At 38.4% G+C, this 57,671-nt stretch carries 48 protein-coding genes, 1 tRNA gene and 1 pseudogene (2 of these 50 running past the window's edge); 22 read left to right on the top strand and 28 right to left on the bottom strand.

Annotated features, from left to right (window positions below; translation table 11 throughout):
* The 5 genes from GRFL_RS01955 to GRFL_RS01935 all read right to left on the bottom strand — a co-directional run.
* Window positions 1-309, bottom strand: partial view of an exonuclease domain-containing protein gene (locus GRFL_RS01955; RefSeq protein WP_083642989.1) — the beginning only. It extends 1,065 nt beyond the left edge of the window; only the first 309 of its 1,374 coding nucleotides appear in the window; it begins with the start codon at window positions 307-309; the stop codon falls past the left edge of the window.
* 10 nt (window positions 310-319) lie between these two features.
* Entirely contained in the window at window positions 320-979 is a 660-nt protein-coding gene (locus GRFL_RS01950) for a YggS family pyridoxal phosphate-dependent enzyme (protein WP_083642987.1), read from the bottom strand.
* 64 nt (window positions 980-1,043) lie between these two features.
* Window positions 1,044-2,279: a DUF1015 domain-containing protein gene (locus GRFL_RS01945; protein ID WP_083642985.1), complete on the bottom strand. Its 1,236-nt coding sequence runs from the start codon at window positions 2,277-2,279 to the stop codon at window positions 1,044-1,046.
* A gap of 102 nt (window positions 2,280-2,381) precedes the next feature.
* Window positions 2,382-3,272, bottom strand: a complete 891-nt coding sequence (locus tag GRFL_RS01940; RefSeq protein ID WP_083642983.1) for a 3-hydroxyacyl-CoA dehydrogenase family protein — start codon at window positions 3,270-3,272, stop codon at window positions 2,382-2,384.
* A gap of 39 nt (window positions 3,273-3,311) precedes the next feature.
* On the bottom strand, window positions 3,312-4,277 hold the full coding sequence (locus tag GRFL_RS01935) for a Gfo/Idh/MocA family protein (protein WP_083642981.1): 966 nt from the start codon (window positions 4,275-4,277) through the stop codon (window positions 3,312-3,314).
* A gap of 132 nt (window positions 4,278-4,409) precedes the next feature.
* Here GRFL_RS01935 and GRFL_RS01930 point away from each other — a divergent pair, with 132 nt between their 5' ends.
* Window positions 4,410-5,051 carry a protein-L-isoaspartate(D-aspartate) O-methyltransferase gene (locus tag GRFL_RS01930; protein ID WP_083642979.1) on the top strand — a complete coding sequence of 214 codons (642 nt, stop codon included), beginning with the start codon at window positions 4,410-4,412 and terminating at the stop codon, window positions 5,049-5,051.
* Window positions 5,051-5,557 carry a GNAT family N-acetyltransferase gene (locus tag GRFL_RS01925; RefSeq protein ID WP_083642977.1) on the top strand — a complete coding sequence of 169 codons (507 nt, stop codon included), beginning with the start codon at window positions 5,051-5,053 and terminating at the stop codon, window positions 5,555-5,557. Before GRFL_RS01930 ends, GRFL_RS01925 begins: the two co-directional genes overlap by 1 nt.
* Before the next feature lie 44 nt (window positions 5,558-5,601).
* On the opposite strand, the gene GRFL_RS01920 is transcribed toward GRFL_RS01925, so the two are convergent.
* Window positions 5,602-6,627 carry a M28 family metallopeptidase gene (locus GRFL_RS01920; protein WP_083642975.1) on the bottom strand — a complete coding sequence of 342 codons (1,026 nt, stop codon included), beginning with the start codon at window positions 6,625-6,627 and terminating at the stop codon, window positions 5,602-5,604.
* 65 nt (window positions 6,628-6,692) lie between these two features.
* Window positions 6,693-7,394, bottom strand: a complete 702-nt coding sequence (locus GRFL_RS01915; RefSeq protein ID WP_083642973.1) for an SGNH/GDSL hydrolase family protein — start codon at window positions 7,392-7,394, stop codon at window positions 6,693-6,695.
* Window positions 7,395-7,525: 131 nt separating this feature from the next.
* Between GRFL_RS01915 and GRFL_RS01910 the strand changes: the two genes are divergently transcribed.
* Window positions 7,526-7,610 (top strand) — tRNA-Ser (locus tag GRFL_RS01910).
* 238 nt (window positions 7,611-7,848) lie between these two features.
* Window positions 7,849-9,126 (top strand): site-specific integrase, encoded by a 1,278-nt coding sequence (locus tag GRFL_RS01905; RefSeq protein WP_083642972.1) that lies wholly within the window; start codon window positions 7,849-7,851, stop codon window positions 9,124-9,126.
* Window positions 9,127-9,950: 824 nt separating this feature from the next.
* On the opposite strand, the gene GRFL_RS01895 is transcribed toward GRFL_RS01905, so the two are convergent.
* The 6 genes from GRFL_RS01895 to GRFL_RS01870 form a co-directional block, all read right to left on the bottom strand.
* On the bottom strand, window positions 9,951-10,148 hold the full coding sequence (locus GRFL_RS01895; protein WP_083642968.1) for a DUF5712 family protein: 198 nt from the start codon (window positions 10,146-10,148) through the stop codon (window positions 9,951-9,953).
* Window positions 10,132-10,665 (bottom strand): BfmA/BtgA family mobilization protein, encoded by a 534-nt coding sequence (locus tag GRFL_RS01890; protein WP_083642967.1) that lies wholly within the window; start codon window positions 10,663-10,665, stop codon window positions 10,132-10,134. Before GRFL_RS01890 ends, GRFL_RS01895 begins: the two co-directional genes overlap by 17 nt.
* A gap of 357 nt (window positions 10,666-11,022) precedes the next feature.
* Window positions 11,023-11,472: a JAB domain-containing protein gene (locus GRFL_RS01885; RefSeq protein WP_083642965.1), complete on the bottom strand. Its 450-nt coding sequence runs from the start codon at window positions 11,470-11,472 to the stop codon at window positions 11,023-11,025.
* Window positions 11,473-11,540: 68 nt separating this feature from the next.
* Window positions 11,541-11,888 (bottom strand): single-stranded DNA-binding protein, encoded by a 348-nt coding sequence (locus tag GRFL_RS01880; protein ID WP_083642963.1) that lies wholly within the window; start codon window positions 11,886-11,888, stop codon window positions 11,541-11,543.
* A gap of 476 nt (window positions 11,889-12,364) precedes the next feature.
* A complete protein-coding gene (locus GRFL_RS01875; RefSeq protein ID WP_083642961.1) occupies window positions 12,365-13,300 on the bottom strand; it encodes a ketopantoate reductase family protein in 936 nt (311 codons plus the stop codon).
* Window positions 13,301-13,350: 50 nt separating this feature from the next.
* A complete protein-coding gene (locus tag GRFL_RS01870; protein ID WP_083642959.1) occupies window positions 13,351-13,710 on the bottom strand; it encodes a DUF488 domain-containing protein in 360 nt (119 codons plus the stop codon).
* Between the two features lie 195 nt (window positions 13,711-13,905).
* On the opposite strand from GRFL_RS01870, the gene GRFL_RS01865 reads away from it, so the two are divergent.
* The 9 genes and pseudogenes from GRFL_RS01865 (at window position 13,906) to GRFL_RS01825 (ending at window position 20,399) form a co-directional block, all read left to right on the top strand.
* Window positions 13,906-15,177 carry a chloride channel protein gene (locus GRFL_RS01865; RefSeq protein WP_083642957.1) on the top strand — a complete coding sequence of 424 codons (1,272 nt, stop codon included), beginning with the start codon at window positions 13,906-13,908 and terminating at the stop codon, window positions 15,175-15,177.
* A gap of 118 nt (window positions 15,178-15,295) precedes the next feature.
* On the top strand, window positions 15,296-15,865 hold the full coding sequence (locus tag GRFL_RS01860) for a Crp/Fnr family transcriptional regulator (protein ID WP_083642955.1): 570 nt from the start codon (window positions 15,296-15,298) through the stop codon (window positions 15,863-15,865).
* A 153-nt stretch (window positions 15,866-16,018) separates the two neighbouring features.
* Window positions 16,019-16,546, top strand: coding sequence for a YceI family protein (locus tag GRFL_RS01855; protein WP_083642953.1), 528 nt, complete (start codon window positions 16,019-16,021; stop codon window positions 16,544-16,546).
* Window positions 16,547-16,612: 66 nt separating this feature from the next.
* Window positions 16,613-17,089, top strand: a complete 477-nt coding sequence (locus tag GRFL_RS01850) for a hypothetical protein (protein ID WP_083642951.1) — start codon at window positions 16,613-16,615, stop codon at window positions 17,087-17,089.
* 6 nt (window positions 17,090-17,095) lie between these two features.
* The gene (locus GRFL_RS01845; protein WP_083642949.1) at window positions 17,096-17,788 is read left to right on the top strand and encodes a DsbA family oxidoreductase; all 693 of its coding nucleotides are present in this window, start codon (window positions 17,096-17,098) and stop codon (window positions 17,786-17,788) included.
* A gap of 12 nt (window positions 17,789-17,800) precedes the next feature.
* Window positions 17,801-18,454 carry an NAD(P)-dependent oxidoreductase gene (locus tag GRFL_RS01840; RefSeq protein ID WP_083642947.1) on the top strand — a complete coding sequence of 218 codons (654 nt, stop codon included), beginning with the start codon at window positions 17,801-17,803 and terminating at the stop codon, window positions 18,452-18,454.
* Between the two features lie 115 nt (window positions 18,455-18,569).
* Window positions 18,570-19,058: pseudogene (locus GRFL_RS01835) on the top strand (YceI family protein); the annotation flags it as partial.
* Window positions 19,059-19,142: 84 nt separating this feature from the next.
* Window positions 19,143-19,973 (top strand): 4,5-DOPA-extradiol-dioxygenase, encoded by an 831-nt coding sequence (ygiD, locus tag GRFL_RS01830; protein ID WP_206601063.1) that lies wholly within the window; start codon window positions 19,143-19,145, stop codon window positions 19,971-19,973.
* Window positions 19,974-19,985: 12 nt separating this feature from the next.
* Window positions 19,986-20,399 (top strand): DoxX family protein, encoded by a 414-nt coding sequence (locus GRFL_RS01825; RefSeq protein WP_083642944.1) that lies wholly within the window; start codon window positions 19,986-19,988, stop codon window positions 20,397-20,399.
* Between the two features lie 328 nt (window positions 20,400-20,727).
* On the opposite strand, the gene GRFL_RS01820 is transcribed toward GRFL_RS01825, so the two are convergent.
* The 4 genes from GRFL_RS01820 to GRFL_RS01805 all read right to left on the bottom strand — a co-directional run bounded on the left by GRFL_RS01820 (window position 20,728) and on the right by GRFL_RS01805 (window position 25,218).
* A complete protein-coding gene (locus GRFL_RS01820) occupies window positions 20,728-22,968 on the bottom strand; it encodes a nitric-oxide reductase large subunit (RefSeq protein WP_083642943.1) in 2,241 nt (746 codons plus the stop codon).
* A gap of 410 nt (window positions 22,969-23,378) precedes the next feature.
* Window positions 23,379-24,104, bottom strand: a complete 726-nt coding sequence (ric, locus tag GRFL_RS01815) for an iron-sulfur cluster repair di-iron protein (protein WP_083642941.1) — start codon at window positions 24,102-24,104, stop codon at window positions 23,379-23,381.
* Window positions 24,105-24,116: 12 nt separating this feature from the next.
* Window positions 24,117-24,350 (bottom strand): hypothetical protein, encoded by a 234-nt coding sequence (locus GRFL_RS01810; protein ID WP_227009059.1) that lies wholly within the window; start codon window positions 24,348-24,350, stop codon window positions 24,117-24,119.
* 271 nt (window positions 24,351-24,621) lie between these two features.
* Window positions 24,622-25,218: a Crp/Fnr family transcriptional regulator gene (locus GRFL_RS01805; protein WP_083642939.1), complete on the bottom strand. Its 597-nt coding sequence runs from the start codon at window positions 25,216-25,218 to the stop codon at window positions 24,622-24,624.
* 314 nt (window positions 25,219-25,532) lie between these two features.
* Between GRFL_RS01805 and GRFL_RS01800 the strand changes: the two genes are divergently transcribed.
* The 6 genes from GRFL_RS01800 (at window position 25,533) to GRFL_RS01785 (ending at window position 30,963) form a co-directional block, all read left to right on the top strand.
* A complete protein-coding gene (locus GRFL_RS01800) occupies window positions 25,533-25,829 on the top strand; it encodes a hypothetical protein (protein WP_083642937.1) in 297 nt (98 codons plus the stop codon).
* A 44-nt stretch (window positions 25,830-25,873) separates the two neighbouring features.
* Window positions 25,874-27,478: an FTR1 family protein gene (locus tag GRFL_RS01795; RefSeq protein ID WP_139839243.1), complete on the top strand. Its 1,605-nt coding sequence runs from the start codon at window positions 25,874-25,876 to the stop codon at window positions 27,476-27,478.
* 27 nt (window positions 27,479-27,505) lie between these two features.
* On the top strand, window positions 27,506-27,751 hold the full coding sequence (locus GRFL_RS17970; RefSeq protein ID WP_086047713.1) for a cupin domain-containing protein: 246 nt from the start codon (window positions 27,506-27,508) through the stop codon (window positions 27,749-27,751).
* 604 nt (window positions 27,752-28,355) lie between these two features.
* Window positions 28,356-28,502 carry a hypothetical protein gene (locus GRFL_RS17965; RefSeq protein ID WP_157492988.1) on the top strand — a complete coding sequence of 49 codons (147 nt, stop codon included), beginning with the start codon at window positions 28,356-28,358 and terminating at the stop codon, window positions 28,500-28,502.
* A 197-nt stretch (window positions 28,503-28,699) separates the two neighbouring features.
* Window positions 28,700-29,920, top strand: coding sequence for a site-specific integrase (locus GRFL_RS01790; RefSeq protein WP_083642936.1), 1,221 nt, complete (start codon window positions 28,700-28,702; stop codon window positions 29,918-29,920).
* A gap of 41 nt (window positions 29,921-29,961) precedes the next feature.
* On the top strand, window positions 29,962-30,963 hold the full coding sequence (locus tag GRFL_RS01785) for a hypothetical protein (RefSeq protein WP_083642934.1): 1,002 nt from the start codon (window positions 29,962-29,964) through the stop codon (window positions 30,961-30,963).
* A 155-nt stretch (window positions 30,964-31,118) separates the two neighbouring features.
* Here the strand turns inward: GRFL_RS01785 and GRFL_RS01780 are convergent, their stop codons facing one another.
* The 8 genes from GRFL_RS01780 to GRFL_RS01745 form a co-directional block, all read right to left on the bottom strand.
* On the bottom strand, window positions 31,119-35,735 hold the full coding sequence (locus tag GRFL_RS01780) for a protein NO VEIN domain-containing protein (protein WP_083642933.1): 4,617 nt from the start codon (window positions 35,733-35,735) through the stop codon (window positions 31,119-31,121).
* Between the two features lie 170 nt (window positions 35,736-35,905).
* Window positions 35,906-37,414 carry a hypothetical protein gene (locus GRFL_RS01775; RefSeq protein WP_083642931.1) on the bottom strand — a complete coding sequence of 503 codons (1,509 nt, stop codon included), beginning with the start codon at window positions 37,412-37,414 and terminating at the stop codon, window positions 35,906-35,908.
* A 64-nt stretch (window positions 37,415-37,478) separates the two neighbouring features.
* Window positions 37,479-40,118: a DEAD/DEAH box helicase gene (locus tag GRFL_RS01770; RefSeq protein ID WP_083642930.1), complete on the bottom strand. Its 2,640-nt coding sequence runs from the start codon at window positions 40,116-40,118 to the stop codon at window positions 37,479-37,481.
* Between the two features lie 2 nt (window positions 40,119-40,120).
* Window positions 40,121-41,794, bottom strand: a complete 1,674-nt coding sequence (locus GRFL_RS01765; protein ID WP_083642928.1) for a site-specific DNA-methyltransferase — start codon at window positions 41,792-41,794, stop codon at window positions 40,121-40,123.
* A 30-nt stretch (window positions 41,795-41,824) separates the two neighbouring features.
* On the bottom strand, window positions 41,825-42,757 hold the full coding sequence (locus GRFL_RS01760; protein ID WP_083642927.1) for a restriction endonuclease: 933 nt from the start codon (window positions 42,755-42,757) through the stop codon (window positions 41,825-41,827).
* Window positions 42,758-42,982: 225 nt separating this feature from the next.
* Window positions 42,983-43,447, bottom strand: coding sequence for a hypothetical protein (locus tag GRFL_RS01755; RefSeq protein WP_083642925.1), 465 nt, complete (start codon window positions 43,445-43,447; stop codon window positions 42,983-42,985).
* 572 nt (window positions 43,448-44,019) lie between these two features.
* Window positions 44,020-44,343: a hypothetical protein gene (locus GRFL_RS01750; RefSeq protein WP_083642924.1), complete on the bottom strand. Its 324-nt coding sequence runs from the start codon at window positions 44,341-44,343 to the stop codon at window positions 44,020-44,022.
* A gap of 55 nt (window positions 44,344-44,398) precedes the next feature.
* Window positions 44,399-45,559: a hypothetical protein gene (locus GRFL_RS01745; protein WP_139839244.1), complete on the bottom strand. Its 1,161-nt coding sequence runs from the start codon at window positions 45,557-45,559 to the stop codon at window positions 44,399-44,401.
* A gap of 544 nt (window positions 45,560-46,103) precedes the next feature.
* On the opposite strand from GRFL_RS01745, the gene GRFL_RS01735 reads away from it, so the two are divergent.
* The 3 genes from GRFL_RS01735 (at window position 46,104) to GRFL_RS01725 (ending at window position 47,950) form a co-directional block, all read left to right on the top strand.
* The gene (locus tag GRFL_RS01735) at window positions 46,104-46,637 is read left to right on the top strand and encodes a tyrosine-type recombinase/integrase (protein WP_083642919.1); all 534 of its coding nucleotides are present in this window, start codon (window positions 46,104-46,106) and stop codon (window positions 46,635-46,637) included.
* Window positions 46,638-46,842: 205 nt separating this feature from the next.
* Window positions 46,843-47,418: a hypothetical protein gene (locus GRFL_RS01730; protein WP_083642917.1), complete on the top strand. Its 576-nt coding sequence runs from the start codon at window positions 46,843-46,845 to the stop codon at window positions 47,416-47,418.
* A 13-nt stretch (window positions 47,419-47,431) separates the two neighbouring features.
* Complete coding sequence (locus GRFL_RS01725) at window positions 47,432-47,950, top strand: hypothetical protein (RefSeq protein WP_083642916.1); 519 nt, start codon at window positions 47,432-47,434, stop codon at window positions 47,948-47,950.
* Between the two features lie 240 nt (window positions 47,951-48,190).
* Here the strand turns inward: GRFL_RS01725 and GRFL_RS01720 are convergent, their stop codons facing one another.
* The 3 genes in view from GRFL_RS01720 to GRFL_RS01710 are tightly spaced (at most 43 nt apart) and all read right to left on the bottom strand, a layout consistent with a single transcriptional unit that may run on beyond the window.
* Complete coding sequence (locus GRFL_RS01720) at window positions 48,191-49,474, bottom strand: TolB-like translocation protein (RefSeq protein WP_158091640.1); 1,284 nt, start codon at window positions 49,472-49,474, stop codon at window positions 48,191-48,193.
* Window positions 49,475-49,484: 10 nt separating this feature from the next.
* The gene (locus GRFL_RS01715) at window positions 49,485-50,399 is read right to left on the bottom strand and encodes a PorP/SprF family type IX secretion system membrane protein (protein WP_083642912.1); all 915 of its coding nucleotides are present in this window, start codon (window positions 50,397-50,399) and stop codon (window positions 49,485-49,487) included.
* Window positions 50,400-50,442: 43 nt separating this feature from the next.
* Window positions 50,443-57,671: the 3' portion of a T9SS type B sorting domain-containing protein gene (locus tag GRFL_RS01710; RefSeq protein ID WP_083642910.1), read on the bottom strand. It continues 5,647 nt past the right edge of the window; 7,229 of the gene's 12,876 nt are visible here — the last part of the coding sequence; the start codon falls outside the window, past its right edge; the stop codon is at window positions 50,443-50,445.

Raw genomic sequence — 57,671 nt, 5'->3', positions numbered from 1 at the left:
ACCGAGTCGTCTAAATTCTGTGCGCAAAATTCGGTAATCAAATTTGGCATTATGAGCCACCAGGACACAGTCTGTGGTGATCTCTACGATCCTTTTTGCCACCTCATAAAATTTGGGAGCATTGCGGAGCATCTCATTATTGATGCCGGTAAGATTCACCACGAACGGCTGAATGGGCTGTTCGGGATTCACCAGGCTGATGAACTGGTCAACAACCTTTTCCCCGTCAAACTTATAGATGGCGATCTCGGTGATCCCCTCTTCATTATACTTTCCGCCGGTAGTTTCTATGTCTAATATTGCGTACAACTATTCCTCCTTAATTATAATTTCGTTCCCCGAAAATGCTGCTTCCAATTCGTACCATTGTCGTGCCACATTCGAGCGCGATATGGTAATCGCCACTCATGCCCATGGAAACCTCTGTAAGTTCCGGGAAATCTTTCTGAAAATCCGCAGCAATGTGCTGTAAACGTTCAAATTCCTGCCTGACCTGCGCCTCATCATCTGTAAAAGTGGCCATTCCCATCAGTCCAACGATTTGTGCATGTTTCATTTTCTGATAGGCTTCAGATTCCAGGATCTCTCGGGCTTCGTCCCGGGATATACCAAATTTGGAATCTTCTTCAGCGATCTTGATCTGCAACAGGCAATGAATCGTTCTTTCGTTCTGCTTTGCTCTTTTATTGATCTCTTTCAGTAATTTCAGGCTGTCTACGGCGTGGATCAGGCTCACATAAGGCGCCATGTATTTCACCTTGTTCCGCTGAACATGCCCTACCATGTGCCATTCGATATCCTTCGGAAGCTGCTCCCATTTATCGGTCATTTCCTGGATCTTGTTTTCTCCAAAAATACGCTGACCGGCCTCGTAGGCCTCCATCAGGTCTTCGTTGGGTTTTGTCTTTGAAATGGCCACGAGTTTTACACCTTCCGGAAGCTCGCTTCGGTATTTTTTGATATTCTCTGAAATCGTCATTCTAAAATTAACTTTTCCGCTCAGGTTCACCCACCTGAAGTAGGGATTGGTGGCTGGTTAGTCTTCAGAACTCGTAGATAGTGAGACCACTACGTAATTTGGGCTCAATATAAGTACTTTTTGGCGGCATCGTCAAATTTTCATCGGCAATTTGTTTAATTTCTTCGATGTTCGCCGGTAGCATGCCAAAACCCACCTGAAATTCCCCGCTGTCTATTCTTGTTTTTAATTCGATTAAATCATTACGACCGTGGACATACGTGATCCTTTTGTCGTGCCTTAGGTCCTCGATTCCCAAAATTGGCTTGAGAATTTTTTCGTACAGGATAAATGAATCAAGCCTGCTTAGAGAATCTGAAAATTCATAATTCGTATGTCGCAGGTACAACGAGTAAAATTCCCCGTCCAGATACATGTTAAAATGGTGCTTTTTGGAGGGTTTGTAGATCTCAAAACCGCGGTTCTCGATCCGGAACCATTCATCCAGCCTGATGAGAAATTCTTCTTTGGAAAAACCATTAAGATCGGTCACCAGCCTGCTGTATTCATAAATACGCAAATTGCTCTCAGCGATGAGGTAGCTCATAAAATAGTTGTAGGGTTCCTCTCCGGTGTGATCTGGATTCGCATCTTTACTTTCCTGGGCCAGTAAATACGAGGAAGCACTGCGGTGATGCCCGTCTGCAATATAGATCTTGGACATGGCACCGAATTCTTTCCTGATCTTGTTCACATTTTCGTCGTCGCAAATCTTCCAGAGCGTATGTAGTTCCCTGTTGGCCGTCGCAAATTCGTATTCCGGTCGTTGTTTCATGGTTTCAGCAAGCACGGAGTTGATCAACTCACTGTCTGGGTACGTGAGGAGCACCGGTTCGGTGTTGAAACCAACAACTTTCAGGTATTCTTTAAAAATCTGTTCCCGAGGGGCAATGGTGTCTTCGTGTTTTTTGATCACGTTGCGTTCGTAATCCTCTGCGCTGGCAGCTGCAATGATTCCGCAGCAACTGTTCCCACGACTTTTGATCTTATAAACGTAAAAACAAGGCTTGGGATCCTGTATGAAAGTTCCTTCCTCGCGAAATTCGAGGTATCGGTTTCGAACCATCTCGAAGCGTCGTGCACCGCCAATGTCATGCTGGAATTTATATCCCGGGTTTACGATATGCAGGAAGGAATACGGGTTGTATTCCAGTTGTGAGCGCAATTCGGTCTCACTGTAATCTTCATAAGGCCGGGAAGCGACCAGGCCGGCGTATGGTCTGGCCGGTCTCACCGCCTTAAATGGAAGTATCTTCGTCAAATTCTATAACAAATTAGTGAAACTTGTTCCCTGTTTCCTCCTGGTATTTTTCTGAAAAACTTCGGAAGGAGTTACGGGCTCAGGATAACAAGTGAAACTTTTTTAGCTGCTGAATTGGGCTGAAACTTTTTCAGCTTTTCGGTTTTCAGAATAATCATAGAAACCTTCACCAGATTTCACCCCGATCTTTCCGGCACGAACCATATTGGTCAATAGCGGGCATGGCGCATATTTTGGGTTTTTGAAACCTTCGTACATCACCTCAAGTATGGAGTGGCAAACGTCCAGACCAATAAAATCGGCCAGTTGCAGAGGGCCCATTGGGTGCGCCATTCCCAGTTTCATGACCGTGTCGATCTCGTAAACACCGGCCACGCCATTGTAAAGCGTTTCGATAGCTTCGTTGATCATTGGCATGAGAATCCGGTTGGCGACGAATCCCGGGTAATCGTTCACTTCTACCGGCACTTTATTCAGTTTTTTGGAAAGATCCATCACGGTTTCCGTAATTTCATCACTGGTGTTGTATCCACGAATGATCTCCACCAGTTTCATCACTGGCACCGGGTTCATAAAATGCATCCCGATCACTCTTTCCGGGTGAGAAACCACCGAGGCGATCTGTGTTATGGAAATGGAAGAAGTGTTGGACGCCAAAATCGTATCTTCCGAAGTTGCTTCGTCGAGCTCGCGGAAAATCTTCAGTTTTAATTCGGTATTTTCGGTCGCGGCTTCCACCACCACGCTGGCATATTCCACGCCTTCGGCAATGCTGGTATAGGTCGTGATATTGTCAAGTGTCGCCTGTTTATCTTCTTCCGTGATCTTTTCTTTAGCGACCATCCTGTCTAAATTTTTGGAAATGGTTTCCATGCCCTTTTTCAGGCTTTTTTCACTGATGTCGATTAACTGAACCTTGTATCCGTACTGGGCAAAAGTATGGGCAATTCCATTCCCCATCGTTCCTGCTCCAATGACTGCTATATTTTTCATTTGTTCTATGTTTTGTTTTTTGGAGTAATTCGCTCCTTTTTATTTACTGAAACTGGCTATGATCTGGTTGGCTATTTGCAAGGCTTTGGCGCCTTGTGAAAGGGTCACGACCGGTTCCTGGTCTTCCACGATTGCATCGGCAAAAGTTTCCAGCTCATCCAGGATGGCATTGTTGGGAGAAACCGAAGGATTGTCGAAATAGATCTGTTTTTTCACGCCTTCCGCATTCTGAAGGATCATCGCGAAATCATCAGGGTCTTCCGGTGCATCTTTCATTTTGACCACTTCACAGACTTTTTCCAGGAAATCTACTGAAATGTAGGCGTCTCGCTGAAAAAAACGGGATTTTCTCATATTCTTCATCGAAATCCTGCTCGCTGTGAGGTTTGCCACACAGCCATTTTCGAATTCGATCCTTGCGTTGGCAATATCTGGGGTATCACTGATTACCGAAACACCGCTGGCATTCATATTCTTTACTTCTGATTGGACCACGCTTAGGATCACGTCGATATCGTGGATCATCAAATCCAGCACCACCGGAACATCAGTTCCTCTGGGATTGAATTCAGCTAAGCGATGAGCCTCAATAAACATGGGGTTTTCAATACGATTGGCTACCGACTGGAAGGCCGGGTTGAAGCGCTCCACATGACCAACCTGCCCTTTTACGCCATGTTTTTCAGCCAGAGCGATCAGTTCTTCAGCTTCTTCAAAAGTATTGGTAATGGGCTTTTCAATAAAAAGATGTTTCCCTGCGGAAATGACCTTTTTGGCCACTTCAAAATGGGAGAGGGTAGGAGTAACCACATCGATCATATCGGCATCTGCGATAAGTTCATCCAGATCTGAATAAGCGCGATACCCAAATTCTTCGGCTACTTTCTTCGCATTTTCATGATCAGCATCGTAAAAACCGATGAGCTCGTATTTATCAGATTGCTTTAAAAGTTTCAGGTGGATTTTTCCAAGATGTCCTGCACCCAGAACGCCGGCTTTCAGCATATTTTTGCATTTTTCACAAAAATAGCATTTTGATTGTAAATAGTTTATAATTCCGGGAACGAATCCGGCCGGAAATGGGTTGGATTTTTCCGTTTGGATTCTCTATTTTTAAGGTCTTAAAGCAATCTGGAATTGAAAGATACTTACCGACATCAGGGAAAGCGGCAGCAACTGGTTAGAACCGTGAAAAAGAAGGGCGTGAGTGACGAACGGGTACTTGCGGCCATTGGGAAGATCCCGAGACATCTTTTTATGGACAGCAGTTTTGAAGACCATGCCTACCAGGACAAGGCGTTTCCCATCGCGGCAGATCAAACGATCTCGCAGCCTTTTACCGTGGGGTTTCAATCGCAGTTGCTGGAAGTGAAACGTGGCGAAAAAGTGCTGGAAATTGGTACCGGAAGCGGTTACCAAACGGCCGTGCTTTGTGAGCTGGGAGCCAAAGTGTATAGTATCGAAAGGCAGCGCGAATTGTTCAAAAAGACCAAGGTTTTCCTTAGTAAAATAGGTTATCGCCCCAAATACCTCAGTTTTGGAGATGGATATAAAGGCCTGCCGGAATATGCCCCTTTTGATAAGATCATCGTGACCGCCGGAGCGCCGTTTGTTCCAAAAGATCTGCTCAGCCAGTTAAAAGTAGGAGGCAGGCTGGTGATCCCCGTTGGCAGCGAAGTACAAACCATGACGCTTTTCATTAGGAAATCACCCAAAGAGTTTGATAAGACCGAATTTGGCGCTTTCAGGTTTGTGCCGCTTCTGGAAGACAAGAACTGATGGCTGCAAGTTATGTCACGCCTCGTTTAGTGCTGCGACCCACCGATGAACGGGATGCCGAATTCTTTTTCGAATTGCTGAATTCTCCCAAATGGCTGGCCAATATTGGCGACCGCCAGGTTTATTCCGTAGAAACTGCGGAAAGGTATATTGCTGAAAGGATCGTGGCTCAGAGAGAAAAGTATGGTTATGCCAGCTTTACGCTGCTGCGTCGCGAAGATTCGGTCAAAATTGGCGTTTGCGGTTTGTATCGCCGGGACGGTTTACAGCTGGTAGACCTGGGCTTTGCACTGCTTCCGAAATATGAAGGGTTCGGCTATGCTTTTGAAGCCTGCCAGGAGCTGATCCAAAAAGCTTCCGAAGATTTTAAGATCGAAGAACTGGCGGCAATCACTCTTCCGCAGAATGTTGCTTCCAGAAAATTACTGGAAAAACTCGGTTTTCAGTTCGAGAAATTTTTCCATTTACCGAACGATGAAAAAGAGCTCTGCTATTACCTGAAATGAAAAAAGCCCGGAAAACCGGGCAATTTATATCAAAACAGCTTGTTTTATTTCGCTGATTTATCTTCTACAGGTTTATCTACCACCAGTCTTTCAGGGCGGTTAGCCACTTCCCAGGCAGTAAGGAAAACCAGTTGGGCCCTTTTGGCCAGCATGTCGTAGTTGATCTTGTCTGGCGTATCGGTCGCCTTATGATAATCGGCATGCACCCCATTGAAATAAAAAATGATCGGCACATTGTGCTTGGCAAAATTGTAATGATCGCTTCGGTAATAAAAACGGTTTGGATCATTTTCATCATTATAAGTGTAATCCAGATCCAGATTCATGTATTTTTTGTTCACGTTTTCACTAAGCTTGTGAAGATCGGTGCTCAATTTGTCACTTCCAATAAGGTAAATGTAATCAGCTTTACCTTCATGGTCTGGATCTACACGACCAATCATATCAATATTCAGGTCGGCTACCGTATTTTCCAGTGGGAAAACAGGATTATCTGTATAATATTTTGAACCAATAAGGCCTTTTTCTTCTCCGGTCACATTCAGGAACAGGATGGAACGTCTTGGAGTATACCCATCTTTAGCCGCTTTGTGAAACGCCTGCGCGATCTCCAGGACTCCCACAGTTCCGGAACCGTCATCATCGGCACCATTGAAAATGTTTCCGTCTTCGTCCATTCCCACATGGTCATAATGCGAAGAAATAACTACGATTTCATCAGGTTTTTCCGAGCCTTTCAGGAAGGCCATCACATTTTCAGTAGACTCGATATTGCCTCTTTTGAAATAAGAAGGGTCTACTTCCTGGAAATAATCATCGTTGCCCATGGGCGATGGAAGATCAAGGCTCTGATATTCCTTTTTCAAATATTCTGCAGCCATTTTTTGTCCCGGCTCGCCGGTTTCGCGTCCCTGGAACTCGTCGCTAGCAAAGGTGAACAGGTGATCTTTCAAATCTGAAGCCGTGATGGTGTTCGCATAGGCCATCGGGTCGGCATTGTCAACATTCTTTTGTCGCGCACCGCAGGATACAAGAATTGCCATCAAAGCAATTGCCAGTAAATTTTTCATTGTTGTTTTAATTTTTTAATAAGGTTCGGAAAGATACTACTAAAACGATAAATGGCCAGCCGGTTTTACTGATTTTCCAGGGCTTCCTGTATCGCTTTTTGAGCCATTGGCTGCATGACGTCATATCCGGCTGAGGTAGGATGCACGCCATCTTCGGAATATTCGATTGGCAGCCCGTCGCGATCATCCTTCATTTTGCTGAAATAATCCAGGTAAACCAGTCCGTTTTCCGAAGCGTAATCTTTTAACCAGGAATTGATCGATTTGATCTTGACTACCGGTTCCAAACCGGGTCGCCAGCGATAATCGTAGACAGGCAGGATCGACGACAGCACCACTTTGATATCATTTGCCTGAGCCAAAACGACCATGGAACGAATATTATCAGTGATCATTTTTTCTGAAGAATAGCCAGTATTTCCCGCAATGTCATTGGTTCCGGCCAGGATCACGACAACTTCGGGTTGGAGATCGATCACGTCCTGCTGAAACCGGATGAGCATTTGCGGAGTAGTTTGCCCGCTAATGCCACGCCCCACGTACTTATTTTCTGAAAAGAACTGCGGATGCATGTTCACCCAGCCTTCAGTAATGGAATTTCCCATAAAAACAGCTACCGGAGGCTCGCTGATAGCTGCGTTGGCTTCCTGGTATTTCTGAAGGTTTGGCCAGTCCTGGTTCATGATCTCTGGATATTTTTCACGTTCTTTCTGGGCAAAGATAGCGGTTGAGAATAGCAGAAAAAACAGGCAGAATGATGGTCTCATATTTTTTTCTGAAAGATAGTTGAAATTTGCTGAATTTCAGCCGAATGGAAAACTGCCAAAAAATCGACTCAAAAACTTTAAAAAAACCTTGTGGGGAATTGAAAAAGCTTCTTATATTTGCATCCGCTAACGGAGAAATGGCAGAGTGGTCGAATGCGGCAGTCTTGAAAACTGTTGAGGGTCACACCTCCGGGGGTTCGAATCCCTCTTTCTCCGCTGATTAAAAGTCAGAATTTACTAAAAAGCCCGAAAACACTGCGTTTTCGGGCTTTTTTAATTTTATTTCATATCAAAAAAAGGCATATAAATGCATCAAATAGGTGCTAAATTCGGTGCTGCTTTTATGTTGAAAAAAAGCAGCACCGAATTTCATGTAAAGCCTTTATTATCGGTATCTTACAGAGGTGTAACTTGCATGCTTTTTTAGAATATAGCATGTAAAATAGGTTCTGAAATGTATAATACTTATTCCGTAATTTTTTTCCCGAAAAATAGCAATGGTAATAAACAAGGTCTCGTGCCAATTTACCTTAGAATAACGGTGAATGGCAGGCGTTGTGAATTGAGCATTAAACGAAAAATTCCCTTAAAATCTTGGAATCCCAAAACTGGGTCAATGAGAGGGAAAAACGGGGATGCTGGTGAGTTCAACAGATATTTGAACAGCATTCGTAATAGAATTGATAGGATTTATGAAGACCTGGTCAAAGAAAAGGCTGATTTCACTGTTGAAACCATTCGAGATATATACACCGGAAAAAATAAAGATAGAAAGATGCTATTAGAAATTTTTCAGGAGCATAATGACCAGGTTGAGAATTTAATCGGAAAAGATTTTGCCTATGGAACCTTTGAAAGATATCGAACTGCTAAAAAACATGTTGAAGAGTATATTTTAAAAGAATACAGATTGAAAGACATTCCTGTAAAAAATGTAGATCATTCCTTTATTACCGGATTTGAGTATTTTTTAAAAACTAAAAGAAAATGTAGTCACAATACTGCTGTAAAATACATCACCAACTTTAAAAAGATAATCAGGATAGCTATAGCAAATAACTGGATAAATAGAGATCCATTTTTACATTGGAAAGCCAAACTGAAAATTGTAGATCGGGAATTTTTATCAGAGGATGAGATTCAAAAACTAATTCAAAAGAAATTTCAAACAGATAGGCTGGATTTAGTAAAAGATATCTTTCTTTTTTCCTGTTTTACAGGACTTGCGTATGCTGATGTGAAAAAACTTTCAGAAAATAATTTGGTGATTGGAATTGATGGAAATAAATGGATAAAAGTCAATAGGACAAAAACCGATTCTCGAACTAATATTCCGCTACTGCCCACCGCCCTTGAAATAATAAAAAAATATTCTTATCGACCGGATGCTTCAGCAAAACTTTTGCCCATCCTTACTAACCAAAAGATGAATGCCTATTTAAAAGAGATAGGGGATATTTGCAAAATTAAAAAGAATCTAACCTTCCATTTGGCCAGGCATACTTTTGCAACTACCATTACTCTTTCTAATGGAGTACCAATAGAATCAGTGAGTAAAATGTTAGGCCACAAAAATTTGAAAACTACGCAGCATTATGCCAAAATACTAGATCAGAAAGTTAGTCAGGATATGTTGGCATTAAGGTTAAGAATGACTAAGAATGTAGAATTTTATCCAAGTACATCTGCGAAAAAAACAGATGAACTTGGAGAAGCTAAGAAAAGTAATTAGCATCCGAAAAAAACGGGGTTTCTATTTGGGTAAACTAATATTCAATTTCTGTTTATTACTTTAAATCACAATTTCTAAAACAGATGCTTTCTATTTTCCACCTAATAGGATCCGTTCTATTCGTTCTTCTTGTTTTATTATTGTTTTAATACTAAAACAGAATGCTTTTTCCCTTAAGATTATAAACAAAGAATCTAAAAAGTGAGAATCTTATTGGAGAATATTGTTTTTAAATTATTTGGATGGTGATTAAAATCAGGAGGATGATTAAAGTGATCAAGGAAAAATATAAAATACCGTTTTTCAAAGTCCACAGAACCATATTTCTTTTTAGAATTTTCTTTTCAAGGTTTTCCAATTCAATTAATTTCTCGAAACCGAATTTTCTTGCAATCTTTCCTTTATCTGTCAAAAAGACTCGGGACCTGGGATCGATATAGATCATGTTGTATCTAATTAACTTTTGAACCCCATGAAGGTCATATTTTTGGACTAATTCCTCCAGATTAATACCATTTCTGAAAAAAAATGAATTAGTTGAAGATTCGGGATACATGGTTTGTAGGGAAATACATACATTTTAAATATGAAATATACGGTTAAAAACTTCTAACAATCCACAAAAGGAATATTTAACATTTGTTGAAATAATATTAAAAGGTTGGTTTATTCTTCACTCCCACGATTAAACATGATAAGTAGCCGGGACTTAAACAAAATCCATATCTATATTCTATTCCTTTTAGACCTGGCATCCATTTCAAAGAATTTTTGCTCAAACTTTTCTGCGGGTAGATAATTATCTGGCGAGACTTCAAAATATCTCAGGGTACTTTGGCGGTATTTGCATCGATTTCGCGAACCACTTCTTTGGGAGATATAAGTTCCAGATCCTGGGAAAAGAAAAGTTCCTGGTGGTCGGAGTGAAGCTCTTTATTTTCCTTTTCCAGGTATTCGACAAAATCAGCTACACTGGTCGAGTAGGAATCGCCGAGTTTTTGGGGACTAATTGTGATATACATGGTATTTAGATTTAAGATTATTGACTTCTTTGGGGGATAGTTTGATTTTCAGGTAGGGTTTGCCAAAAGTGGGTTGGACGAGTTCAATATTTCTGAGGATATTTCGAATGTCCTTATGATCAATTTCAGGGGGCGACGGAGGTGTTGCAGAACCGCTGTTTAAGTTTTTAAAAGCTTCCTGAAAGGAGTTGATGGCTTTCTTTTGGCTTTGCCCAGGGAGTTCGGAAAATAAAGCTTCTAACATTCCTTTGGTAGGAATGGTTTGATTTTGCTCGATATCGCGGATGATGGCAATCATGGCATTAATTCTTTTTTTGATGGAGGTTTCCAGTGTTTGCATCCGCGGTCCCAGGGATTCTGTAGGTGAGATGTTGTTATAAAAAAAGAATTCCAGCATCAGGAGTAACGTTAGGGATTGAGATTTTCCCATCTCCAGGCTGTATTGCCTGAATTTTTGAGCTACCGAGACTTTAATTTTTAAGGTTGTAAAACCTTCTTTTTCAAATGTTGTATCCATTTTTTACTAAAAAATTCGCCATTTTACGGGAGGTTCGGAGCCTTATTACTAAAAAATCATTTCCCTTTCCGTTAGCATCATTTTTGTTGCTATCAAAACCGCACCTTTGAAATCGTTTCCAATGAAAAATTGGCCATAACCTCGCGTAGCGGGTTATCCTCTTGCTTTTCCTTTTTTTGCCGGGGCAAAAGTCAAAGCAGCAGGAAATTAGTTACAATAATTTACCATTGACTATTACTATGAGATTTTAAGATTCTGTCATATTAAGAATTACGATTTCCTCAAGGTTTAGAGTGGATTTTTGTAAAAAAGAAAAGGGATGCAGAACATCCCTTGGTAAATTAAGTTGGATTAAGCTTATAAAATAGCTTCATCGGCAAAGGAGAAACAATCACCGTCAGGCGTAAGGATCAGGTGATCCAGAAGCTTCACATCGAGAAACTCCGAAGCGTTTTTGATCTTTTTAGTAAGCTGCTTATCGGCCTGGCTGGGATAGAGCGTGCCGGAGGGATGGTTATGGGCAATGATAATGCCTGTACTCATAGACTTTAGTGCCACTGCAAAAACGATGCGAAGATCTACTAAAGTCCCGGTAATGCCACCGGTAGATACTTCGAAGATGCCTTTAATTCGGTTGGCATTGTTAAGGAGCATTACTTTAAAAGATTCCTGTAGGCCGATCCTATCTTTGTCCCAGCTTTTATAAAATACCTCTTTCGCGTCGTAGGAGGAACTAATTTTCGGAGCCTCTGCGATTTTAAAATTCCCGAGGTATTTGAGCGATATTTCATTAACTTTGGTTTTCATAGTTTACTCTATTAAGGGTTAATAGAAAGAGGGCGCAGTGTTGAGGAAAGACCGGCCCTCTTTTGTGTTTAATTCTCAGAGGGTTTATTACCTAAAAGGAGGATTTCCGAAACCATTATTTCGGTTACATAGCGTTTAACTCCTTCCTGATCTTCATAGGATCTTGAAGATAATTTTCCTTCTACGGCAATTTCTTTGCCTTTGCCTACATGAGTTTCGATAATCTCAGCGGCTTTTCCCCAGGCTACCAGGTTGTGCCATTGAGTTTCCTGCACTTTTTCTCCGCTTGAGGTGCGGTAGTTGTAATTAGTGGCCAGTGAAAAGGAGGCTACTTTCTTACCACTTTCAAGGTTTCGGATTTCAGGAGGGTTTCCCACGTTTCCGATAAGCTGTACTTTGTTTCTGATAGTTCTCATAATAAAAGAATTAATATTAATAAAAGGTTTTCCCGCTGTAACCCACGGGTAGGTTTAAAAATTTACTTTTTGTATCTGGAGCGTTTTTCCTTTTTTGATTTTTTGGAATTGAAGAGAAGGAATTGATATGTAGCTGAAATGATTTCATAATGTTGATGTTAGAATTTACTTCCCGTAGTGCCATCACTGTTATCCTTTTTTGATGCAGATAGGATTCAACATTCAGAATTAGTTCAAGGGCATATAAAAAGGGAGCGCGTAGCCGAGTGGTTTATGCTGCCCGGCTAACTTCTGAATGTTGGTATTTTGCGTTCTAAAAAAGGAAAGGGGATGGTAAAAGGAAGCATAAGGATAAGAATCTTATGCATTGAATTCAGAAAAAATTTTATTCTGAGTTATCAAAAATTATTGCAAACTATATAAGTATGGAAGAATTTATTCCTAAATTCTGAATAAGGTATATTTTAAGGTTAACCTTAAGAAGGTGTTTTTTCTCGTGCCATTCGTTCCATAGGCGATAGGCATTCATATATAAATGTATTCACAGGTACTGAAATATTTTCTTTTTGTGCCTCATGGACAACATAGCCGTTAAAGGTTTCTAATTCTGAAGGACGACCATTCATTAGGTCGCGTTGAGTAGAGGCAGTGCTTTCAGGATCCTGATCAGCAATGATCTTGAAAACTTTAGCGACATCATCTGTACTCAAATTTATTCCTTTAGCCTGGGCAAGAAATAAAATTTCATTCGCAGTATTTTTCATTATCTCGGAAAGATAGCGGCTATCTCTCATTTTCCCAATAGGTACACGTGTAAGTCCGCCCAAACCGCTAATGGTACATATAAATAGAAATTTTTTCCATATTTCACGCTGGATATCCTCTGCGATTATATTTTTTATATCCGCCTGGTCAAATAATTTGCTTAGGGCTTTTAGCCGTTTTGTTTTCTTTTTGGTGAGTTCACCAAAAGTTATCGTTGGAACAAAGTCTGTATGCTGGATTACCCCTGGCGCCTCGATATAACTAATAAGGTTACAAAGTCCACCTAAGATTTGCTGCGAAGAAAAATACTCTATTAGTATCTCGGAATTTCTCACTCCATTTTGTAATGGAAGAAAAATAGTATCAGGTTTTACATACGGTTTTAAATTTTTTGCGGCATCGGCCAATTGCCAGCTTTTTACCCCAAAAATAACCAAATCTGGAGCCTGTATTTCGTTAAGATCATCAGTGACCAGGTTGGGATGGGAATGAAAATCACCCAGAATGCTATTCACGCTTATTCCATTCCTGATAATAGCTTCCATGTGCGCTCCTCTTGCAATGAAAGTGATATGGTGTTCAGTAGTCGCCAGTTTTGCACCAAAATAACCTCCCACGCCCCCGATTCCGTAAACTAAAATATTCATGCTCTTTAATAAGTAATTCCTTTTTCAAAGATAAAATTCAGAACCGAAATTTATTTAGATTCCAGGACTTCTTTGAGAACTACCGCCTGGTTATGTTCTTTGTCCTTAGCGCCATATAAGATGCAAATCCTTTTTTTCTTAGACATTTCTCTAAGGCGTTCAAGCTCCTCCTCGCAATTTTCCAACTCCTTTCGGTAACGTTCTTTGAATTCCTGAAATTTCCATTCCTGGTGGCCAAACCATTTTCGAAGATCATCGGATGGAGCCAGATCTTTATTCCATTCATCCAACTGGGCTTTTTCTTTGGAAATCCCTCGTGGCCAGATCCTGTCTACCAAGAGTCTATATCCATCATTATTAGCCGGGTCTTCATAAATCCGTTTAGTCTTCAATTTTAAATTTTTAGTCATTAATCTGGGTTTTAATCGGGTGGTTAAATTTCTGCTCTAACTATTTATTCATCCATGATAAAATACAAAATTCAGAAGTTGGGTCAGTCCTATTTTACAGATTTTTCTTTAAGTAGGTCAATGTTTTTTAGAACCTGTTTCTTTAGCTGAAGTTTTACCTTTAATTTTGGTCTTCAAGTTGAGCGCGCGCGAGCTATGAAAAAGAAAACTATTAAAAAGGGATATTACAGTCTTGTGATGGGTTCTATCCTGGTGGGAATTTTAGCGACCCTTCTGGGATACAGTCTCAAGAAAATCACTGCTTTTTCTGAGGAATTTTTAATAGAAGAATTGCGACATGTTCCTTTTCTTTACATTATTGCGCCGGTCATAGGGATCAGCCTAATTTATTTATTTAGGAAGTATCTCTTCCGCGGAAGAAAGAACAAAGGGATCAAAGAGATCTTTCAAACCCTGAAATACCGCAAGGATGAATTGCCCTTCTACAAAGTACCTTCCCATTATATCAATGGTTTTTTTACGGTAGTCTTTGGAGGTTCAACGGGTATAGAGGTGTCAACGGTGGTGGCAACGGCAGCCTTAGGAGCTTCGATATACAGAAAAGAATCGGTTGCCAATATTTACAAAACTGAACTGGTTTCAGCCGGGGTAGCGGCAGGCATAACCGTCCTGTTTGGCAGTCCCATAGCCGGATTTCTTTTTGCGGTGGAGGTGATCTCCAGAAAACTAACAAAGACTATGATCTTAAGTTGTGCGATATCAGCTTTCCTGGCATGGATATTCGTCTTCTTTTTTGATAGTCAGCCTCTTTTTGATCTCAGCGTCACTCATTATAAAGTGAAAGCGATTCCTTTTATGATCGTCCTCAGCCTGCTGGCAGGGATGGTCGCGGTGTATTTCACCAAAAGCGTCATCTTTATTAAAGAAAGATTTTCCGGCATGAATAAGCTTCTCAGGGTACTTAGCAGTGCGCTATTGCTTGGAGTGGTCATTTTCTTTTTACCGGCCCTTTATGGTGATAGTTACCATGCCCTGGTTCCACTAATTACTGCGTTCAGCAATAATTTTTCCATGGGAAGTATTGGGTGTTTATTTTTACTGGTTTTATTGAAACCTTTGGCAGCCTCCATTACCCTGGGTGGAGGTGGTGATGGAGGAGTTTTCGCACCCAGCATTGTCACCGGCGCTTTTCTAGGGATTATGCTTGCACTTTTTTGTAATTATTTTTTCGGTACGCACCTTATAGTGCTAAATTTTGCCCTGATAGGAGCTGCCGCAATGCTAAGCGCCGCCATTCATGCTCCTCTAACCGCTTTATTTTTAACTTGTAATATCGTTGCCCAGGGATTCATTCTTTTTCTACCTGTGTTGTTAGGAGTGTTCGTAGCTAAACAAGTGGCTGTTTATCTATGTGAATATAATGTATATACCTACCGAAGAAAGAAGCCTCCAATTTCTTTCAGGTAAGATAGTTTTATACTATACGGGAAATTAATTAGAATAAATAAAATCTAATCATTGATGATTTTCTACATTTATGGGACCTTTCAGAAGTTAATTAAGGTTATTAGTTACAAAAAGTAAAATGTTTGAAGTTCTAAAAAAGTTAAATGAAACAATTAGCCTTTCTAGTGAAGAATTTGAATATGCAAAAACCTTATTCATTCCTAAGAAACTTAGAAAGAAGCGTTTTCTTTTAGAGGATGGAGATAGCTGTGTTTATACTTCTTTTGTAGAGAAGGGGCTGCTCAGAAGTTTCACCATAGACGATAAAGGAAATGAGCACATTTTGCAGTTTTCTATGCAGGGATGGTGGGCAGCAGATCTTTACAGTTTTTTTACCGGGGAAACATCAGACTACAATATTGAAGCTATGGAGGATAGCGAACTACTGCTTATAACCAAAGATTCCTGGGACTTACTGCTTAAGGAGATACCTGCTTTTGAACGGTATTTTCGCATTCTTATTCAGAATAATTTAATTGCCACACAACGAAGGCTCATGGACACCATGAGTACCACGGCAGAAGAACGTTATCTTAAGTTACTTCATGATTTTCCCGATATCTCTCAAAGGGTTCCCCAACACATGATTGCGTCCTATATAGGGGTCACCCGAGAAACATTAAGCCGATTGCGCAGTCAACTGCATTAAAAATCGGAAAGATACCTTACCTCTATTAACAAGTCATTAAGGAAAAAGTGTGATATAGATCACACTTATTTCTTATCATAGGTCATTGGTCTCAAGCGGTGTCTGGTCATACATTTGTATCATAAATAAATTATTAATCTAAAAACAAAAATTATGGCAACTACAAAATGGAAAATTGATCCAACTCACAGTGAAGCTACTTTTAAAGTAAAACACCTCATGATTTCTACGGTAACCGGAAAGTTTAAAGCTTTTGAAGGTGAAGTTGAGAGTGAGGGGGATGATTTTAAAAAATTAAAAAATATCGAATTCAAAGCGGATGTAAAATCGATCGATACCAATAATAAGGACCGTGATGAGCATTTGAAATCTGACGATTTTTTTGCCGCAGAGGAGCATCCACAATTGGTCTTTAAGGCCGAAAGTTTTGATGTGAATTCAGAAGAACTTCATGGAGAGCTGACTATTAGAAATACCACAAAGCCTGTCACGCTTGAGGTTGAATTTGGGGGAGTAGTGGAAGACCCCTACGGCCAAACGAAAGCCGGATTGACAGTAAGCGGGAAAATCAATCGAAAAGATTTCGGATTAAAATGGAATGCTGTTACCGAGGCTGGTAGCGTAGTGGTAAGTGACCAGGTTAGACTAAACGTCGATGTTCAATTTATAAAACAGGCTTAAAACAAAGGCAGTAGCGGAAGGTGAAAATCTCACCTTCCTGATACCTGCTTTAAATTATCGATACAAATGGCAACAAAAACAATAGCGATTTTAAGTGATAGCGAGGGGCTAGCCCCGGAATTTTTTGAGGTTCTAGGCAGTTCTAACCATCGGTTGCTTTTTGTTGTTGGAAATGCTGAGACAAAGGAGCACCTTCAAAAAAGCTTAAATTTTTTAAAGTTAAAGGCTGAAATAGATTTTATAGGCTGTGAAAAGGATGGATGCTGGGAAGCCGATAAAATTTTAATCTCTATGCAGGCACCGCCTTCAAAAGATATGATTAAAAAGGTAAAAGAGGTGGCTACTCAAAAGCCGGTATGGGTAATATCACCCGTTGATAGTCACGGAAGAAAGGTTGACCTACAACAACAGCTTCCTAATTCAAGGGTAGTAGAAATTAGCATCCAAGAGAATTTAAAGGAAGTATCCCTTAGCAGTAAAGAAGTTGTAGCGAAACAAGAAATTCGTCAACTTTTTGAAGTATCGGGTTACACAGTAAATTAAATAGATATGGAAATAAAAATTTGGTCAGATATTAGATGTCCTTTCTGCTATATAGGAAAGAAAAAATTGGAGGCAGCACTCGAAAAATTTCCCCAACGAGATCAGGTGGAGATCGTCTGGAAAAGTTTTCAGCTTGATCCTTCCTTACACACAGATCCTAATACCAGCACTTTGGATTATTTTGTTAAGATAAAAGGGGTAACCAAAGCCCAGGCAAGGCAAATGTTCCATGGAGCCATTAGTATGGCTGAGGAAGTAGGAATAAATCTGAATATAGAAAAGGGAATTCTCGCAAATTCATTTAGGGCGCACCAACTCATTCAACTGGCAAAGACAAAAGGGTTGGGCAATGAAATCGAAGAAGCACTATTTAGAGCTCATTTTGAAGAAGCAAGGAATATTGATGATATCGAAGTTCTCGCGTTGATCAGTGAATCTATTGGGATGAAGGGCGAAGAAGTCCGAGAAAAATTGAAATCTGATGCTTTCGCTTACGAAGTGAAGCAGGATGAAATGGAAGCACAAAATATTGGGGTGCGAGGCGTTCCTTTCTTTGTTTTCGATGATAAATATGCTATTTCCGGAGCTCAGCCTGTTGAAGCTTTTTTAGAAACGTTAGAAAAGGTTTGGGAAGAAAGAAAACCTGAATTAAAAATTTTTGAAGGTGATTCCTGTTCAAGGGATAGAAACTGTAATTAAAAAAATTATCAAATGAAAATTGCAATTATAGGCGCTACGGGATTTGTAGGATCAGAAGTCTTGAAAGAAGCTTTGAACAGGGGGCATCAAGTCACAGCAGTAGCAAGAAACATAAAAAAAATTTCTGCTAATAGTGCGCTTTTAAGAACCTCGGCAATTGACGTTAAGCAAACGGAGAAGTTAGTCGAAGTCCTGAAAGGTAATGATGTAGTGATAAGTGCCTTCAATCCTGGCTGGAATAATCCAAATATTTACCGGAACTACCTTGAAGGCGCAAAGGCCATTCAGCAGGCGGTGAAAGAGTCGGGGGTAAAGCGTCTTATTGTGGTAGGCGGGGCTGGCAGTCTTTATCTTAATGAAAGGACACGAGTGATAGATGATCCTAATTTCCCGGAAGCCATCAAGCCAGGAGCTAAGGCTGCTTGTGAATACCTTGAGTTACTAAAAGGGGAAGACCAATTAAACTGGACCTTCTTTAGTCCGGCGATTGAAATGGCGCCGGGAAAACCTCAAGAGCGCAGAAATAAATACAGAAAAGGCTTTGACAAACCTGTTTTCGACACGGAGGGGAAAAGTGATCTTTCCGTGCAGGATACCGCGGTGGTTCTCGTGGATGAAGCCGAGAAAGCAGCACATATTAACCAGCGGTTTACTGCGGCCTATTAAAAATAACGTATAAAAAATAAAACTTAATAAAATGAAACATCTACTATCATTAATTACAATTGCTTTTTTAAGCGCGACGACTCTTGCACAAACCACCTAGAAAGCCGATCCCGCTCATACTCAGGTATCTTTCGGTATTATCCACATGGGTATTTCTGAAGTTGAAGGTAAATTCGACAAATTTGACGGTACCATCGGGGCGGCGGAAGATGATTTCAGCGACGCACAATATGAAATGGCCATAGAGGTACCTTCCATTAATACAGGAGTAGAAATGCGAGATAATCATTTAAGGAGTCCCGATTTCTTCGATGCTGAAAAATATCCGGAAATGACTTTTAAAAGTACGTCTTCAAAAAAAGTTGGAGAAGACAAATACAAAGTTACTGGAAATCTAACTTTTCATGGAATAACAAAACCTTTGACCTTGGATGTATGGTACCGCGGGCAAGTGAAAAACCCTCAGAACGGACAGGTGAGTGCAGGCTTTGCCATTTCCGGAAATGTAAAAAGGTCGGATTATAATTTAGGTCCCAATTTTCCGGAAGCTGTCCTGAGCGACAATGTTTTGCTTGATATTGATACCGAATTCAAAAAACAATAAGATTTTTTAATGAGGAAGCAGAGTCCGAAAGCTTATGAGGTTTTGGATCTCCCTACCTGCTTCCTCCCTTTATAAATTAAAATTATGTCACTTTCTGTCTTTAATAATTTCACATCTTCCCTTCCAAAACAGGATTCTCAGATGCCAGTGCTTTTCATTGGCCATGGTTCCCCGATGAATGGGATACAGGATAATGAATTTAGTAGCCGGTGGACAAAAATGGCAAAAGAGATCCACACTCCCAGGGCAGTGCTCGTAATTTCGGCCCACTGGCTATCTCATGGTACCCGTATTACCAGTATGGATTTTCCTAAGACAATACATGATTTTGGAGGTTTTCCAAAAGAGCTTTTCGAAGTGCAATATCCTGCTCCGGGGAGTCCAGGCCTGGCCAGACAAACCAAGGAATTGGTAAGATCTACACATATAGAAGAAGATCATGATTGGGGTTTAGACCATGGCCCCTGGACGGTGGTAAGGCATATGTATCCTGAAGCCGATATTCCGGTATTGCAACTCAGTATTGATCTTACCAAAAGTGCGAGATATCATTTTGAGCTTTCCAAAGAATTGGCTGAGTTGAGAAAACGTGGGGTATTGATTATCGGCAGTGGCAATATGGTGCATAATCTCCGTATGGTTGCCTGGAATAAAATAGAGGAACCCGGTTACGGCTACGACTGGGCGCTGGAGATGAACCAAAGATTTAAGAAGCATATTCTGTCCGGTGACTTTTATAAGTTAATCAACTATGAAAATCTAGGTCATGAAGCTAAACTTGCCATTCCCACTCCCGAACATTATATCCCACTTTTGTATAGTCTTGGACTCAAAAAAGAAAATGATGAGGTTACCTTTTTTAACGACAAGGCGGTGGCAGGATCTTTAACAATGACTTCAGTAAAAATTGGTTAAAAATATTTAGTTATGAATAAAATCTTTAAAACGGACTATTCACCCTCACAGGTTGATGCTGTGCTATTGGTTCTTAGAGCAGCGGTAGCGGCGCTAATGCTTACGCACGGAATTCCAAAATTACAAATGCTATTGTCAGGTGGAGAAATACAATTTCCAGGAGTGATGGGCCTTAGCCCAGGATTCTCCCTGTTTCTCACAATATTTGCAGAAGTGGTTTGTTCCATATTTATTTTCTTTGGTGTGGTTACACGGTTGGCGGTTATTGCACCAATGATCACCATGTTAGTTGCGGTCCTTATGATTCATGGCAATGATCCCTTTATAAATAAGGAATTAGGACTTCTTTATCTATCACTGTATTTGCCTTTGCTGATTTTGGGAAGCGGAAAATACTCTTTTGATCTTGTTCTAAAATCCATATAACTAACTGGAGTAGCTCCAGGTTTAAACATTCAGGTCCTCAGTAACTTTATTTTACTATGCACCCAAATGTATATGAGAATAGTGCAGTAGGTACTAAAATAGAAATCAGATAATCCTACTGTCGAATTTATGTCATGGATGGTGAAAATATGGAAGAAGAGGAGGATAAATGTGTTAACAAATAACGTGATATGTGATCATTATAAAAAAGCCAGATGAAACATTATATTTTTATGAATCATCTGGCTCATTGCACAAAAAGAATATATTCAATAGAATTTCAAATCATTACAAAATATCTTTTTATAGCTTCATGGAATGAAAAGGATTACTCGTTTATTTCTTCGCTCTTATTTAAAGAAAAGACAAACCATACGAAGGCTACCAATCCGATAGCGAAAATAGTATCGCCTATGACTCTGAGCCATCTAAGTGTATCCATTCCGGGCTGATGTAGGAATTCCGATGACCTGGCATACCACATTCCTTTATTTACACTGGCAACTGTTTGCAATAATCCAAGTGGAAGTAAGCTTAGTACTACCATAAGAAGTAAACCAATGTTTATAGACCAGAAGCTAAAACTCATTAATTTATCGTTCCATATTTTTACCCTATAAATACTTCGCAGTACAAAAAGCATCAATCCAATGCCCAACATTCCGTATACACCAAAGAGAGCTGTATGAGCATGCACGGCAGTTGTATTGAGTCCCTGCATATAATACAGTGCAATCGGAGGGTTTATAATAAATCCAAAAATTCCAGCACCCAAAAAATTCCAGAATGCTACAGCGATTAAACAGTAAATTGGCCACTTATAGTCTTTGAGCCACTGTGTAGATTTGCTCAACCGGTAATTTTCATATACTTCGTACCCAATGAGTACTAAAGGTACCACTTCAAGAGCGCTGAAAGTAGCCCCTAAGGCCATTACCGCTTTAGGTGTACCGCTAAAGTATAAATGGTGAAAGGTACCAATGATTCCGCCTGATAAAAATATTATTGTAGCTAAAAGTATATTGAGTGTAGCTGTTTTAGTACGTAGTAACCCTAACCTTACAAACAAAAATGCGGATACTACTGTAGCAAATACTTCAAAAAATCCTTCTACCCAAAGATGCACAACCCACCATCTCCAATATTCAGCAATAGCAAGATTGGTTTGGCGACCCCACATCAATCCGGCAGCATAAAATAATGCAATGGCAGCGGAAGAGACTAAAAACATTAAAAGCAAATTCCTTTCGGATGTTTTACGTTTTAGAACAGGGATCAGCGGCCTTACCATTAAGGCTAACCATACAAATAATCCCACCAGCAGAAATATTTGCCAGAAGCGGCCTAAATCCACGTATTCATATCCTTGATGACCAAACCAGAAGTTTTGTGTGAGATCAAGCTTTTGCATTACTCCCATCCATTGACCTGCCATAGATCCCAGAACAATTATTAAGAGGCAAATAAATAGGAAATTAACTCCTAGTTTTTGAAATTTAGGGTCTTTACCTGATACAGCGGGTGCAATATAAAGTCCGGTGGCAAGCCAAGCCGTAGCAATCCACAGTATACCCAACTGTACATGCCAGGTCCGGGAAATTGAATAAGGGAGGATATCCGCCAGATTCAGGCCATAAAAAGCATCCCCTTCCACACCATAATGGGCGGTAATAACTCCAAAGGTTACTTGTATTAGTATAAGAAGGCTAACTACCCAGATATATTTTTTAACTGCCTTCATAGAAGGAGTAATAGTTTGTCGCATCAACGGATCCTGTACTGGTTTGTCGGGTCCTTCTTCTTCTTTCATCCGGGCATGGTAGAAAATCATTATCCCGATCCCGAAAAGTAGCAGAATAACGCTGAAACCTGTCCAAAGAAGTAGATCTCCAGTAGCTTTATTTCCTACAAGATCGTCTGCTGGCCAATTGTGCGTATAGGTCACCTCTGCGCCTGGCCTTTCCGTCACTGCTGCCCAGGAAGTCCAAAAGAAAAAACCAGTCATTTGTCGCATTCTGGTTTCGTCTTTTATGGAATTTTCGGGAATGGCATAATTATTCCTGAGCTCATCTAGTTTAGGATCGTTCATAAACAATCCTTTATAGTAGGAATTCAAATATTTTATAGCCTCTGCCCGAATGGGCGAAATGCTGATCGTTTTATTCCCCGGATCATAAGTGTTATTGCGCAGTTCTATCTGTAGCCTGCGCTCCAGTTTCGCCTGCTCTTCACTACCCAGTTTTTCATAAGAAACATCAAATTCTTTTTCCGACCAATGATTAAGAATAAAAAGAGCTTCCCGATGAAGCCAGTCAGCAGTCCAATCTGGGGCTGTATAGGCACCATGACCCCAAATGGATCCTACTTCCTGGCCTCCCAGGCTTTGCCAAACATTTTGACCGTCTTTAATATCCTGCCCGTCAAAAACAGTTTGCCCATCAGTAGTAACTATTTTGGTAGGCATTGGAGGAGCCTTCTGATAAATTTCGAAACCGTAGTAGCCCAATACGGCGAAAGAAGCTGTAATAATTAAAATGAAAGCGATCCATAGTTTTTTTTCCTTAGACATAGTAGTAAGTATTTTATTATGAAGCTATGATTGAAGCATTATTGAATTGGAGCTGGCCTGTTTTAAAAAAAAATAAAGAATTACTTGGTTTTTTGCTTTATTTATACTTTAAAACTAAAATTTTAATAAAAAACACACAAATTTTTATTAGGATTAGATAAAAAGAAATACCAGTTCCAATTTTGTTTTGGAATGATTTTGGGATTTTACTAGAAGAAGGTGAAACTCAACAGAAGCTGCAAATTGGAGCAGCAACATTCAAATTTTTCACAACAAACACAAGTAGGCTCCGGAAGCAGAATCTTCGCTTGTAATTCTAATTTTTGTCGAAAAATCCTGCCTCCGGCACCTGGGTAGAGCTTGGCTTAGTTATTAGGAAAAAAAGGAAATATCTTCTTCAGTGATTTTCTTTAGTTTGCTAATTCTTTTTCTAGTTCTGCAGCTTTAGGAAAGAGTATATTATTTTCAAGGTGAATATGTTGATGGAGATCCTCTTCAAACTCGTGGAGTAAGGAGTAGGTGACCCTATAGGTATTACACGCATCCGCCGGTGGGGTATAGCCATCACTTAAGGCTTCTATTTGCCGGAACCGCTCTCCTTCTGTTTCGTGTTCATCCATCATTTTTTGAATGGGGTTTTGAACAGTGCCCATTGGGACTTTTTCAAATTTTGTGGCCGACTTTTTGGCCTGTTCCATTTTTTTAATAATGGGAAAAAGAATCAACTCTTCTTTTTTCATATGAGCACCAAGTTCTGCACCTGATTGATTGAAATTATCGGTAATTTGAAATAGTTCAGGATGACTGTCGCCATGAACCTTGCAGAGTTTCTCAAGATATGCTTTCAGAATAGGAATCTGCTCTTCGACATACCGATGATGTTTTTTTTCGATATAATCAATGAGTTGCTCCATTGGCCATTTTTGAAAATCAATCCTTTCTTCTGTTTTTATATTTTGTAAAGTTTTGATTTCATTTAATAGGACGTGCGCATCTAATTTATTTTTTTCAGCTGCTTCTCGAATACTTCTGTTGCCCTGACAACAAAAATCAATTTTATGGTTTTTAAAAATTTGTGCTGTACGATAATCTTCAGCAACGATTTGACCTACGGGTGTTTCAAGTAGATTTTCCATGGTTTTATTTTTTTAGAAGATGTAGTAAAGGATAAATGCAGTATTTAATACCAGGCTTGTCATGAGAGTATTGAACACTACTTTTGGCTTCAGGTTTGCAAGAACAGTAGTATTAAAACCCATACAGATACAGGTAATTACAAACAACTGAACCATTTGCAATAAAGCATGACCGTTCATTAATACCAACATGGCTGCTGCAGCTCCAAGGCAGCTCGATAAAATAATTCCGAGCGTTGCGTGCATATAAAAGGATTCCTGGAAGTCGGATAAAAATTTTTGATAGTATTTCATCATATAAATATTACTGAAGCAAAAATAGACATGACTTCAGGTAAATTTTATGACCTTAATCATAAGAAGGAACTGGAGGCTAATTTTATACAAAGGAATGTGAAAAAGCGAGTATATATCTTCGATGGATCAAGGAACTACCTTTTTACTTTTACAGTAATTCGGTAAATTTTATAACCGGAAAAATTGAACTACGAAGTTTAGTTTCTGATTTACCTGAAGCTTATCGGTAAACTTTACGATTTTTAATTTTTAATTCTTTTTTCTTTTCCAGCGCTTTTGTGGCTCTAATCACAGTTTCCACTCGAAGTCCCGTTAAATCTGCGATTTGTTGTCTTGTAAGATCAACTTTAAAGGAAAAAGGTTTCTCCAATTTGTAGATCTCCTTTTTTAAGTAATCCAGGACTCTCAGAATCCTGTGTTCAGGCTCCTGAGAAGAAATTTCGGGCGCCATAATTGCCTTATAATGGAGTCGAGTGGCCAGAGCTTCTGTAATTTTAAGATGGATCAAAGGGTGGGAGGTAAGTAATTGTAAGAATGCTTTCTTTTCAAGTAAAAAAATTTCCGAATCCATTGTTGCAATGGCGTTGGCAGGATAGCGAATGTTGGCAAAAAGCGGCGGTTCCCCAAAGCTTCGGGGAGCGCTGAAAAAGCTCTGAATGAATTCTTTTCCGTTTTCTAGAAAATTATTCATTTTTACTTCGCCAGAAAATATTTGATAGTAAAAATGAGCTTTTTTGCCTTCCCTGAAAATATATTCATTTTTCTCAAATAATCTTTTTTTAGCTCCATTTTCCAACAATATATCTACAGGTATCATAACTTCCAATTAGCCCGGGGCGTTCAAAAGGTAAAAATAAGGAATGTAACCGTATTGAGCTAGTATAGGAATTTGAACCTGGCTGGTTATTTCTTTTATATTGACTTTTCCTGGTCTTTTCCATATAGAAAAGGCATTCATTATAATTTGTTTTATAACGGAATGCTATTTTAAGGAACAGAATTTCAACTCCTACGTAAAGGATCCGTTAGCTTTTTGATTACTCAGCAGAGAAGAGTATTAAGAAAATTAGGGCTTTTCTTCTTTTGGACCAACTTATTGTTTAGATTTGTTCTAAATAACGAATTCTGGAAATGAAGCTACTTCGGAGTCTATTTTTGCCTGTTTTAATCACTCTTTTTTTATCAGAAAATATTACTGCCCAAGAAAAGGAGAACATACCAGCCCGAACTTTGGTTCATCTACTGGATTATATAGCTCAGGACTATGATTCTGCGATTAATAATGGTGAAATAAAAAATGAAAATGAATACAGTGAACTGCTGGATTTTATAACCACTTTAAAAGGATTGGGGCATAACCTCCCATTTAAGACCAAAAAGATAGTATTAATTTATTCCGTGGAATTTCCGAATTGTCTTACAGGGTAGCTAGTAATAAAGCTTCCAACCAAATTAAGATTATAGCAGATTCTTTGAAAAAACTAGTGCTTCAAACTACACCAATTCCAATTTCACCTCCCGTATGGCCTGATATATCAAAAGGTAAATCCTTGTATAGAAATTACTGCATGTCCTGTCATGGAAAAAACGGAGAAGGCGATGGCAGTCTCTCAACCGAATTGAACCCTAAGCCAACCAATTTTTGGGCATCAAAAATGCTGGAGAGCTCACCTTTCCAAATCTTTAATACCATTCGGCTAGGGGTCCCCCAAACCAGCATGAAATCATTTGACGAACTATCAGATAAGGAAGTCTGGGATCTTGCTTTTTATATAAAAGCACTGCCTTATGAACAAGGAAAGGATAAGGAGCTGGCTAAAAAATTAATTTCCAGAAAAGATTTAACTTTAAAAGACCTGGCATTTTTATCAGATCAGGATTTGGAAGCTCTTTTTCAGGATATTTCTGTTGACACCATGACATCAGTAGCCGCACTGCGAAATTATTCGCGTACTGGGAAATCCTCAAGTAGTTTATCCGTTGCAGCGCGGTTTGTAAATGAAGCCGAATTGTTTTACGAAAAGGGGGATCAAAATGCAGCCCGGGAAAAAGCTTTGCGAGCTTATCTGGAAGGTGTTGAACCAGTGGAATTACAACTTAAAGCCAGCTATCCTTCGTTCATGCGAAAGTTGGAAGTAGACATGCAGGCTTTTCGAAGCGCAATAGATCATGAGCAAAGCAAGACGAAGGTACGTACCAAGGCAAAAGTTGCCCTTTCTGGAATTGAACAAGCCAAATCAATCCTTGCCGATAATAAATTTTCATTCTGGACAACCTTTCTTTTGGCCGCTTCTGTCATACTCCGCGAAGGACTTGAAGCTTTTCTAATTTTAATTACTGTATTAGCTGTAATAAAATCCGTGAAGGCATCCTGGGCGGCAAAATGGGTACACCTGGGATGGATGCTGGCAGTAATAGTTGGGGTATTCAGCTGGTTCCTGGTAGATGACCTTATAAATATTGGTGGTAGCCAAAGAGAAATTGTGGAAGGAAGCATTTCAATCTTTGCAGCAAGTGTTCTCCTTTATTTGGGATTTTGGCTGCATCAAAAATCGGAAATCGGGAAGTGGAATTCTTTCGTAAAAACCAGGGTTCATAGCCTCCTTACTGGTAGTAATCTTTTGGGGATTTTCGCTTTTGCTTTTATTGTGGTTTTTAGAGAGGCGTTTGAGTCCGTTCTTTTTCTTTCAGCACTGAATCTCGAGGTTGAAGCTTCCAACCAATCCGCCATTGGGTTGGGTGTGGCAGGAGCTTTTGTGATTGTATTGTTCCTTTCCTGGATTCTCTTAAGGTATACGAAAAAGTTTCCGGTCATCAAGTTACTCAAAATCTCCACTGTGGTTATTGGTGGTTTAGCTATTGTTCTGATAGGAAAAGGTGTACATGCCCTTCAGGAAAGTGGTTTTGTTCCTATCACTGGTGTTAACCTCTCCTGGAGATTAGACCTTCTGGGATATTATCCTACCTGGGAAACAATAAGCGCCCAGTTGGGAGTAATTTCAATTATTCTTATAAGTTATTGGTGGGGCCATACTTTGTTTTTTATCAAGAAGCTTATTTTTAAAAGGAATCCGTAGTATAAGCAGGGGAGTTAAGATTTACTTATGAAAAAAGGTCAAGTAATGAAAGAGCATAAAACACCGTACCCTATCGTTGTAGAACTTTTTGAAGGCAAAATTTCCTTTGGAGTGAATGGAGAAATCAACCATATAAATAAGGGAGACATACTTTCTCTTGAAGGGAATGTGCCACATGATCTACTAGCGGAAGAGAATAGTATTATTCGCTTATCTCTTTCTAAACTAGATAAGGTAGAACGGGTGGAAAATGTTGCAAACTCTTCAAGCTAATGTTATTCAAAAATTTAATAATAAATATCTCCACTTAGACCTGACGATTTTGACTATTTGAGATAAGAAAGCACTTCATTTTTTCCAGGTTTCTATTTTAAGAAATTAAAAGATCATAAAAATACTGGCTAAAACAATAACGCCTAAAATAGAACCATAGATAGGTAAATGAGTGATTAGTAAGTGAAGATGTGTTAGGTCCATGATAACAAATTTACCTATAAAGGTCAATGTTGTAATTAATAAAAAATATGATGATTGTCATTTTTCGTGATATTCCTTTTTTATAGCTCAGCAGTTTAAATTTTTATCTTTAACTTTCGGATGTTGGAGAATTTCTATCTCTAAGGAAAGTTATTGAAAGACTTGATGGTGCAATCATTCACAACTTCCTGGCTTGCCATCACTATATATTTTCTTATATACTCTGATAAGTAATAAACCAGCTAATGAGTTTGTTATGCTGTTGTAAAACTGAGACAAATGAATTTTCTAATAATAAAAAGTTATTTAGGAAAAATGGGAAGAATAATCTTCTTTTACTTTAAACTTTAACATTTAAATAAGGGTGAAATTGTTAATAACTTTTTCAGTTCTTGAAATAATGAAATTCGGTGATAAATTCGGTGCTTTATTTTCTTTAAAAACTGGGGAAGGTCCAGTAAATATGGTAGAAATAAAATTTTGGATAGTTCCTCTTTCTCCGCTTAATTATGTTTCAAAAGAAACATTAAAAATCAAAACCCTTTAAACATTAGTGTTTAAAGGGTTTTTTATTTCTTGTTTATTGCAAAATACGCATTAGACGTCATAGTTCAGTTACCCTATGAGTTACCCCTAATTAATTCTCACCGAGAGGGGTAACTACTTAGTAGGGAATCTTTGGGAATTCCTGGCTAAACCTCTGCATTTCTGGTAGTTTTGAAATAGTTCTAAAACATACAAGCTATGGTGAAAACAATAATTTATTTAAAAACTGACAAAAGGAATAATGTTGGTGAACTACCTATTTATTTGAAAATCATGCATAGAAATACGACTACTACATTGAGTAGCGGTAAATGGATAACAAAGAAAAGGTGGATTGCAACCAATCATTTGCGGAATCCCTTAAAGGTCAAAAGAGAAAAGGCAATCAAATTAGCATTGGAAAGGATTATTGAAAATGTTGATTCTGCATACCTTAATTTATCTCATAATTTAGATTTTATTACTGCTTCCGATATTAAAAATCAGGTTACAGGTAAACTTAAAAATGTAAATGAAGTTTTATTTAGGGATGTAGTTAAGTTACACAATTGTGACTTCGAGAAAAAAGTATTGAAAGGGGAGAGGACTGAAGCCAGCCTTCAGAAATACAAAAGAGCAAAATCGTTGTTTGAAAATTATATCATGAATCGTTTTGGAAAAAAAGACTTTTTAATAAAAAAGATTGATAATGAATTTGTTTACGACTTTGAATCTTTTTTACGTTATGAATCAAGTTTTAAAGGCAAAATTGGAATCTCAAATAATTCGACTGTAAAATATTTCCGAAATCTTAATACAATTTTTAATTATGCCCAGAAAAGGGGGGTTATAGAAGAGAACCCTTTTCGATTTTATGAAGGTAAACTTGTAGTTAAAGATGCTGAATTTCTTACTGCTGAAGAATTAGAAGCAATAGAAACTAAAAGTTTCAATACGGAACGGTTGAATAGAGTTAAGGATATTTTTTTATTTAGTTGCTATACATCTTATGCTCCTATTGATGTAGAAAATCTTACTAGAGACAATTTAATCAAGGATAGTGAAGGAACTTTGTGGTTAAAAACTAATCGACAAAAAACAACCGTCAAGTCTAATGTCCCAGTTTTACCTCCCGTTAAGAGAATCATCGATAAGTATGAGGGTGTAGAAGGAACTCGACTTATTCCAACTATTAGTAACCAAAAGATAAATGAATACTTAAAGGAAATTGCAGCCTTATGTGGAATTAAGAAAAATCTAACCCAGTATGTGGCTCGGCATACCTTTGGGACTACTGTTACATTAGGAAATGGTGTAAGTATAGAAAATGTTAGTGCCATGATGGGGCATACATCTATAAGGACTACGAAACATTATGCAAAAGTTTTAGACCGTAACGTCAAAAAGGATATGCAGAAGTTGAATAAAATCTTTAAATAAGTTTTAAATGGTTATTTTAGGTAATTTAAGGAAATGTAGTAATGGAAAAGCTTATTATTTTTAACAATCAGGTTAAAGCGTTTTTGGGAGTTGACATTCACTATAATGCTGCAATAAACAATTTCAAAATTAATGGTTATTGGGTAACAGATGTAAATCAATTTCACTTTGCCCAATTTAGAAAAAGCTTTAAAAAGTTAATTGATAAGAATATAAACAGAGATTCCCAAAAAGAAGTAATCTTCCTAAATAAAATACAAGAAGATTTAAAAAGGAATCTTTTGTTCTTAAATACAATTAATTACAATAAAATTAGAGAATCCTGTTCTAGTGTAGATTTAAAATACCCAGAGGAACCACCTGTCCACAATATAAGGGATTTGGAAGAGACGGCTCTTTGGGATAATGAAGGAAGAGCTGATTACATTTTTCAAGTTCTTTCAGAATTTTTAAAAATGGAGTCTACGAATCATATTGAGTTATCAGATGAAACATGGGAGGAGATTGATGCTCTTTATGAAGAGAATAATTTACATGTTGATGAGATTTATGGTAAAGCTCATTTGATGATAATTATATCTTACCAAATCAATTTAATTAAAGAGGTCATCGATTATATTCAATCTTATTTTGATACTCTGGAAAAAATGGGTATTAATTACTCGAATAATGAAGAGGATATCGATTTTTCTAAACATACGCAACAGCTTCATTTTAATATGTTAAAAAAAGAGGTGGCAATGTTTTTTCATACCTTTCATCAATTAGGTTTAATACATGGAGACTTTAATAAAAGGAAAATTTCAGAGACTGAAATGAATAAATTCCTTAGCTCTGGATTTTTCTATTATGTCGATGTTAAAAGGGAACTAAGACCTCTGAAAAAATTGAGTAAGGAGTTCAGTGGTTTGTATAGAGGGGAGGCAGCAAGTAAAATTTCAGAGGAAGAATTGTCTTTTATCCAGTATTTAATTGATATACTTCAAGAAAGGAAAAATGTACTTGAAATTGAAAAAAAAGATTATTTAGAAAGAAGAAAATAGAATAATAAAAAGCCTATTAATCTTTTTTCCAATATTTGTATAATCTCACATTTCCTTTCTCACAACTAATTCTGATTACTTATTTAAAACCAAAAAATTATCTCTAACTCTGGTCTAGTTCGAAGACCCAAAAAGGATTCTAAAATAATTTATTTTTATTTGAAATGAATTTCGAAAGTATTAAAACCTACTGAGAAATTCCTATTAGAGAAAAAATCTTCACCCTGATTAAAGTTGAAAATAAGACCTAAATCCTCTATAGTTCGTTTAGTATTACTAAGAGTGTTTTTTACTAGAAAAAGTTTATAGTGTTCCTTATTTAAATTTGCTACTGCGAATTCGTTCTTAGAAATTTCAAAAGAATTTGTCTTGTCTACTCGGCCCTTCACTTCAACATAAAATTTATTTCCTTGTTCATCAAGGTATTCAATATCATAACCGTGGCTGTCATCCCCTTCTGGATTATAACCAAAATGCTTTTTTAATTTCGTTGCATTTTTGGAAACCCATAATACCTGGTCGTATTTTTCATAGAGAAGTTCAAAAACAATTTTTTCGGCTACTATTCCGATTATTTCCTTCTTTTTATTAGAGTAACCACCATCAATCCTTCTTCCATTACTCGCATTTTTTGAACTGCTGGACGATGCATTTTTATCTACTTTCGAAATTGATTTCTTTACAATGTGATTGGTTGTAGAATCGTAACTGTCAATATTAGTTCTACCTTCTATAGTTACTTCCTTTTTATTGTCATCTTGTTTATCAATCCAACTCTTAAACTTTGAAAGTAAATGACTAATATTTCCAAAATATAATAAGCTTCTTCGTGAATTATTTTCAAGAAATTTATCTAGGTATTCGTCTTCCCACTTTTTTTCTTTAATTTTATTTTTCAAGTGATTGTAATTATCGATGTAATTCCTTTTTATCTCTTTAGTATTTGGAGTTATATCAAGTTCTTTAGTAGAGATTGTTGGAAATTGAAATTTTGAGTTAAATGAATTAATAAAGGAATTCTCTACATCAATTTTAATGGTTTCTTTTTCAATAACTGGAATAAAAGAATTTCTATACGTATCAATTAAATTCTGATACCTTTCTTGTTGATTTTTAGATTTTTTCGAAAGGAAATTATATAGAAGTACCTCAAACTTTTTTTCAAATTGATTCTTCAGTCTAATTAATTTCGAATTATAGTACCAATTAAAACTTATTTTGAATACGGTCGATTCATTCAGTTTACCTAAGCTTAAATCCAACCTTAGCAAAAGGTCATTCAATAGGTCTATGTTTGATAAATCACCAAAATTTTCGAAGTTGAATTCTGAGTTAAAATTTTTAATTTCATGTAAATCTAGGTCGATATATTTTGTTAGATTCTCCAAATTCAGTCCATCTTCAACCAAGAGCTCTTCTGATACTGTTATTTTTTTTGCTTTTAAAATAGCAAACCAGAATGTCTGAAACGGTGTATATTGAGTTGAACGTAAAAGTTCATCAATTTCAGTAATTCTAGAATGTTCTATGTTGTAACTTCTTAGATATTCATCTTTTTCTTTCGATTTCAAATAAGTTAATAATGCTGGTCTGTAATTTGATAAATCTCTCCTAATAACAGATATAAAGAGCTCTGTTAATATATCAGCTTGTATTCTAGTAGTTTGGTGCGATTTATCTATATAAATAATAAAACTAGAGCTATTCGAATCAATGAAATAATTTTCGTTAATGATTACTGGTTGGGAATCCTTAATTTGTATAGAAGACCGAATAGATTCCGTAATAACTACTTTAGAATTTTTTATACTATCAAGTTCTTCATCCAGGACAATCTCATAAACAGATTCTAAAATAGTGATGTAGGACGATAGGTCAGGATAGTGTTTTATAAGGTTTTCTGGTTTATCCTCATGAACAGAAACTAAATTCTTTTCCAGAATGTCGGTTTGTCTAATACCAATTTTTGAAGCTAACCTTCCGAACGTATTTTTATCTCGATTTGTAAATTGAGGTTGTAAATGAGCTTTAATGTTATTAGGTAATAAATTATAGCTTAATTTATCATCTATATAATATATTTCATTTGCTGGTATCCATACGATTGAATCTTCAATTTCATTAACTCCGCAAAATGTTAAGGATTTAAAGCTTTGAATCATTAATTCTTTGCCTTGGCAGACGAATTGATAGAAATTAAAAACCTTTCTTAGAATTTTATTGTAAAAATTCAGGAAATCTTTTTTTTGGATTTTAACATCCATGTATTCAGAGCTAATTTTGTATAGAAGATTTGTATAGTTATCTATTGAAGGATTATCTAAATGAAGTAGATTTAAAGTATTTATAAGATGACGATTTTCACTGTATTCTATTGGCCAGAGCTTGAGATATGTTCTCAAAGATTTATTGAAAGGTTGTAAAAAATCTAATGGGTTAATTCCTATTATATTTTGTAAATTATAGTTTGAACTATCTCCTTCAATTTGTATCCAATTCTCTTCGTTTAAAGTTTTAAAAAAGTGGCTAACTTCTAGACAATTTTGTTTATCGGAAATATAGCGATAACTACTTTGTGATGTAGAATATCTGATTTTAGGTAGGATATCAGAGGTAATATATTCAATGTACTTTGTCCAATTTTTTTGAATCGTAGATGTAAACCATTGATTGAACTCAGCAGGTTCGTCCAATATTCTATCATTTTCAATATAAAAAGGGCTAGAAGTTAAATTAGAAAATCTCTTTAGGGCTTCCGACCGATTACTTTTTGAAGGAACTAATTGAGCTTCCTTTGACACATAAACCCCTGGAATACGCCATACTCCGCACACATTAACCAGAAATTCATTAATCATTTCCAAATCGGCTATTTTATGTTTTGAAAAGGAAGAATAGTCAACGAACATTCCACCTGGATATAGTTGTCGCAATTCAACAACATCCAAATAAATTGAATTGTAAATTGGTGAAAGCCATTCATTTTTGCCTATAACAGGTAACTGAACCTTTTCACGAACTTCTAATATCGCTTTTTCAGTTAATTGTATTTGAAATAAAGCAATGAGAATATCAACTTTATCAACAGAATCATTATCATATAGTTTAAGTATCCTGCGTACTAATTCAAACGTATTAAATTCAGAGATTCCTGTTCTAATTTTATTTTCTCGAAAATCAGCTATTTCTATTTCCTTATGTAGAAAATGAATGTGATTATTTATCGCTTTAGGTAATTCCGTAACATTAATATTGCTTCCTCCATAGAAGATATCGGATTCGGTTGAGACTAATTTCCATGCTGTAGTGATATAAACCTTTTTACTTTTTAGGTTCAAGTCCTCATGGTGAGAAATATAATTATATAGATTTTGAAAAAAATTAAGGTTTTTATGCTTTAATTGGACTTTACACTCTTTTGCAATTTCCTCCGAGATTTTTTCGTAACTCAAATAGCAAACATCAAATTCTTCCCTTAACCAATCTACCACCCCATCTTCTAAATAAATTAAATATTTGTTAGCTATGCGATTGTTAGGAAATAAACCTTTATCGAAGCCATTTGCGATTATTACTTCGTCCTTATGAAAGTATTTTCTGGTATTAGTATCATAAATAAATTTTTCGTTTATGAGGTTATTTACAACACTATTATATAAAACTTCAAGCTTGGCATCTGGATTTCGTTCAAATGCTAATAATTTTGTTGTATTATGATTATACCTTTTTAATGATTTTAGAAGGTCACTAGCTATATATTCTCCAATTATTTTTAGCAAATAATCATTTAGTGGTGAATTCCTTAAGGCAGTACGTTCTGGATTAACTATAAAATAACTGTGAATGATAAATTGAAATCCTGATGCAATTTGTAATGGATAAAAAAGATACAATTTTGCATCTTCTATAGGCGTAATTTGAGATTTCTTGTTTAGCTGAAAAACAATCGAAATGTCGATTGCAGATGATTTTGAGTATAATTCCTTTTCCTTTCCTTCAAGGTTCGAAATTAGCTTCGATGGTAAAAAGACTCTAGTTGCAGGTTCGAATTTTTTAAATTGATAGAGTTCTTCACTGTTGGTTTTTATCTCCAACCTATTTCGGTTCTTAAATTCAGATATTCTATATTCAAGAAAATGATTTTTCGATTCAAAAGTGATTTTTTCAAGATTACCTAAAAGAACTATCTGTTTTGGTTGAATAGATTTAAAACTTTGAAATAGGTGTTCTTCTGCAATATTCTTTTTAAGAGGTAGGGCTATTCTAGTTACGATTTTGCCTTCTCCATTTAGTTTGGTCGGAAAGAAATGTGGGAAATAAAACAAGGGAATTTCTTCGAGTCTTAAATTTTCTTGACTATAATCTTTGAGAGTAAGTTGGCGATTAAATTTAACCGTTCCGTAACGTGTAACAATACTAGGTTCTGAACTTATTTCCTGAATTGATTTGAAACCTATGCCTTTAAAGCCAATAAATTCTTGACTATTCTTTGTACTACGGCCAATAGTTGTAATGCTTTCAATTCCTTTTTCATTAAATTCAGCTCCAGAATTTGAAATTGTTAGAATCTTTTCCTTTAGTTCAATTGATACTATACCTTTTTGGTTGATTTCTTTATTTGCATCTCTAACATTCTGGATTAGCTCGAAGAAGTACCGTCCTTCATATGCCTGTAATAAATAGTTCTCAGCTTCTGCAATAGCCGAGAGGCCTCTTATTGGAGTATCCTTAGAATCGCTATAAAGAGAATTAGTTATTTTTTCTAAGTCCATTATTTCAAAACTTGTAGGTGGTTCATTAATTAAGGTTAGTCAGAGCTAATGGTTGAATCAATTCACTAAAAATTGGTTAAACATCGAAAAAAATTTGTCTTTAAATGCATAATTGAATTTGTATCCTTAAAGAATTTTCGGAATTATATTGTTTCCACCATTCTTGCTTTTCAAAATTTCATATTAGAGGCACTTGCTATAAAAGCACCTATACTCAAGCCCCCAATAATAGATTCAAAGATTACAAGTGAGTCGGAAACGTCTTTAACCTTATCCGAGAATAAGCCAAGTGTAGAAAATGATGAAATAGATATTTTAATTGATTCAAAGGCATCTAAAAAATTCATTGCTTTAAACGAAAAGTCTGTCAATTGCAAAAAGTATATTAGACCAAATAAAACCATTATTAAAATTGAACTTGTAATCACTTTAATTGGTTTCAGTCCATATCCCCAGTAGTGGTAATTTATCATTTTCAAGAAGTATGACCCAATCAATCTTAAATTTTTAAAATGATAATTTATATATCTAAATAATAATTTGTGAGAAAATCTGTGTCTCTTAAATTCAGTATTTAGGCTTTTAAAATTTATTCTGAATTTTACGAGGATAGATTGACGCTTATATTCCTTTTCCTTTAAATAGTATATCTGTTCTTGTGCATCTTCCCCTTGGTTTTTATATGCTTGTTTGAGAGCTAGATATGCACTTTCAAAACCTATTTTTGTTTTATGATGATGACCCTGCACATCAAAAAGCTTTGAGTCCCGAAAAATCACATCAAATGAACCACCTATAATATCAACATGAGATAATTCTGAATTTATAATTTCCCCCTGAACATCACAATCTATAAACTTCCAAGAGTTAATTTTTGCCCTTTCAAAATAAAGGTCTCTCAATCTACACTTGTAAAATGTTACTTGAAATAATTCACATTCCACCAGTAACAAATCGTTGACAATAGAATTTGAAATATGGAGCACTTTATTTTGAGTAGCTATTTTTCCTGAAAATCTAAGTCTTGCAAAATTTCCAAATTCAATATGCTTCGTATTAAGAATACCGAAATTATTTAGGGGAGGTTCTAAGCCACCCATCTTGAGTAATTTAAACCCACCAAGTATTGTATGGTCTATTAAATCGGTATTTATCTTAGACCCTCCAGTAGATTTTAATAAGTTTTCATTTTTAAGTGTATCGTCAGAAACGTTAGTCTGGAATCTTATCCAGTCAAAATAAGGAACAAAACTGTCTGTTTTTTTATACTTGTAGGTAAAATAAGGCCCCCCTGGTTTGATTTTGCCATCAAGATTAATGCTCGATACGAATTGATTAATACCTTGATGACTCTCACTCTCAATTATATATTTGTATATATTTTTACTATCTCTAGTTGATTCTATACAGGATGTGATTCCAAATTTCAGAATTTGGTCATCATCGAGGTTCCAGATTCTTTGCCAAACATCAAATCTATCGAGAGAATTTCTAAACTTATCTAGTAACTTGGGGTAATAGTGTTTATTAATCCATTCATAAAAATTCTCATCCGTTATTTCCCATAATTGGCTTGGGTTTAAGGATTCTTGATTAATAATCTTATTGTATTCAGCTTTTGCATCCTCTTCTTCCTGTTCCCAGAGTATTTCCCTAAAAGATTTTGGCGTTTTTTTCATCCCTTGGATTTAATTACCATCCTATGAAATAGAAAATTAAGTATTATTAAATGCATTTATTCATTTACATCTTCCCAATTAATTCCTTCGCTCTATCTAAACTATAAGCTCCTTCGATTTCATTTTTTTCAAATACCATGAAATAAGCAAAATTATCTCCTGCCAGTCGTTCCCATTCGTTACCTAAACGGCATTTTGCAGCACTGTCGGTATTATCAAGATGCCCACCTTTGGTTTCCAATAAAATTGTCTTTCCTGACTTAGTTTGTAAAATGAAGTCGGGATAATGCTTTGCTTTAAAGCCGTTTATGAAATATCCTTTTCCACGCTCCAAATTTCTATGCCAGAATAGAATATTAGAAGAAGTACCTATCTGCATAATTGCTTCTTCTTCAAAACCATTCATTGAACCTTCACGTTCGTAAAGTGAGTTTCCAATAGAGGAGCCAAGATTACCAGGAACAATTTCCTTTGGAAGCTTCCAGGTTGGTTTAGTCAAAATTCTTTTAGATTTTATGAGGTCCATAAATTGTCTTTCAGCATATGCATCCGACAGTTGTCTTATTTTAGCCTTAATTTTATCGCTATAACTCCACTTTCTAACAAGTATATCTCTAAGTTGTTCCTGGCTCAAGTTTTCAATAATTCTTGATATATAAACTTTTATTTCAGGGTCCATGATAGGATACATATTTCCCATCAAACTAGTTAGTTCATTAGCAATGTCTGCGACCTGTTTTTCCCTTGGTTTTGCCAAGATATATTCAGCAATAGGGTCTTTTACTAAGTTGTCTTCTATTCTTGTAAAAGATGGTCTGTAATCATCCTTTGCTGATTTCTCCAGGTCAACCTTGTAGAGGTCTGAGGATATCTTATCAAAATCAATATTCGAATCTTCTTGGGAAAGTTTGAAACCTTCAAGTAATGCTTCTGGGTTTAACCGAACTTCTTCAGTTCCAAAAATGTCGCTTGGAGTTACCCTCAAAAAGAATTGAGGAAATACAATGTCTTCAACAACTGGGATATAAGATTCTTTTACTTTATATCTTTTTACCTTGTCTCCCATTTCAATAAAGATTTTTTCGTCTACTGGTTCCTTTTCTTGCTCTTCAATTTGACGTTCGGTGATTTGGTTCTGCTCAAAGGCCATTTTGTCTATTTCAGATAATGCAGGATTTGAATCTAACTCTTCTTCGCCAGCAATAGGCTTATATTGAATTTTGCTTTTATCAAAATCAACTTCATTTTCTTTAGATTCATCCTGTTCTGGAAACAAAAATGACTCTACAGGCTTATTTTTTACTTCTGTTTTGTCCTCTTCGGTCATCTTGTCTACCTTACGGTAGTCTCTCTCACTAAATCCTGCGGTTTGAAGACCTTTCACAATATTTTGAAGGGTTTCATTAAATTTAGCAGAAGCTGTCAGCACGTAGCTTAAATTTAACTGATAAGCCTTATGCTTTCTCACATATGGTTGACGTAATACTCTCCCTAAAATTTGTTCAACGTCTACGGCACTAGATTTATCAGCAAGTGAAGCCAGAATATATGCAAATGGGCAATCCCATCCCTCTTTAAGAGCGTTGATTGTGATAATATATCGCACCTCACATTCCTTACTCATAAGGTCGACATCCTTTAGCTCATCAATATTTGCAGTTTTAATCTTTATTTGATTCTCTGGAATTCCAACCTCTAAAAGATGTTGTTTAAGTTTTTCGAAAGTTGTGTTGTCATCATTAATTTTAGGTTGAGCCTGGAAAAGTACAATTGGCCTGATATATTTCCCTCCTTCTTTCTCTTCTTTCTCAGCTAGTATTTCAAGCTTTCTCTGAAGATGTAGAGCGTTATTAATTACTTCCGATTTATCGTGATTATTATAGACAATAACGGGAAGCTTCACCATGTTTTCCTTTTTCAACTCAATTGCAGGTACAAGGCTAATTATATTACTATTTTGCTTCGGTGTAGCGGTTAAGTCTAAAATAAAGGATGGGTTTAGATTTCGTAACATTTCTACACTCAGAGTACTTTCAGCATTATGGCTTTCATCGACAATCAGAACAGGATTCAAGTATCTCAAAACATTAATTAATGCTGTTGGAGAAACTTCATCAAGTAAATGCTTCTGATTTTTATAGAAAGATTCAAATGCTTCGAGATAACCATTTTCTTCAAACACTTTTCTATCTTCCTTATTTTTAGCCCTAAGACTGGCGAAACTCATAACTACCACACTTATCTGCTCCTGAATAACTGTTGGATTGAAATTAGAAGCCTGGAGTAAGTCTTCCTTTTGATAAATCTCCACTCTATTATTAAAAAGTGCATTAAGTTTCTGACGGTAAGGGTGCTCAGGGTCTTTAAGATTATTTACAGTTTGTTGTAACAAATTGCTCCAAGGAACCAACCAAATTACCATACGTGGTTTTGAACTATCGTAAGCAGAGAAAATAGAGTGTAATGCGTTGATGGCTATAAAGGTCTTTCCTCCCGCAGTAGGAACTTTTACACATACATGGGCCGCTTTAGGGATATTATTCTTGTAGGGCTCCATGCCTGAACCGTCAATAGGATTATATGGACCAATTTTATCCTCCCAATATTGATTGAAGGCTTTACCCAGGTCATTATATTTTTGAACGTAGTCTAAATAGTCTTCAAGGCTGTCGATTACGTTTTGCTGGTAGCTTTTTAATTCCATGCTTAAAATCTTGTGATGTCTCTAGGTATTTTTTTAAAAATTATGTTGTGCTTCACCATGAATTCTTTAGGTAACAGGCAATTATCAGCATAAACAATATATTGTTCGGATTTCTTTTCAATAACATTTAAGGCGTCATAGTCCAAAGTTGTTAGTTCATTAGGTTTGTATATGAAATAATAACTTGTACCATCCTTTTCGCCTAAAAGAAAATTAGATTCAGAATTATCTCTCGAAACTGGAAATGCAGTTCGGGTTTCACTATACCAAATGAATTCACGAATTTTTTTAATATCCACCTCTTCATTTAGATTTTGATTTTCATCAAAAAGAGTCATTCCCAGTTCATAAAAATCAAACTCACCGCCTGTACCTGGAGCAGCATTTTTTTCCTCACCATATCCTTTTGAAACTCTTTTAATCCTTTCAGAGGTTATGTCATTAGCATAATCTTCCATTTCGATTAAAATAAATTTTCGATTTCCACCATCTTCGTAATTCAGGTTTAATACTGCTTGGGCTGTGGTTCCAGAACCTGCAAATGAATCAAGAACGATTGAATCTTTTGTCGTTATTGTATTTATAAGCTCCTTTACATAATCAACAGATTTTGGTTGTGGAAAATCATTTTTATTGAGACCAGGAAAAATGTTCCCAAAGCTGCTTTGCCCTTTTTCTGTATAAAACGAAGAGTCATTTAATATTGTAAAAAGCTTCTTCTCTGCCTTTGGTCCACCTTTTAGTTGGGCATATGATTTTCTGTAAACTTTCCATCCCGATTTTTGTTTTTTCCCCACTAACAAATTATTATCTTTTTCGGCTAAATCTTTACCCCAGGTCCAACAACCTTCAAATCCATCATTCCACAATGGATAGCATTCTACCTCGAAGCCATCATTTTTCTCTAAAGAGGTTTCTTTAGTTTTTGGATTAATATAAATTGGGTAGAAGAGATTAGGTCGAGTTTCTCTATTAAATTCTCTATGGGTATTTCTTAATTCCATCAATCTATATACCCCAAACTCATCCTTATGCTTATAGTTCTTAGAGATTTCTTCAGGACTCTTTTTTACATTAAACGCACCTCGGTCCAAATTCGTTTTGCTGAAGACTAAACAATATTCGTGGTTTGTCGCAAAGTATTTATCTTGACTTCTTCCTTTCGGATTGCATAATAAAACTAATTGTGCAATAAAATTCTTTTCACCAAATATTTCGTAGCAAACCATCCGAGCATTAGTTATTTCGTTTTCATCTAATGAGATGAAAATCGCTCCATCATCTGCTAATAGTTTATGTAGAAGTTTTAACCGTGGATATATCATACAGAGCCATTTATCATGCCTACTTAAGTCCTCCCCAGCTTTACCTACAACTTCGCCTAACCATTTTCTTATTTTAGAATTATTGACATTATCATTATATGCCCATTTTTCTTCGCCTGTATTATAAGGAGGGTCGATATAAATACATTTTATTTTACCTTCATATTGCGGTAAGAGGCTTTTTAATGCTTCTAAATTATCTCCATGGATAATTTTGTTGCCACTGTCAGTTTCAGCTTGTATTTGGCCACCTTCGGCTGTAAAACCATATTTATGTTCCAGGATTTTAAAGGGAACTTCCTGGTGATGATTGACAATTTTATCTTTTCCTATCCAATTGAGTGTTGGCATCTATTTTTAAGTAAATCAGTTATTATTTTTTTAATCCTGGTCTTTCATTGAATCCCAGTAATCGGCATCCAGTTTTTTGATTTCAATAGTTTGTTCTACTTGCATTCCTAAACCGAAATCATAGATGAATTCTGCAAGCTTCTTTCCATCTACCAAAACAATGTTATTCGAACCGTGAAGGCTTTCAACATATCCAATCGCACCAGATGAGAAATAAGATGTGGTTATAAAGACACCCTTATTAGATTGAGCTGTTTGTAGTGCTCCAACAAATTTTTGAACTTCATCACGTTGGATACCACTGTCTAACTTATATCTTTTTGCTTGAAGATAAATTCTTCCCAGTCCTAAAATATCCTCTTTTATAACACCATCTATACCGCCATCATTAGAAGCTTTGGTAACCATACCACTATCTTTTATTTCACCTCCATATCCCATTTTTTGAAGCAGTTGTACAACTAACCTTTCGAATTCAATAGGTGTTTTACTAAGAATAGTATCTAAGATTTCAGCATATATTGATTTCCTGATGTTCTCAAAAGAATTATAGAGTTTTTCCTGGGGAGTTGAATCCTCATCTTCTTTTTCAATACTAAGTTTGTCTGTGGTAGTAGCTTCTTTTTTCTTCCTTGTTGGTTCTCTTTTCTCTAGCTTTTTTTGAATATATTTTTCCAGTTTTTCAGGAGAATTAAGCATTTGTCTCCCCTGAGGATTTATTTGATATTGTCCTCGTTTTGGTTTATCAACCAATCCTGCCATGTTGAGGTAACTCAATGCCCAAGACACACGGTCATAGAAAATATGCCCATTTCCAGAAGGATACATTCTAGTTACCTCTTCTTCTGAAAGATTAAAATCTTCTGCTAAAGGTTCAATGAAATCTTTTAGTTTAAGGATTGGATGCTTTGTAAGTAAATCAAGCGCACGCAATCTTATTTCATCATGCTTAGGTATAGCCATTGATAATTCATGGTTTTAGTTGGTGTAGGGTAAGAGTCTGGGATTAAAAGTAGTGTTTTTGGATAATCTTAACAAGTACCAATCGATTTTGAAAATATTCCCCCCTCCCTGGCTATACGTCAGGGGTGTCCTGTCTTCGAAAATACCCCTCCCTGGGGATACTTCATTTCCCATGCAGGTGAGTCAAAAAAAATTTTTTGAAAATTTTTAATTTTTGGCTGGTAATTACTTATTAATTTTTGCCCTTGCCGTCTCAGCTCTAACATAATCAACCAAATCTCTTAATTCTTGCTCACTCATGTCTGACGGCAAAGTTCTATTATGATTTGAGTGCTTTTTTTTAATTTCATTTAGTCTCAAATAAAACTTTTCTTTATCACTTAATATTTTTCCCGTTGGTGGGTCTCCTGGGAATAGTTTGATATTATAATTAAACATTAATTTAATAACTGTAACAGGAATTAGGAAAAGTAAAAAAATGAAAAGAAGTGGTATTGAAAGAAATAGTTTTACCGCTTTTAAGTTTGCATCGAAAACGCTAATATCCTTAAATCTATGTTTGGTCTTTGCTTTCCTTAAGGCTAGTACCCATTTCTCTGCCTCTAAGTCGTATCTGAGATTTGTTATCGCCCCGTTGTCATTGGGTCGCCAGTTGTAATTGTTGTTAGGCATTGGCATTATATACTGCATTACTTGCTACAAGTAACATTAAAAACCTATTATTTGCCAGAAGTTTCAGATAAACTATTGCCAAATTCTCTTCAGCTAAGAAATTCACTTATTACTGTTCTTTTTCGGTTAGAAAAATGGTCAGGGAAAGATTTTAACGTTCTTATCTATCATTTTAAATAATAACAGTGACAGGTTAACGCTGGGAAGGTTATAAACTGTATATATTCCACCCTTTGTCCTAAGCGATTGCTGTCTAAAGAGTTAGCAATTGAGTTGGGATTAAAAAGAAAATATAAGCTGGTTGGTGCTCCAAAGAGATTGCTAATTTTAAATGAAATTATTCTCCATTTATTAACGGCTCTGTACAATTACAATAAAATTGTTATCTAATCCAACTATTAAAATCTAAATTTATTCCTGTAAACCCCAGTAATTTGAGAATAGCAACTTAATTATTAAGAATAAAATTTCTAGTGAATTTTAAAATGAAGGATTGCAATAATAAAAGCTATTCCTATTCTTGGAAATGCAGCACATGACTGAATGCCTGATTGTTTGTAAAATAGAAATAAGTCTGGCAAATTGCATTTTTATTCATTGCTGTGAGCTAGGACAATTACATCTTTAATATGCATCCACCCCTTGATATCTTCCCAAAAAATAGAATAATACACAGCTATTGCCTCATAGGGTTCGAACCCGTCCGTAAAATTGTATTCAGCGTCTCCTAAATAGATATGTTCATTTTTGTTAAAAGGTCCAGGAACAAAGCGCATGGAGGTCGTATCGAGATTATAACCCTTATTCACCTTAATTTTAACACACCCATCTCTATCCATATAATGAATTGCTATTTGTGTGATATAAGGAGCTAGTTCATTTATAATTCTTGAAAGTATTTCTGGTGTAATCATAACATTTATTTTTTAAGTTAATTTGTTTTAGCAATAATTTGCAAGCAGTAAACTATTAAGGTGGTTTCGTTTTCTCTTTATACGATTTATTTAGTGACTTAATTTTATCCTTAAATTTGGAATAGTATTTTTTAATTGTTTTAATATTCTTCCCTGCAACCATTGCTAATTTTTTCTGGGTAATTTTTCCGTGTTTTAGAAACTCCCACTCATCTAAAGCAGCTCTTATTTCCTCAAATGACTTGCGTGCTTTATCTTTATTAATAGCAGTCATCACTAAGCTTTGCCTTTCCTTGCGGGTCAAATCGTAATCTGGATTAAAAACAAATCTTTTTCTTTCGTTCAGAGTAAGCTTTAAATCATCGCTCTCAGTCTTCATTATAGAATTCACTAATTTTTTCAATTCCTTTTTTGTAACGGGAGGTTTAGAATGTTTTTTATTGATATCTTGAAGGAGATTATAAATGTCGTAATATGAACTGGTTGGATTTAGAGCTCGAAACTGATAACCGATTGCAATTAAAATTGTGTTTCTGTAACCCTCTCTTATACCATGTCTAGGAATAAATATTGATGCCACACCAAATTTCTCCCCATTATCATATATGGCCTCTCCATCGAAATCTATATGAGCAATAATGTCATTCAGATTTGTAAATCGTTTTTTTTCTGATTGGCCCACGCCATTCCCTATTACTTTTTCTTTTTTTTCGGGAATTATGTGGGTCTTTTTTATTTCATTAGCTTTCCATATTTCTGAATCATTATTAATGTATATAGAAGAGTCAAAGGGAATAATAAAAGGTTGAGTTACCTTAGCTGCATTCAAATCTGCATTTATACCTAATTTTTCTGAAATTAATTCATAGTTATACCTAAAATTGTTCTGAGTTAATCCTTCAACTTTTACCAGACAATGTCTTCCCTTATTTGATAAAGTTTTATATGAGGCGTATAAAATATCTTCATCAGGGCATTTAGTATCTCCATCCATATCTATGGCTATGATACCTGTAGGTTTAATAATACTTTTACTATTTCTATAACCGTTGAAAAGAAAAGAGTAAGTCACACAGGGAAGCGTGACTTTAATACTGTCATATTTATCCTTATCAAAATTCAGAATTAAAGCCCGTTGCGCCTCTTCAATGAGACATTTTTTATCACTCCCATATTTTATCATATCGAAAACTGAATTCAGGGAAACAGTTGCCATAACCTTGGGTTCTGTTACACTATTAAAAAGGTTAAGTCTCATATTAGTAAATGGCATTTTTCTTTAAAATGTTATTAACCTCGATTACTGGATAGAGGTAAATCTCGCCTATAACTGTAAAAGGTAGAATTCCTTCCTCTCGGTATTTTATAATAGTGTTAGGGCTGAGTCCAAATGAATCTTTCAGGTCTTTGTTCCGATAAAATTTTTTGCGTCCGCAATTCCCGTTATCTTCTAGTTTCTCCAGTAGCCTTTTAAGAAGAACTTCCAAGTGTGTCGTGTTTTCAGTACATTTCATATTCGTAGTTTTTCATTTTCTGCTACAAATTTTTAATATATCTGAAGGAGGAGCTAAGGATTCCCAAGAATTCCCTTCAAGGCTTTCACGATGAAAAGGAAAAACAATTGAAAATTGGATAGATAATGTTCACTTATGTTATAAATGAACATTAGCAGGTTTTACGGGAGCCGTTATAAATAAACTCTTGTTTTATGTTCAAAAATGCTTTATATTTGATGTTAATGAACATTTAAATCTGCTGAAATGGTTGGAAGTACGTATTTAGATTTTGACAAAGCTCAAGGAAAAGGTATGAGATTAATAAGGTCTGGTGAGAATCCTACTTTCGGTCTTCTTATAATATGCGGTGTGAATTTAGGATTAAGAATTTCAGATTTGTTGGAACTCACATTTGGCGAGCTAAGGCATTCTGAAATAGATATTAAGGAAAAGAAGACTGGAAAAACTAGAACTTTGTCCATTAATGAAAATATCCATCAAGCATTGCAATATTTTAAGGGTGAGAATCCCAATTTTAAGGCTTTCAGAAGTCGCAAAGGAACAATCTATAGTACTCAACACGTAAATAGATTAATTAAGCAGTACTTTTCGGGTAAGCATATAAGTAGCCATTCCCTCCGTAAGACCTTTGGAAGAAGGGTGTACAATAATAACGGAAGAAGTGAAGATGCGTTAATGTACCTGATGGAGTTGTTCAACCATTCTTCAATGAGCTTGACGAAAAAATATTTGGGTATAAGACAACAGGAACTTCGGAATATTTATATGAATCTTTAATCTGTTATGGAGTGTTTTAATTAAATTGTTGCAGTGCCTCTCCTAAATTATTTTAGATTTTTTAAGAATTTAGTATCCCCGTATGAAAATCTTATTTCTATACAGATTTAATACCTTCGAAGGTAAACAAAGATGCTTAGAATGAGAACCAGCATATTACAAACTCCAACGGACTTTTTAAACGACTAAAGATAAAAGAGTAAAAATGATTCATAAAAAAGACTTGAGAATAGGAAACTTTGTGAAAGAGGCAACCTTAGGAGTTTGCAAAGTAAGAGGTATTCATAATGATATAGTTTGGGTAGGCCCAATGTTAGGGAGCGATAATGATAAGAAAGTGAATATAGAGGAATTAAAGCCAATTGAATTAAATTTAAATTGGCTTTTAGCTTTTTCTTTTTCACTTTATAGTTCAAAGGTGAGTTATAGAGGAATTAGCATATCAGATTTGACTAAACCGAATAAATATTTGACTGAGTATTGGAATCTTAGTGTGCCATTGGAGAAAGAGAAAGAAGTGGTTTTAGACAGATTCTTTGTAAAGAAAGTCTATTTCCCCTATAGAAAAGATATTATAGATACGTATAATTTATTTATGTACTCACAGGATTTAGTCCGCCAAGATTTTACTGAGCACATAAATGATAAATATAAATTTCATCAAGTACTTAAAGAACAAGTTACTTACCACCAGCCTAATGTTCACATACTGCAGAATGTTTTTTATCAAATATTTAGATTCGAAATTGGAATTGAACATCCGCAATACATCGATAATTAATTAAAAAAAAGAAATGACTCTTAAAAATGATTTAAGAATAGGAAACTTTGTGAAAGATGCAACTTTAGGACTTTGCCAAATAACTGGCATTTATAATAAAACCGCTTGGGTTTATCAAAGGTTTGGTGATGAAAAGGAAGTTAGTATTGAGGAATTAGAGCCAGTTGAACTAAGTACGGATTGGCTTTTAGCTTTTTCTTTTTTAATGAATAATAAAAGAATAAAACAAAATGGAAAAGATTGGAAAGAAAGAAAAGCAATAGGTGAGTGCTTCCAAGAAAGTTGGACGATTGAATTTCCCACCTCACTGACAAATAAAAGTGGGAGCCAAAGTTATTTCACAGTGTATAAAGACTATTGCCCCAATTGTGAAAACATTAAAGATAAGTATACATTCTTTACTCAAGCAAAACAACAAGTTACCTACCAAAAAGCTTATGTTCACGTATTACAAAATATGTTATATCAAATATTTCATCTCGATATAAAAATAAAAGACTTCCGATATATCGACAATAAAAATAATTCATGAGTAACTTAATTATTATTTTCAATATTAAGGGAGTCTCGGCTATATTTGTATAAGTACTTTGAAATTATTAGTTACATAAGTTTGGTTACCCTATCAGTTACCCTTTGATGAGGTATGATTGGAAAACCTCATAAACATTGTTGTTACAAAAAAAGGTGACGGAGCCTCTTTCTCCGCAAAATGAAAGCCTGAAATCATCGATTTCAGGCTTTTTTGTTTTTGTGTGTTGACAGCTTGTTGTTATTCCATCTCGTCCTGATGCCTTTCGCAGTTTGGAGATTTTTCCAGTTTTCTAAAAGAATAAATGTCATCACTGCCGGTTCCTGGCCGGTTGGAAGCAAAATAACCAGTTTCTCCTGATGGATCTAAGATCAACGAAAAATCGTCAAATTTACTGTTCACGGGTTTTCCAAGGTTTTCGACCGAGCTTTCTAATTCTGGTGTTGCTTTAAAAATATCCAGCCCTCCGTAGCCGGGATATCCATCACTGGCAAAATACAGGATCCCGCTGGTACTCATGAATGGGAATGTTTCCCGGGCTTCCGTATTTAAATGGGCGAGGTTTTTTACCGATCCAAAACTGCCGTCCGGATGGATTGCCACAACATACAGGTCAGATTGGCCTTTGCCTCCAGGCATATCAGAAGCAAAAAAGAGTTGATCTTCTTCCGCATTCAGCGCGGGATGGGCTACCGAATAGCTGGAACTGTTGAAGGGAAGTGCTTCAATATTCTGCCATTTTCCATGTGAATCCAGTTCTGCACGGTAAATTTTCAGTCGGGTTACGCCTTTTGCATCCCTTTTTCTTCCGCGTTCATAATTGTTACGAGTGAAATAAACGGTCTTGCCATCCTTGGTGAAAACAGCTGTAGATTCATGAAAATTGCTATTCAATTCGGGGATTTTCTCAGGTTCCGAGGAATGACTTTCAGGATCAGTGCTATAGAAATCTGTAAAAAACTCGTGGTCCCATTTATGGATTCTTTTATAGAAATTTCCAGTGTCGCGTGCGCTGGCAAAAACCAGTTTTTCCTGGTAAAAAGCCGGGGCATAATCAGATCTTTCCGAATTAAAAGGCATGATTTTAACTTCATAATAGGTGGTTCCTTCCGCCGCTTTTCCGGCAAATCGGGACTCGATCAAGGCCGCTCTTTTCTGGCCTCTGGCCTTTCTGGCGAAAATGTTCATCAGGCTATCAGCCTTGGTAGTGTTTCCGATGGATTTCAGGGAATGAGCATACCTGAAGTACGCTTCAGCTTCCGGCTCATCTTCCTGGAAGAACTGTTTCTGGTACCAGAAGGCGGCTTTGGGAAGTTCGCCCATGGCATAATAACTATCGGCAAGTTGCGCGTATAATTCAGCAGATTGTCTGCCTTTTTTGGTCATGGGCCAGAGAATTTCCTTGGCCTCAGCGTAGGAATGATTGGCAATGGCTTCCGCAGCGCGTTCCATTTTCTTTTCCTGCGCATAAAGCGGAGACCAAAAAATGCCCAGGATGAGGAAGTAGTAGTAAGATTTTTTCATGATCGTCATTTTAGAAGAAACGTGGTGAAATTAGTTGGCCGAATTTGCTGAAAAGTTCTACTCGCAGCAGGAATTCAAAAGAACCGTCATTGAAGGAAGTATTTCCAAGATCGGTGGTTTCCTTGTCGTAAGCAAAGCCCAGCATGATCTCATCTGAAATATTGAACGCGGCCATCGCACTCCAGGCGGCACTCCATCGATAAGAAGCGCCAAGGGTCACTTTCTCCTTATACCAGAAATTGGCTGAAACGTCTACCTGCAAAGGTGCTCCCTGCACGATTTTGCTCAGTACGGCAGGCTTTAGTTTCCAGTCGGTATCCAGGTCAAAAACGTGCCCTGCGATGAGGTAAAAATGCATGCGCTCTCTCGCGATGGAAGCCGAACTGTTTTCGAAGTGTTGTGTCTCGATGATGTTGGGCACGGAAAGTCCGGCGTAAAACCTGTCGGTATGATAATACACACCGGCACCAACGGTAGGGGAGAACTGGCGATCTATATTGCTGTTAGGATCACTCGGTTCGTTCTGGTATTTTGCCAGCTGCTCAAAATCCACGCTCAGCAGGTGCGCGCCGGCTTTTAGGCCAAAGGAAAGATTTCCGTTCACCGAAGTTGGGATCGTATAGGAAAATACGGCGTCTACGGCAGTTTCATGAGTAGGACCCAATTCATCATTCACGACTGAAATTCCCGCTCCTACGCGGTAGGAAACCGGCATATGCAGGTTAAAAGCTTCCGTTTTCGGGGCGCCTTCCAGACCTACCCACTGGGAGCGGTATAGGCCATTGAAACTAAGGACGCCACGGGAACCAGCGTAAGCCGGGTTCACCGTCATGGTATTGTACATATACTGGCTGTATTGCGCTTCCTGCTGCGCCATGCACACATTCAGGAATAAAAGACTGGCAATTATTATGATATTTTTCATCTTTTTGATATTTAAGGTTCTAAGGATTCGGTTTTTCTAATAATTATCGGTTGATGTAGATATATCCGGCCTTTTTGACCAATTTATTTTGTTCTTCATCCAGATATTCCAGCACATAGAAGTACGTGCCTGTTGGTAGCAGATCGTCTCCCGAGACTACTACACGACCATTTGATCGCCCTTCGAAATAATTATTATCAGGATCATATCCTTTTTCTTTCCAAACCAGCACACCCCATCTATTAAAGATCTGCATGGTGTTTTGTGGATAACTTTCAATATTCTCAATGATCAGGACATCATTGTATCCATCCCCATCAGGCGTGAGCAATTCATAAACGAATACTTCACTCTGGGAAACACCCAATACCTGCAGGTAATCTGGAACAGAATCACCGTTCATATCCATTGGATTATTAGGATTCGGACCAATTTCGGTACCGTTGGAGATACCATCTTTATCACAGTCACCTGCCAGGAATTCTTCTGATTGTGGCATGCTAACATGCGCAGGATCTGAATCACAGGCATTAAAAGGATCAGTTTGATCATTCATCTCATCGGCATTGATCACTCCATCACCATCACAATCTGCTGTTAGGAAGTTTCCTGACTTCGGAAGGGTAACGGCTGCGGAATCGAAATCACAAGGATCGTTCACATCTGTGTTACCAAGCGCTTCATCGCCGTCATTCACGCCATCACCATCGGTATCCGGGTTATTCGGGTCTGAAATGGCTCCGGAAGGATCCGCTTCCGTAGAAGGATCATTTTTACCGGTTCTTTCTTCATCGTTGGTAAGGCCGTCATTATCACAATCAGCAGTTCCAACGGCCATTGGGTTTGGATCACATGGATTTTCAGGATCGCTTCCGTTAGCAGTTTCCTCGGCATCTGAAATTCCGTCAGCATCTGTATCCACTTCATAGGAGAAAGGATCGGTTCCCACGCTAATTTCATAGGCATTGCTTCCGCCGTCGCTATCGCAGTCCATATCCTGCCATTCCTGAGGAGGAGTGATACTCTGGCTGGCAAGCAAGAGCGAACAAGGATCTAAAGGATTGGTCTTGTCGTTCATTTCAGTACCGTCCAGTACTCCGTCGCCATCACTATCCATGTTTCTCCAGTCAGTTTTAGTGTTTATTTCTGAAATGTTAGACATTCCATCGTTGTCACAATCGGTCTGTAACCATTCTTCGGAAGGTTCGAGCGTCTGACTCGCAGGATTCAGCGAACAAATATCCAGCGGATTGGTATTATCCAGGATTTCCTGGCCATCCAGCACCGCATCATTGTCTGAATCAGGGTTATTAGGATCGGTGCCTAAAATTTCTTCTTCGGAATTGGTGAGGCCGTCATTGTCGCAATCACTGGAACCAAGCGGTTTTCCTCCAACCGAATCACAGTCGTCGCTGGCATCAGTTCCATCCTGAGCTTCCTGGGCATCGCTGATACCATCACCATCGCTGTCTGGCGACTCTGTGGTCACAATCGTGGTTTGTGTAGTTGGATTGGTTTCTGAAGGGAAACAATCGCTGGTGCTTAGCGGCGTTCCGCCAATCGAATCACAATCGTTGTTTGGATCGGTTCCATCAGTTACTTCCTGACCGTCATTAATTCCATCGCCGTCAGAATCGGCATTATTCGGATCAGTTCCGGCGGAAACTTCTTCAGCAGTAGTCAGTCCGTCAGCATCGCAATCGCTGGTGCTGAGCGGCGTTCCGCCAATTGAATCACAGTCGTTATTAGGATCGGTTCCATCGGTCACTTCCTGACCGTCATTGATTCCGTCACCATCAGAATCCGGATTATTAGGGTCGGTTCCAGCGGAAACTTCTTCAGCAGTCGTCAGTCCGTCAGCATCGCAATCGCTGGTGCTTAGCGGCGTTCCACCGATCGAGTCACAATCGTTGTTTGGATCGGTTCCATCAGCCACTTCCTGTCCGTCATTGATCCCATCACCATCAGAATCCGGGTTATTCGGATCAGTTCCAGTGGAAGCTTCTTCAGCGTTTGTCAAGCCATCCCCGTCAGGATCACAATTATCAGCAGTTTGAAGCGGATCGCAAATGTCTAACGGATTCGTTCCATCGGTCACTTCCTGTCCGTCATTGATTCCATCACCATCAGAATCCGCATTATTTGGGTCGGTTCCAGCGGAAGCTTCTTCAGCATTGGTCAAATCATCCCCGTCAGGATCACAATTATCAGCAGTTTGCAACGGATCACAGATATCCAGCGGATCAGTTCCATCAGTCACTTCCTGTCCGTCGTTAATACCGTCACCATCAGAATCAGCATTATTTGGGTCGGTTCCTACAGCGGCTTCTTCAGCATTAGTCAGTCCGTCAGCATCGCAGTCGCTGGTGCTGAGCGGAGTTCCACCAATCGAGTCACAATCGTTATTTGGATCGGTTCCGTCAGTTACTTCCTGTCCGTCATTGATTCCATCACCATCAGAATCAGGATTATTCGGATCGGTTCCAGCGGAAACTTCTTCGGCAGTAGTCAGTCCGTCAGCATCGCAGTCGCTGGTGCTAAGTGGCGTTCCACCAATAGAATCACAGTCATTGTTTGGATTGGTTCCATCAGCCACTTCCTGTCCGTCATTGATCCCATCACCATCAGAATCGGCATTATTTGGATCAGTACCTGCAGCGGCTTCTTCGGCGTTTGTCAAACCATCTCCGTCCGGATCACAGTTATCAGCAGTTTGCAGCGGATCACAAATATCTAGCGGATCGGTTCCATCAGTTACTTCCGGACCGTCATTGATTCCATCACTATCAGAATCCGGATTATTTGGGTCGGTTCCAGCGGCAGCTTCTTCGGCATTAGTCAGTCCGTCAGCATCGCAATCGCTGGTGCTGAGCGGCGTTCCACCGATCGAATCACAGTCGTTGTTTGGATCGGTGCCATCGGTCACTTCCTGTCCGTCATGAATTCCATCACCGTCAGAATCAGGATTATTTGGATCAGTTCCGGCGGAAACTTCTTCAGCAGTAGTCAGTCCGTCAGCATCGCAATCGCTGGTGCTAAGTGGCGTTCCTCCAATCGAGTCACAATCGTTATTTGGATCGGTTCCGTCAGCCACTTCCTGACCATCATTGATTCCGTCACCATCAGAATCCGGGTTATTAGGATCTGTTCCGGCGGCGGCTTCTTCAGCAGTAGTCAGTCCGTCAGCATCGCAGTCGCTGGTGCTAAGCGGCGTTCCGCCAATCGAGTCACAATCGTTATTAGGATCAGTTCCATCAGCCACTTCGTGTCCGTCTTGAATTCCGTCACCATCAGAATCAGGATTATTCGGATCAGTTCCGGCGGAAGTTTCTTCGGCAGTCGTTAGTCCGTCAGCATCACAATCGCTGGTGCTAAGTGGCGTTCCTCCAATCGAGTCACAATCGTTATTTGGATCGGTTCCGTCAGCAACTTCCTGTCCGTCTTGAATTCCATCACCATCAGAATCGGCATTATTTGGATCAGTTCCGGCGGTAGCTTCCTGAGCGTTTGTCAATCCATCCCCGTCAGGATCACAGTTATCGGCAGTTTGCAGCGGATCGCAGATATCCAGCGGATTCGTTCCATCAGCCACTTCCTGTCCGTCATTGATTCCATCACCATCAGAATCAGCATTATTTGGATCGGTTCCGGCGGCAGCTTCTTCGGCGTTTGTCAAGCCATCCCCGTCAGGATCACAGTTATCAGCAGTTTGCAGTGGATCGCAAATATCTAACGGATTGGTTCCGTCAGCCACTTCCTGGCCGTCATTAATTCCATCACCGTCAGAATCCGGGTTATTCGGATCTGTTCCGGCGGAAGTTTCTTCAGCAGTCGTTAGTCCGTCAGCATCGCAATCGCTGGTGCTATGTGGCGTTCCTCCAATCGAGTCACAATCGTTATTTGGATCGGTTCCGTCAGTTACTTCCTGTCCGTCGTTGATTCCATCACCATCGGAATCAGGATTATTCGAATCGGTTCCAGCGGCAGCTTCTTCGGCAGTAGTCAGTCCGTCAGCATCGCAATCGCTGGTGCTATGTGGCGTTCCTCCAATCGAGTCACAATCGTTATTTGGATCAGTTCCATCAGCTACTTCTTGGCCGTCGTTAATTCCATCGCCGTCAGAATCCGGATTATTCGGATCGGTTCCTGCGGCAGCTTCTTCGGCGTTTGTCAAACCATCCCCGTCAGGATCACAGTTATCGGCAGTTTGCAGCGGATCACAGATATCCAGCGGATTCGTTCCATCGGTCATTTCCTGTCCGTCGTTGATTCCATCACCATCAGAATCGGCATTATTCGGATCTGTTCCGGCGGTAGTTTCTTCGGCGTTTGTCAAACCATCAGCATCCGGATCACAATTATCAGCAGTTTGTAGCGGATCACAGATATCCAGCGGATCAGTTCCATCAGCTACTTCTTGGCCGTCGTTAATTCCATCGCCGTCAGAATCCGGATTATTCGGATCGGTTCCAGCGGAAACTTCTTCAGCATTGGTCAAGCCATCTCCGTCAGGATCACAATTATCAGCAGTTTGCAGCGGATCACAGATATCCAGCGGATTCGTTCCATCGGTCATTTCCTGTCCGTCGTTGATTCCATCACCATCAGAATCGGCATTATTCGGATCTGTTCCGGCGGTAGTTTCTTCGGCGTTTGTCAAACCATCAGCATCCGGATCACAATTATCAGCAGTTTGTAGCGGATCACAGATATCCAGCGGATCAGTTCCATCAGCCACTTCCTGTCCGTCTTGAATTCCATCACCATCAGAATCGGCATTATTCGGATCTGTTCCGGCGGCAGCTTCTTCAGCGTTTGTCAAACCATCCCCGTCAGGATCACAGTTATCGGCAGTTTGCAGCGGATCGCAAATGTCCAGCGGATTGGTTCCATCGGTCATTTCCTGTCCGTCATTGATTCCATCGCCATCAGAATCAGGATTGTTGGGATCGGTTCCAGCGGCAGCTTCCTGAGCGTTTGTCAAGCCATCCCCGTCAGGATCACAATTATCGGCAGATTGCAGCGGATCACAGATATCTAGCGGATTCGTTCCATCGGTCACTTCCTGTCCGTCTTGAATTCCATCACCATCAGAATCAGCATTATTTGGATCAGTTCCGGCGGTAGCTTCCTGAGCGTTTGTCAATCCATCCCCGTCAGGATCACAGTTATCGGCAGTTTGCAGCGGATCACAGATATCCAGCGGATTCGTTCCATCAGCCACTTCCTGACCGTCGTTGATTCCGTCACCATCAGAATCGGTATTATTTGGATTAGTTCCGGCGGCAGTTTCTTCGGCAGTCGTTAGTCCGTCAGCATCACAGTCGCTGGTGCTTAGCGGCGTTCCTCCGATCGAATCACAGTCGTTATTAGGATCTGTGCCATCGTTCACTTCCTGTCCGTCCTCGATGCCATCACCATCAGAATCCGGGTTATTTGGGTCAGTTCCGGCGGAAGCTTCTTCAGCATTGGTCAAACCATCCCCGTCAGGATCACAATTATCAGCAGTTTGCAAAGGATCGCAAATATCCAGCGGATCAGTTCCATCAGCCACTTCCTGTCCGTCGTTGATGCCATCACCATCAGAATCCGGGTTATTCGGATCGGTTCCAGCGGCAGTTTCTTCGGCATTTGTCAAACCATCCCCGTCAGGATCACAGTTATCGGCAGTTTGCAATGGATCGCAGATATCCAGCGGATCGGTTCCGTCCGTCATTTCCTGACCATCATTAATGCCATCTCCATCAGAATCAGCATTATTAGGATCGGTTCCAGCGGAAGTTTCTTCAGCATTGGTTAGACCATCACCGTCAGGATCACAATTATCGGCAGTTTGCAGCGGATCACAGATATCCAGCGGATTGGTTCCATCAGTCACTTCCTGGCCGTCTTGAATTCCATCACCATCAGAATCGGGGTTATTCGGATCTGTTCCGGCGGAAGCTTCTTCGGCAGTCGTTAGTCCGTCAGCATCGCAGTCGCTGGTGCTGAGCGGCGTTCCGCCAATTGAATCACAGTCGTTATTAGGATCGGTTCCATCGGTCACTTCCTGACCGTCATTGATGCCATCACCGTCAGAATCGGCATTATTCGGATCGGTTCCAGCGGAAGCTTCTTCAGCGTTTGTCAAACCATCAGCATCAGGATCACAGCTATCGGCAGTTTGAAGCGGATCGCAAATGTCTAACGGATTCGTTCCATCGGTCACTTCCTGTCCGTCATTGATACCGTCACCATCAGAATCCGCATTATTCGGATCGGTTCCAGCAGCAGCTTCTTCGGCGTTTGTCAAACCATCCCCGTCAGGATCACAATTATCCGCAGTTTGTAGCGGATCGCAAATATCCAGCGGATTGGTTCCATCGGTCACTTCCTGTCCGTCATTAATTCCGTCACCATCAGAATCCGGATTATTTGGGTCGGTTCCGGCGGCAACTTCTTCGGCGTTTGTCAATCCATCCCCGTCAGGATCACAGTTATCAGCGGTTTGTAGCGGATCGCAAATGTCTAACGGATCGGTTCCGTCAGCCACTTCCTGTCCGTCATTGATTCCATCACCATCAGAATCCGCATTATTCGGATCGGTTCCAGTTGCAGCTTCTTCAGCATTGGTTAAACCATCCCCGTCAGGATCACAGTTATCAGCAGTTTGCAGTGGATCGCAGATATCTAACGGATTCGTTCCATCAGTTACTTCCTGACCATCATTGATTCCATCACCATCAGAATCCGGGTTATTCGGATCGGTTCCGGCGGAAACTTCTTCAGCAGTAGTTAGTCCGTCAGCATCGCAGTCGCTGGTGCTAAGCGGCGTTCCTCCGATCGAATCACAGTCGTTATTAGGATCTGTTCCATCGGTCACTTCCTGTCCGTCATTGATACCGTCACCATCAGAATCGGGGTTATTCGGATCTGTTCCAGCGGTAGTTTCTTCGGCAGTAGTCAGTCCGTCAGCATCGCAATCGCTGGTGCTAAGCGGCGTTCCGTCAATCGAGTCACAATCGTTATTAGGATCGGTTCCGTCAGCTACTTCCTGTCCGTCATTGATTCCGTCACCATCTGAATCAGCATTATTAGGATCAGTTCCGGCGGAAGCTTCTTCAGCATTGGTCAGTCCGTCAGCATCGCAATCGCTGGTGCTAAGCGGCGTTCCTCCGATCGAATCACAGTCGTTATTAGGATCTGTTCCATCGGTCACTTCCTGGCCGTCATTGATGCCATCACCATCAGAATCGGCATTATTCGGATCAGTTCCGGCGGAAGCTTCTTCAG

Origin of the sequence: Christiangramia flava JLT2011, from assembly GCF_001951155.1 — a bacterium.
GTDB lineage: Bacteria > Bacteroidota > Bacteroidia > Flavobacteriales > Flavobacteriaceae > Christiangramia > Christiangramia flava.
This window is presented reverse-complemented; position numbering and strand designations above follow the sequence as displayed.

What these genes read in the sequence shown, in the direction of transcription:
- GRFL_RS01790 (WP_083642936.1), top strand. Translation starts at nt 28,700, where the DNA reads ATGGTGAAAACAATAATTTATTTAAAAACTGACAAAAGGAATAATGTT.
- GRFL_RS17970 (WP_086047713.1), top strand. Translation starts at nt 27,506, where the DNA reads ATGAAAAAAGGTCAAGTAATGAAAGAGCATAAAACACCGTACCCTATC.
- GRFL_RS01865 (WP_083642957.1), top strand. Translation starts at nt 13,906, where the DNA reads ATGAAAAAGAAAACTATTAAAAAGGGATATTACAGTCTTGTGATGGGT.
- GRFL_RS01720 (WP_158091640.1), bottom strand. Translation starts at nt 49,474, where the DNA reads ATGAAAAAATCTTACTACTACTTCCTCATCCTGGGCATTTTTTGGTCT.
- GRFL_RS01800 (WP_083642937.1), top strand. Translation starts at nt 25,533, where the DNA reads ATGAAGCTACTTCGGAGTCTATTTTTGCCTGTTTTAATCACTCTTTTT.
- GRFL_RS01725 (WP_083642916.1), top strand. Translation starts at nt 47,432, where the DNA reads ATGACTCTTAAAAATGATTTAAGAATAGGAAACTTTGTGAAAGATGCA.
- GRFL_RS01845 (WP_083642949.1), top strand. Translation starts at nt 17,096, where the DNA reads ATGGAAATAAAAATTTGGTCAGATATTAGATGTCCTTTCTGCTATATA.
- GRFL_RS01940 (WP_083642983.1), bottom strand. Translation starts at nt 3,272, where the DNA reads ATGAAAAATATAGCAGTCATTGGAGCAGGAACGATGGGGAATGGAATT.
- GRFL_RS01760 (WP_083642927.1), bottom strand. Translation starts at nt 42,757, where the DNA reads ATGGCTATACCTAAGCATGATGAAATAAGATTGCGTGCGCTTGATTTA.
- ygiD (WP_206601063.1), top strand. Translation starts at nt 19,143, where the DNA reads ATGTCACTTTCTGTCTTTAATAATTTCACATCTTCCCTTCCAAAACAG.
- GRFL_RS01820 (WP_083642943.1), bottom strand. Translation starts at nt 22,968, where the DNA reads ATGTCTAAGGAAAAAAAACTATGGATCGCTTTCATTTTAATTATTACA.
- GRFL_RS17965 (WP_157492988.1), top strand. Translation starts at nt 28,356, where the DNA reads ATGAAATTCGGTGATAAATTCGGTGCTTTATTTTCTTTAAAAACTGGG.
- GRFL_RS01915 (WP_083642973.1), bottom strand. Translation starts at nt 7,394, where the DNA reads ATGAGACCATCATTCTGCCTGTTTTTTCTGCTATTCTCAACCGCTATC.
- GRFL_RS01770 (WP_083642930.1), bottom strand. Translation starts at nt 40,118, where the DNA reads ATGGAATTAAAAAGCTACCAGCAAAACGTAATCGACAGCCTTGAAGAC.
- GRFL_RS01925 (WP_083642977.1), top strand. Translation starts at nt 5,051, where the DNA reads ATGGCTGCAAGTTATGTCACGCCTCGTTTAGTGCTGCGACCCACCGAT.
- GRFL_RS01875 (WP_083642961.1), bottom strand. Translation starts at nt 13,300, where the DNA reads ATGAATATTTTAGTTTACGGAATCGGGGGCGTGGGAGGTTATTTTGGT.
- GRFL_RS01905 (WP_083642972.1), top strand. Translation starts at nt 7,849, where the DNA reads ATGTATAATACTTATTCCGTAATTTTTTTCCCGAAAAATAGCAATGGT.
- GRFL_RS01895 (WP_083642968.1), bottom strand. Translation starts at nt 10,148, where the DNA reads ATGTATATCACAATTAGTCCCCAAAAACTCGGCGATTCCTACTCGACC.
- GRFL_RS01730 (WP_083642917.1), top strand. Translation starts at nt 46,843, where the DNA reads ATGATTCATAAAAAAGACTTGAGAATAGGAAACTTTGTGAAAGAGGCA.
- GRFL_RS01750 (WP_083642924.1), bottom strand. Translation starts at nt 44,343, where the DNA reads ATGATTACACCAGAAATACTTTCAAGAATTATAAATGAACTAGCTCCT.
- GRFL_RS01745 (WP_139839244.1), bottom strand. Translation starts at nt 45,559, where the DNA reads ATGGCAACTGTTTCCCTGAATTCAGTTTTCGATATGATAAAATATGGG.
- GRFL_RS01870 (WP_083642959.1), bottom strand. Translation starts at nt 13,710, where the DNA reads ATGACTAAAAATTTAAAATTGAAGACTAAACGGATTTATGAAGACCCG.
- GRFL_RS01890 (WP_083642967.1), bottom strand. Translation starts at nt 10,665, where the DNA reads ATGGATACAACATTTGAAAAAGAAGGTTTTACAACCTTAAAAATTAAA.
- GRFL_RS01810 (WP_227009059.1), bottom strand. Translation starts at nt 24,350, where the DNA reads ATGCACGCAACGCTCGGAATTATTTTATCGAGCTGCCTTGGAGCTGCA.
- GRFL_RS01860 (WP_083642955.1), top strand. Translation starts at nt 15,296, where the DNA reads ATGTTTGAAGTTCTAAAAAAGTTAAATGAAACAATTAGCCTTTCTAGT.
- GRFL_RS01850 (WP_083642951.1), top strand. Translation starts at nt 16,613, where the DNA reads ATGGCAACAAAAACAATAGCGATTTTAAGTGATAGCGAGGGGCTAGCC.
- GRFL_RS01780 (WP_083642933.1), bottom strand. Translation starts at nt 35,735, where the DNA reads ATGGACTTAGAAAAAATAACTAATTCTCTTTATAGCGATTCTAAGGAT.
- GRFL_RS01840 (WP_083642947.1), top strand. Translation starts at nt 17,801, where the DNA reads ATGAAAATTGCAATTATAGGCGCTACGGGATTTGTAGGATCAGAAGTC.
- ric (WP_083642941.1), bottom strand. Translation starts at nt 24,104, where the DNA reads ATGGAAAATCTACTTGAAACACCCGTAGGTCAAATCGTTGCTGAAGAT.
- GRFL_RS01920 (WP_083642975.1), bottom strand. Translation starts at nt 6,627, where the DNA reads ATGAAAAATTTACTGGCAATTGCTTTGATGGCAATTCTTGTATCCTGC.
- GRFL_RS01715 (WP_083642912.1), bottom strand. Translation starts at nt 50,399, where the DNA reads ATGAAAAATATCATAATAATTGCCAGTCTTTTATTCCTGAATGTGTGC.
- GRFL_RS01805 (WP_083642939.1), bottom strand. Translation starts at nt 25,218, where the DNA reads ATGATACCTGTAGATATATTGTTGGAAAATGGAGCTAAAAAAAGATTA.
- GRFL_RS01785 (WP_083642934.1), top strand. Translation starts at nt 29,962, where the DNA reads ATGGAAAAGCTTATTATTTTTAACAATCAGGTTAAAGCGTTTTTGGGA.
- GRFL_RS01880 (WP_083642963.1), bottom strand. Translation starts at nt 11,888, where the DNA reads ATGAGAACTATCAGAAACAAAGTACAGCTTATCGGAAACGTGGGAAAC.
- GRFL_RS01765 (WP_083642928.1), bottom strand. Translation starts at nt 41,794, where the DNA reads ATGCCAACACTCAATTGGATAGGAAAAGATAAAATTGTCAATCATCAC.
- GRFL_RS01935 (WP_083642981.1), bottom strand. Translation starts at nt 4,277, where the DNA reads ATGCTGAAAGCCGGCGTTCTGGGTGCAGGACATCTTGGAAAAATCCAC.
- GRFL_RS01755 (WP_083642925.1), bottom strand. Translation starts at nt 43,447, where the DNA reads ATGCAGTATATAATGCCAATGCCTAACAACAATTACAACTGGCGACCC.
- GRFL_RS01950 (WP_083642987.1), bottom strand. Translation starts at nt 979, where the DNA reads ATGACGATTTCAGAGAATATCAAAAAATACCGAAGCGAGCTTCCGGAA.
- GRFL_RS01775 (WP_083642931.1), bottom strand. Translation starts at nt 37,414, where the DNA reads ATGAAAAAAACGCCAAAATCTTTTAGGGAAATACTCTGGGAACAGGAA.
- GRFL_RS01825 (WP_083642944.1), top strand. Translation starts at nt 19,986, where the DNA reads ATGAATAAAATCTTTAAAACGGACTATTCACCCTCACAGGTTGATGCT.
- GRFL_RS01885 (WP_083642965.1), bottom strand. Translation starts at nt 11,472, where the DNA reads ATGAAAACCAAAGTTAATGAAATATCGCTCAAATACCTCGGGAATTTT.
- GRFL_RS01735 (WP_083642919.1), top strand. Translation starts at nt 46,104, where the DNA reads ATGGTTGGAAGTACGTATTTAGATTTTGACAAAGCTCAAGGAAAAGGT.
- GRFL_RS01855 (WP_083642953.1), top strand. Translation starts at nt 16,019, where the DNA reads ATGGCAACTACAAAATGGAAAATTGATCCAACTCACAGTGAAGCTACT.